General features: G+C 62.4%; 54 protein-coding genes and 1 tRNA gene (2 of these 55 cut by a window edge). 13 read left to right on the forward strand and 42 right to left on the reverse strand.

The features are described 5' to 3' along the window. The 7 genes from I2C21_RS02900 to I2C21_RS02925 all read left to right on the forward strand — a co-directional run. On the forward strand, positions 1-3,621 hold the 3' portion of the coding sequence (locus I2C21_RS02900) for an S-layer homology domain-containing protein (protein ID WP_195278445.1). 2,448 nt of this gene lie to the left of the window's left edge; 3,621 of the gene's 6,069 nt are visible here — the last part of the coding sequence; the start codon falls outside the window, past its left edge; its stop codon occupies positions 3,619-3,621. Beyond that, entirely contained in the window at positions 3,618-6,059 is a 2,442-nt protein-coding gene (locus I2C21_RS02905; protein WP_195278446.1) for an FN3 associated domain-containing protein, read from the forward strand. Before I2C21_RS02900 ends, I2C21_RS02905 begins: the two co-directional genes overlap by 4 nt. Before the next feature lie 422 nt (positions 6,060-6,481). After that, complete coding sequence (locus I2C21_RS02910) at positions 6,482-7,066, forward strand: ParA family protein (protein WP_353654770.1); 585 nt, start codon at positions 6,482-6,484, stop codon at positions 7,064-7,066. Further along, positions 7,041-7,163, forward strand: coding sequence for a hypothetical protein (locus tag I2C21_RS17485; protein WP_268960677.1), 123 nt, complete (start codon positions 7,041-7,043; stop codon positions 7,161-7,163). Before I2C21_RS02910 ends, I2C21_RS17485 begins: the two co-directional genes overlap by 26 nt. Positions 7,164-7,249: 86 nt before the next feature. Next, positions 7,250-7,672, forward strand: coding sequence for a type II toxin-antitoxin system PemK/MazF family toxin (locus I2C21_RS02915; RefSeq protein WP_195278509.1), 423 nt, complete (start codon positions 7,250-7,252; stop codon positions 7,670-7,672). Beyond that, positions 7,621-7,863, forward strand: coding sequence for a helix-turn-helix domain-containing protein (locus I2C21_RS02920; RefSeq protein WP_006354177.1), 243 nt, complete (start codon positions 7,621-7,623; stop codon positions 7,861-7,863). The genes I2C21_RS02915 and I2C21_RS02920 overlap by 52 nt, the downstream gene beginning before the upstream one ends. Before the next feature lie 147 nt (positions 7,864-8,010). Next, positions 8,011-9,297: a tyrosine-type recombinase/integrase gene (locus tag I2C21_RS02925; protein WP_207730559.1), complete on the forward strand. Its 1,287-nt coding sequence runs from the start codon at positions 8,011-8,013 to the stop codon at positions 9,295-9,297. 40 nt (positions 9,298-9,337) lie between these two features. On the opposite strand, the gene I2C21_RS02930 is transcribed toward I2C21_RS02925, so the two are convergent. Further along, positions 9,338-9,431 (reverse strand) — tRNA-Ser (locus tag I2C21_RS02930). A 610-nt stretch (positions 9,432-10,041) separates the two neighbouring features. Between I2C21_RS02930 and I2C21_RS02935 the strand changes: the two genes are divergently transcribed. Continuing rightward, entirely contained in the window at positions 10,042-10,725 is a 684-nt protein-coding gene (locus I2C21_RS02935) for a gamma-glutamyl-gamma-aminobutyrate hydrolase family protein (protein ID WP_195278448.1), read from the forward strand. A gap of 12 nt (positions 10,726-10,737) precedes the next feature. Beyond that, on the forward strand, positions 10,738-11,307 hold the full coding sequence (locus I2C21_RS02940) for a xanthine phosphoribosyltransferase (protein WP_195278449.1): 570 nt from the start codon (positions 10,738-10,740) through the stop codon (positions 11,305-11,307). Positions 11,308-11,334: 27 nt separating this feature from the next. Here I2C21_RS02940 and I2C21_RS02945 read toward each other — a convergent pair whose 3' ends face one another. The 11 genes from I2C21_RS02945 to I2C21_RS02995 form a co-directional block, all read right to left on the reverse strand. Next, a complete protein-coding gene (locus tag I2C21_RS02945) occupies positions 11,335-11,931 on the reverse strand; it encodes a hypothetical protein (protein WP_195278450.1) in 597 nt (198 codons plus the stop codon). A 25-nt stretch (positions 11,932-11,956) separates the two neighbouring features. Then, positions 11,957-12,166: a helix-turn-helix domain-containing protein gene (locus tag I2C21_RS02950; protein WP_101693713.1), complete on the reverse strand. Its 210-nt coding sequence runs from the start codon at positions 12,164-12,166 to the stop codon at positions 11,957-11,959. A gap of 12 nt (positions 12,167-12,178) precedes the next feature. Next, positions 12,179-12,757 carry a DUF2975 domain-containing protein gene (locus I2C21_RS02955; RefSeq protein ID WP_186962897.1) on the reverse strand — a complete coding sequence of 193 codons (579 nt, stop codon included), beginning with the start codon at positions 12,755-12,757 and terminating at the stop codon, positions 12,179-12,181. A 539-nt stretch (positions 12,758-13,296) separates the two neighbouring features. After that, entirely contained in the window at positions 13,297-14,031 is a 735-nt protein-coding gene (locus tag I2C21_RS02960) for an NAD-dependent protein deacylase (RefSeq protein ID WP_195278451.1), read from the reverse strand. Positions 14,032-14,164: 133 nt separating this feature from the next. Next, entirely contained in the window at positions 14,165-14,323 is a 159-nt protein-coding gene (locus tag I2C21_RS02965; RefSeq protein ID WP_186962899.1) for a FeoB-associated Cys-rich membrane protein, read from the reverse strand. Positions 14,324-14,335: 12 nt separating this feature from the next. Next, positions 14,336-16,777 (reverse strand): ferrous iron transport protein B, encoded by a 2,442-nt coding sequence (gene feoB, locus I2C21_RS02970; RefSeq protein WP_193536243.1) that lies wholly within the window; start codon positions 16,775-16,777, stop codon positions 14,336-14,338. A 172-nt stretch (positions 16,778-16,949) separates the two neighbouring features. Continuing rightward, positions 16,950-17,405, reverse strand: coding sequence for a CD1247 N-terminal domain-containing protein (locus I2C21_RS02975; protein WP_101693717.1), 456 nt, complete (start codon positions 17,403-17,405; stop codon positions 16,950-16,952). A gap of 152 nt (positions 17,406-17,557) precedes the next feature. Further along, complete coding sequence (gene efp, locus I2C21_RS02980; protein WP_101693718.1) at positions 17,558-18,127, reverse strand: elongation factor P; 570 nt, start codon at positions 18,125-18,127, stop codon at positions 17,558-17,560. A gap of 99 nt (positions 18,128-18,226) precedes the next feature. Then, on the reverse strand, positions 18,227-19,291 hold the full coding sequence (locus I2C21_RS02985; RefSeq protein ID WP_186962901.1) for a M24 family metallopeptidase: 1,065 nt from the start codon (positions 19,289-19,291) through the stop codon (positions 18,227-18,229). Positions 19,292-19,326: 35 nt separating this feature from the next. Beyond that, a complete protein-coding gene (locus I2C21_RS02990; RefSeq protein WP_193536239.1) occupies positions 19,327-20,187 on the reverse strand; it encodes a TIM barrel protein in 861 nt (286 codons plus the stop codon). Between the two features lies 1 nt (position 20,188). Continuing rightward, positions 20,189-20,692, reverse strand: coding sequence for a YqeG family HAD IIIA-type phosphatase (locus I2C21_RS02995; RefSeq protein WP_328821007.1), 504 nt, complete (start codon positions 20,690-20,692; stop codon positions 20,189-20,191). A 121-nt stretch (positions 20,693-20,813) separates the two neighbouring features. Between I2C21_RS02995 and I2C21_RS03000 the strand changes: the two genes are divergently transcribed. After that, positions 20,814-21,590 (forward strand): hypothetical protein, encoded by a 777-nt coding sequence (locus tag I2C21_RS03000; protein WP_195278452.1) that lies wholly within the window; start codon positions 20,814-20,816, stop codon positions 21,588-21,590. Between the two features lie 3 nt (positions 21,591-21,593). Here the strand turns inward: I2C21_RS03000 and I2C21_RS03005 are convergent, their stop codons facing one another. The 3 genes from I2C21_RS03005 to leuS all read right to left on the reverse strand — a co-directional run bounded on the left by I2C21_RS03005 (position 21,594) and on the right by leuS (position 27,293). After that, entirely contained in the window at positions 21,594-24,263 is a 2,670-nt protein-coding gene (locus tag I2C21_RS03005) for a tetratricopeptide repeat protein (RefSeq protein ID WP_195278453.1), read from the reverse strand. Positions 24,264-24,507: 244 nt separating this feature from the next. Then, positions 24,508-24,690 (reverse strand): 30S ribosomal protein S21, encoded by a 183-nt coding sequence (rpsU, locus tag I2C21_RS03010; RefSeq protein WP_101693723.1) that lies wholly within the window; start codon positions 24,688-24,690, stop codon positions 24,508-24,510. A 179-nt stretch (positions 24,691-24,869) separates the two neighbouring features. Then, positions 24,870-27,293, reverse strand: a complete 2,424-nt coding sequence (leuS, locus tag I2C21_RS03015) for a leucine--tRNA ligase (RefSeq protein WP_101693724.1) — start codon at positions 27,291-27,293, stop codon at positions 24,870-24,872. 198 nt (positions 27,294-27,491) lie between these two features. Here leuS and I2C21_RS03020 point away from each other — a divergent pair, with 198 nt between their 5' ends. Then, the gene (locus I2C21_RS03020) at positions 27,492-28,001 is read left to right on the forward strand and encodes a hypothetical protein (RefSeq protein WP_195278454.1); all 510 of its coding nucleotides are present in this window, start codon (positions 27,492-27,494) and stop codon (positions 27,999-28,001) included. Positions 28,002-28,065: 64 nt separating this feature from the next. Here I2C21_RS03020 and I2C21_RS03025 read toward each other — a convergent pair whose 3' ends face one another. Continuing rightward, entirely contained in the window at positions 28,066-28,302 is a 237-nt protein-coding gene (locus tag I2C21_RS03025) for an RNA polymerase sigma factor (protein WP_195278455.1), read from the reverse strand. Positions 28,303-28,401: 99 nt separating this feature from the next. Beyond that, on the reverse strand, positions 28,402-29,535 hold the full coding sequence (locus tag I2C21_RS03030) for an AI-2E family transporter (protein ID WP_186962906.1): 1,134 nt from the start codon (positions 29,533-29,535) through the stop codon (positions 28,402-28,404). Positions 29,536-29,752: 217 nt separating this feature from the next. Between I2C21_RS03030 and I2C21_RS03035 the strand changes: the two genes are divergently transcribed. Continuing rightward, positions 29,753-30,190 carry an iron-sulfur cluster assembly scaffold protein gene (locus tag I2C21_RS03035; RefSeq protein ID WP_101693729.1) on the forward strand — a complete coding sequence of 146 codons (438 nt, stop codon included), beginning with the start codon at positions 29,753-29,755 and terminating at the stop codon, positions 30,188-30,190. 54 nt (positions 30,191-30,244) lie between these two features. On the opposite strand, the gene rsfS is transcribed toward I2C21_RS03035, so the two are convergent. From rsfS to I2C21_RS03105, 14 genes are all read right to left on the reverse strand, one after another. Further along, the gene (gene rsfS / locus I2C21_RS03040) at positions 30,245-30,607 is read right to left on the reverse strand and encodes a ribosome silencing factor (protein ID WP_101693730.1); all 363 of its coding nucleotides are present in this window, start codon (positions 30,605-30,607) and stop codon (positions 30,245-30,247) included. 30 nt (positions 30,608-30,637) lie between these two features. Continuing rightward, positions 30,638-32,197 carry an LCP family protein gene (locus tag I2C21_RS03045; RefSeq protein ID WP_101693731.1) on the reverse strand — a complete coding sequence of 520 codons (1,560 nt, stop codon included), beginning with the start codon at positions 32,195-32,197 and terminating at the stop codon, positions 30,638-30,640. A gap of 5 nt (positions 32,198-32,202) precedes the next feature. Next, positions 32,203-33,402 (reverse strand): nicotinate (nicotinamide) nucleotide adenylyltransferase, encoded by a 1,200-nt coding sequence (nadD, locus tag I2C21_RS03050; RefSeq protein ID WP_101694017.1) that lies wholly within the window; start codon positions 33,400-33,402, stop codon positions 32,203-32,205. Between the two features lie 41 nt (positions 33,403-33,443). Continuing rightward, on the reverse strand, positions 33,444-33,767 hold the full coding sequence (gene yhbY / locus I2C21_RS03055) for a ribosome assembly RNA-binding protein YhbY (RefSeq protein ID WP_101693732.1): 324 nt from the start codon (positions 33,765-33,767) through the stop codon (positions 33,444-33,446). Positions 33,768-33,798: 31 nt separating this feature from the next. Next, positions 33,799-34,389: an RdgB/HAM1 family non-canonical purine NTP pyrophosphatase gene (gene rdgB / locus I2C21_RS03060; RefSeq protein ID WP_186962908.1), complete on the reverse strand. Its 591-nt coding sequence runs from the start codon at positions 34,387-34,389 to the stop codon at positions 33,799-33,801. A 1-nt stretch (position 34,390) separates the two neighbouring features. Beyond that, positions 34,391-35,110, reverse strand: a complete 720-nt coding sequence (rph, locus tag I2C21_RS03065; RefSeq protein ID WP_101693734.1) for a ribonuclease PH — start codon at positions 35,108-35,110, stop codon at positions 34,391-34,393. 59 nt (positions 35,111-35,169) lie between these two features. Continuing rightward, positions 35,170-36,078 carry a signal recognition particle-docking protein FtsY gene (gene ftsY / locus I2C21_RS03070; protein ID WP_101693735.1) on the reverse strand — a complete coding sequence of 303 codons (909 nt, stop codon included), beginning with the start codon at positions 36,076-36,078 and terminating at the stop codon, positions 35,170-35,172. Positions 36,079-36,096: 18 nt separating this feature from the next. Next, complete coding sequence (locus I2C21_RS03075; protein WP_101693736.1) at positions 36,097-36,360, reverse strand: hypothetical protein; 264 nt, start codon at positions 36,358-36,360, stop codon at positions 36,097-36,099. 56 nt (positions 36,361-36,416) lie between these two features. Next, on the reverse strand, positions 36,417-39,986 hold the full coding sequence (smc, locus tag I2C21_RS03080; protein WP_207730560.1) for a chromosome segregation protein SMC: 3,570 nt from the start codon (positions 39,984-39,986) through the stop codon (positions 36,417-36,419). A 142-nt stretch (positions 39,987-40,128) separates the two neighbouring features. After that, positions 40,129-40,803, reverse strand: a complete 675-nt coding sequence (rnc, locus tag I2C21_RS03085; RefSeq protein ID WP_101693738.1) for a ribonuclease III — start codon at positions 40,801-40,803, stop codon at positions 40,129-40,131. A gap of 77 nt (positions 40,804-40,880) precedes the next feature. Then, a complete protein-coding gene (locus I2C21_RS03090) occupies positions 40,881-41,111 on the reverse strand; it encodes an acyl carrier protein (RefSeq protein WP_101693739.1) in 231 nt (76 codons plus the stop codon). 135 nt (positions 41,112-41,246) lie between these two features. After that, positions 41,247-42,287 (reverse strand): phosphate acyltransferase PlsX, encoded by a 1,041-nt coding sequence (plsX, locus tag I2C21_RS03095; RefSeq protein WP_193536227.1) that lies wholly within the window; start codon positions 42,285-42,287, stop codon positions 41,247-41,249. Between the two features lie 41 nt (positions 42,288-42,328). After that, positions 42,329-42,559, reverse strand: coding sequence for a helix-turn-helix domain-containing protein (locus tag I2C21_RS03100; protein WP_186962911.1), 231 nt, complete (start codon positions 42,557-42,559; stop codon positions 42,329-42,331). A gap of 82 nt (positions 42,560-42,641) precedes the next feature. Next, complete coding sequence (locus I2C21_RS03105) at positions 42,642-42,872, reverse strand: helix-turn-helix domain-containing protein (RefSeq protein ID WP_101693742.1); 231 nt, start codon at positions 42,870-42,872, stop codon at positions 42,642-42,644. 88 nt (positions 42,873-42,960) lie between these two features. On the opposite strand from I2C21_RS03105, the gene I2C21_RS03110 reads away from it, so the two are divergent. After that, on the forward strand, positions 42,961-43,173 hold the full coding sequence (locus tag I2C21_RS03110) for a hypothetical protein (protein WP_101693743.1): 213 nt from the start codon (positions 42,961-42,963) through the stop codon (positions 43,171-43,173). Between the two features lie 7 nt (positions 43,174-43,180). On the opposite strand, the gene trmFO is transcribed toward I2C21_RS03110, so the two are convergent. The 11 genes from trmFO to I2C21_RS03165 form a co-directional block, all read right to left on the reverse strand. Next, on the reverse strand, positions 43,181-44,491 hold the full coding sequence (trmFO, locus tag I2C21_RS03115; RefSeq protein WP_101693744.1) for a methylenetetrahydrofolate--tRNA-(uracil(54)-C(5))-methyltransferase (FADH(2)-oxidizing) TrmFO: 1,311 nt from the start codon (positions 44,489-44,491) through the stop codon (positions 43,181-43,183). Positions 44,492-44,500: 9 nt separating this feature from the next. Next, on the reverse strand, positions 44,501-46,840 hold the full coding sequence (topA, locus tag I2C21_RS03120) for a type I DNA topoisomerase (RefSeq protein WP_195278457.1): 2,340 nt from the start codon (positions 46,838-46,840) through the stop codon (positions 44,501-44,503). A gap of 185 nt (positions 46,841-47,025) precedes the next feature. Then, positions 47,026-48,258: a DNA-processing protein DprA gene (gene dprA / locus I2C21_RS03125; protein ID WP_195278458.1), complete on the reverse strand. Its 1,233-nt coding sequence runs from the start codon at positions 48,256-48,258 to the stop codon at positions 47,026-47,028. A gap of 62 nt (positions 48,259-48,320) precedes the next feature. Next, positions 48,321-49,085 (reverse strand): TrmH family RNA methyltransferase, encoded by a 765-nt coding sequence (locus tag I2C21_RS03130; RefSeq protein WP_195278459.1) that lies wholly within the window; start codon positions 49,083-49,085, stop codon positions 48,321-48,323. Positions 49,086-49,096: 11 nt separating this feature from the next. Beyond that, entirely contained in the window at positions 49,097-49,747 is a 651-nt protein-coding gene (locus I2C21_RS03135; RefSeq protein ID WP_101693748.1) for a potassium channel family protein, read from the reverse strand. Positions 49,748-49,763: 16 nt separating this feature from the next. Further along, positions 49,764-51,140: a TrkH family potassium uptake protein gene (locus I2C21_RS03140; protein ID WP_252192603.1), complete on the reverse strand. Its 1,377-nt coding sequence runs from the start codon at positions 51,138-51,140 to the stop codon at positions 49,764-49,766. A gap of 261 nt (positions 51,141-51,401) precedes the next feature. Beyond that, entirely contained in the window at positions 51,402-53,342 is a 1,941-nt protein-coding gene (gene lysS / locus I2C21_RS03145; RefSeq protein WP_186962916.1) for a lysine--tRNA ligase, read from the reverse strand. 20 nt (positions 53,343-53,362) lie between these two features. After that, on the reverse strand, positions 53,363-53,842 hold the full coding sequence (greA, locus tag I2C21_RS03150) for a transcription elongation factor GreA (protein WP_101693853.1): 480 nt from the start codon (positions 53,840-53,842) through the stop codon (positions 53,363-53,365). A gap of 114 nt (positions 53,843-53,956) precedes the next feature. Continuing rightward, on the reverse strand, positions 53,957-54,679 hold the full coding sequence (locus I2C21_RS03155) for a hypothetical protein (protein WP_195278460.1): 723 nt from the start codon (positions 54,677-54,679) through the stop codon (positions 53,957-53,959). A gap of 40 nt (positions 54,680-54,719) precedes the next feature. Continuing rightward, complete coding sequence (locus I2C21_RS03160; protein ID WP_195278461.1) at positions 54,720-55,904, reverse strand: S41 family peptidase; 1,185 nt, start codon at positions 55,902-55,904, stop codon at positions 54,720-54,722. 79 nt (positions 55,905-55,983) lie between these two features. Continuing rightward, positions 55,984-56,653, reverse strand: the 3' portion of a protein-coding gene (locus tag I2C21_RS03165) for a murein hydrolase activator EnvC family protein (RefSeq protein ID WP_235964156.1). Its footprint extends 599 nt past the window's final position; 670 of the gene's 1,269 nt are visible here — the last part of the coding sequence; its start codon lies off the right edge, out of view — the gene reads right to left on this strand; its stop codon occupies positions 55,984-55,986.

Raw genomic sequence — 56,653 nt, forward strand, 5'->3', positions numbered from 1 at the left:
GCCACCACAAAAAAATATCAGCTCTTCCCCAATGCAGATACCACCGAGCCGGTGGAAGGGGAAGGCTATCAGATCAAGGGTGTGAAAAACGTCCCTGTTCAGGTGGACGGCCAGCAGTACGCTCAGGCCAAGGTGCTGGAGGCGGCAGACGGTCTGAAGGGGCAGGGCGTCTACGAGAAGGCGGCGGCCATCCAGCTCAACATGGAAGCGGGCACCGCGCCTGCCTGGTATAAGGTGCTGAGTAAGGACGGCAGTTATGGGGCAATGCAGGCGGCCACCGCCGTGACGGTAAGCGACGCCGTGGCCGAACTGAGCACCAGCTCTAACTGGGGTCAGTATCTCCTCAGCGTGACCGAGACCAGCACAAAGTATCTGCGCCGCGACCGGGAGCAGGAGTGGCCAGTGGGAGCCAACATCCAGGGCATCATTGTAGAGGCGGAAAAGGACGGCCAGACCATCCGGGTGGGCATGGAGCATCTGCAAAATATGTGGGTGCAGGTCTATGAACTGGGCTTCGATGTGTCGGGCGAGGATGACAATGTAGCGGCCACCGCAGCGCTGGAGGGTGCTGTTATCCGCAAAGTCACCTATATCGTGCCCGAGCAGGTCTATGTCTTCACCTTTGCCGACGGGGTCTATGTAAAGCCCCAGTATCAGAACGCGGACTTGAAGGCGGCTTTTTCGGCGGATGAGAAATACATTACCATTTCGGGCATTCCTGCCGGGCTGGAAGGAGCTACGGTCAGTGTCTATCGGAATCTGGGGCACGGAAAAAAGGCGGTTCTGGTGACCAATGCCGCACCTGACCAGAACGGCAGGGTGGCGCTGGATGAGGGCGCACAGGTCACATCCAACACCACCTATACCGTCCAGGTGAGCAGCTCCAACTATGCCGACCTCTCCACCACGGTTACCTCGGCGGATAGTCGTCTGGAAGCTCCAGCGGTGGAAAAAGTGGTCTATGTGGACGACAATATGCTCTATGATCCCTGCTACCGGATGTCCTTTACCGGTACGGAGGAAGAGGCACTGAGAGCCTATTTGCAGCAAGAAACCCTCTCTGTGACGGTGGACGGCCAGAAGTTGACCAAAACCGTGCCGGGCTTCTCCGGGGATCGGCAGTCCTTCCGGGTGGCCGATCATGAGCAGTACGGCTACCCGGCTTATCTGGAGTTTACCGCCGACTGCTTTGCGTCTGCCGGCGATCACACCGTGGTGATTGCGGCTGAGGGCTATCAGGAACGGAGCTATGTCTACCATGTGGACGGCGTGGAGACCACCGGAACGGTCAGCGGACAAGCGGATGTGTCTCCCTTCGGTTACAAGGCCAAGGTAACGGTGACCTATGATAAGGTGACGGGACGCATTGTGTCTGTCACGGATAACGGCACTCAGCCCGGAAGCAATCAGAGCTTTTGGGAGAAGGCGGTGGGTATCTTTGAAAGCCTGACCGGCAAGACGGCTTCGGAAGTGGACGAAGTAGACGGCGTATCCGGCGCCACGGTTTCCAGTAAAGCCATCAAAGAAGCGGTCAAGGCCGCCATGGACAACGTGACCCTTCCCGCACTGGCCGACGGCGTGTGGTACGGCACCGGTTCCTGGAGCCGCTACTATGCCGCTCGTCCGGACAGCGGCGCCATCCCCCGGGGCGAAGACAAAGTGGGACCCAATGTGGTCAAGGTGACCATTGAACAGGGCCTCATCCAGCAGGTGGAGACGGTGAAGTACACCGACGACGATAACTACGACTGGGGTCTTGCGGTGCTGAAGGCGGTGCCGGGCCATCAGGATCTCTCCCACATCAAAGTCCAGCTGAACAGCAAGAGTGGAGAGATATATGACGCGGTGTCCGCTGCTACTGAGACGGCGGTTGGCCAGCTCAGCGCCATTGAAAATGCCCTGGAGCGTGCCCGGCAGTATACCCTGGACGGCAAGGAGCAGTCTGTGGCCTGGATGGAACTGAGTGCCCGGCCTGCTGATACTGTCTATGAGGGCGACGCGATGGACCTCAAGAGTGTATCCATAAAGCTGCACCTAACCGATGGGAGCGAAAAGATCTGCACCTTTGAGGAACTGGCGGGATACGGCGTCACCTCGGATTGGGCAGACGGGGAGAAGGTATCCAGCGACGATCCCCGGGTCAACGGGATGTCCTTCCTGGTGAACTTCATTCAGGAACAGGGTCGCATCAGTATCCCCGCCCCTGTTTCCATCGTGCAGAAGAGTACTTACCGGATGCCCACCCATATTGTGGTCACCTATACCAACGCTCAGACCGAGGAAATCGCACTCAATGAAAACAGCTTCCGCTATGGGCTGAAGACCTCCAACGGCATTGAGAAGATGGAGCTTTACGACGGCAGCGAAAAGCTGGCTGACGCGGTCTTTAATCCCGATTACAACGAATGGGAGTTCGAGCTGGGGAGTATCCCGGCGGGCGAAGGCTACACCGGCTGGAAGTTTGAAACCTACTTTGTGGAGGTGGACAGTAGCGAGGATCAATCTCCCGTGGCGTCCTTTACCCTGGACTATGACCAGATTGCCCGCTCTTACAGCGTGGGCGATGTTCTTGACCTTTCCAAGCTGGAAGTGGAGCTCAAGACCCAGCAGGGCAGCAACCAGCGGCTGAGCGGCTGGGATACCATGGTGGCCCGGGGCTTTACCGCCGCACCGGATAATGGCTACACCTTCACAGAGGAAGATGTAGGCGAAAAGCAGATCCGCATCTCCATTAACGGCCTGGAGCAGTCCTTCACGGTGCAGGTTTCCAACTATGCCACCATGATCCCGGCCAAAATCGAGATCTACGATGCCCAGAGTGGCCAGCTGCTCCAGACGGTGGCAGTAGACCGGCAGGCGTGGGAGAACAGCAAGAGCTGGCTGATGATTCGTGGGGTAAAGCTGCCCAATCAGTATAAAAACTGGAACACCGATACCTTTACGGTAAAGGTGTATAACCAGTCCGGAGAGGCACTCCAGGACTATGAGGTGAGCAGTGAATGGGGCGGCATGGATCTGACGATCGACTTCCCGAACTATACTGAATACGGTGCGCACGGCTATGTCCGGCTGATCCTGGACTTTGTGGAGAGCGAACCGGAACCTACGCCTACGGAAACGGTGCAGGGAGAAGCCGAGGTTTCTTTTGGTTATACGGCCAAGGTGATAGTGGAATATGACCCCGCCACGGGACGCATCGTATCTGTCACGGATAACGGCACTCAGCCCGGAAGCAATCAGAGCTTTTGGGATAAGGCGGTTGGTCTGTTTGAAAGCCTGAGCGGCAAGACGGCTTCGGAAGTGGATGCCGTGGATGGCGTGTCCGGCGCTACTATTTCCAGTAATGCCATCAAGGAAGCGGTCAAGGGGGCGCTGGAAAGTACCGCCCAGCCTGTGGTGGTGACCCGGACCAGCGATGCCTATGCAGTGGGTTCCTTTGGCTATGAGGTGACTGCCACCGTATCTGCAAATGACGGCGTCATCAGCGACATCACCTGGTCCCATAACGACGGGGGCAGTATGAGCCATTGGACAGAGCTGTTTACAGCTGGGGCGACTGATTTTTTCGTCCCATCCTCGGACTGGGCCGGGGAGAAGCAATTGCATTCCTGGATGGTATGAAGCTGACCCCGGATAACGGGGAAAACAACATAGACGCAGTGTCCGGCGCCACCTATACTTCAGCGGCGGTGCGGGATGCCATCCGGGATGCTTACCAGCAGATTCTGGAGGCGGAGGGGACGGCACTGCCCCCCTCCGCCCCGGTGCTGGCAGGGGAAGACCATCGCACCCAGCTGCTTTACGCCGCGACCCAGAACGCGGCACTGACCGTTTCCGCTGAGGAGGGGACCCAGGTGTGGTATACCACCGACGGAACCGACCCTGTCCCCGGTGCGGGAAGCGCGCAGAAGGCAGAAGGACAGATTTTGATCGTTCCCACCGGAAACCTGGACCATACCGTTACCGTGAAAGCGGTCTGCCAGCGGGATGGGCAGGTATCCGGCGTGACCGAAACCACCGTGACCTTTGCAGCAGTTCCCGCCGCGGGAAGCGGCATCCAGGTCTTTGAGGGCAGCGCCCTTTGTCCCGGCCGTGTGGGGACTCCTTACCAGGTGCTGGTCCGCGTGACCACCCTGAACGGCGTCATTCAGAAGATTGAGGACAACGGCACCCGTGCCGGAGATGTCCGGGATGAGGTTTATTGGAACATGGTCTATCGGGGAGACGGTTCGGGAAAAAACATTTCCGCAAAGCTGGCGGGGATGACCCTGGAAACGTTGCTGAGCGCAAGGACCACGCCCAATGAAGCGGGGTACAACACAGATGCAGTATCCGGGGCCACCATTTCCAGTGATGCGGTCAAGTATGCGGCGGTGGATGCGCTGCGCCGCGCTCCGGTCTCCTCGGAAGAGGCATCGGTAATGCCGCCCCAGCTCACACCGCTTTGGGGATACACTGTCACCAGCAACACCAGTTATGCCAGCCTCTATCTGAAAGCAGAGAGCGCACAGGGTACGGTGATCCGCTACACCACCGACGGCAGTGAACCCACACCGGAGAGCCAGACGCCTTTTGGCAAGGAAATTTCGGTTTCTTATGACGCCAAAAACCACCCGGAAGGTCAGATGATTCCCGTCAAATGCGCCGCTTTTGATGAGAAAGGCCAGAAGAGCACGGTAGTCACCACCTGGCTGGTCTTTGCTGCGCCCCGTACCGATCTTCCCTATGCCACCGGCACCTATACCGGTACAGCCCATGGCGTTACCGCCCAGGTCAAAGTGGCGGCCGACTACGGCAGTGCCCCCATTGTACAGCTCATCACGCTGGACGAGGAGACCGCAGCTCAGGGCGGGTCCTGCTTGCCGGAGCTACTGGCCAGAGTGTATCTGGCCCAGTCGGCCCAGGTGGAGCTTGTGGACGAGGGAGACCAAGGCCTTCAGCAGGCCGTGCTGGACAGCATTCGCAATGCCTTGAGTCAGGCGGTGCGGGCCCCTGAGCCTGTCTGCACGGTGACGCCTGCGCTGGAGAAGTACAGCGATTTTTATGGACCGTATGAGTTTGACGCGCCACCTTCCATCACCCTGACCAGTACCGCGCCGGGGGCGGAGATCTATTACCGTATCTCGGACGAATCCCAGAGCAGTTCTCCCGACGTGTCTCAGTGGACCCGCTATGAAGGGGCCATTACCCCCATCTTTACCAAATTGAACGGTGGCTATGTTTATCTGGATGCGGCGGTAACGATGGACGGCGGCAAGACCTGGTCGGCGGTACGGGACATGGTCATTGAGTACGCGGCACGCCGGGCGGAAAACGCCTTTGTGGTGGACGGACAGAACTTTTCCAGCTTTGCTCAGGCTGCGGCGGCAGTCAAAGCGGGCGGCACCATTTATATCAACGAAAATGTGACCCTGCACGGCGCGGAAAAAATGCCTGACGTTGCCTGCACCATCCGCTCGGCGGAGGGAAAACAGTATCAGTTCACATCGGACCAGCCCCTGGAGCTGGGGGCCGATCTCACCGTATCCCATATTGACTGGCGGGCGGAGACCTATGCCAACGGCCACAATTTTACGGCCGGGGAAGGTGTCTATCAGAACGACTGGTGGTTTGGGAGCACGGCGATTTATGCCGGGTCCAGAACGGGAGAAGCCACGGGAGACAGCATGATCCATATCTCTTCCGGGCAATTCGAAATCCACGGCAGCGGCGGCAGTGATACGGTGCTCAACGGGAGTACGGAGATCCATGTGGACGGCACTGCCAGCGTGACGGTGAACGGCACGGCCCAGTATGCCCGGGTGACGGGGACGGTCTCCATCACGGTAGAGGGCGACGCGGGTATGCTGCTGGGACTGCGTGGCAGGAGATACAGCGGCCAGATCGACGGTGGCCTGACTGTGCAAATCATCGGAAGCCCCAGATTCCCTACCTATGGCGGTAGCTTCGAGGCCGTGGAGTACGGCGACGAGGCCTGGGGTACATTGGACCTGAGCCAGGCGGGGGAAGGCGTGGACGCCAGCCGATTCACCGGCTTTGAAACGGTGATTACCCCGTAATCTCCTCCTAAGCGTTCCATTCTGGGACAGATAATATGTGATATGCTCCCCCTATGAGAGATAGTGGAATCAACCATTGTCAAACATAGGGGGAGCATTGTTATGCCTCATGTATCTAAGCGGCGATCACCCCAAACTATCTGTCGTACGGACACCCGCAAATTCCACGGCAATCCCCCAAAGTCAAATTGATAACTGGGGCATAAAAAACGGGCGCAGCCTTGGACGGCGGAGGGGGGCGGAGATGTCGCTAGCCACACCAATGTCTCCTCAGCTGCGCCTGTTTTCTTTAATTTACTATATGACAAGGAACATGAAACCCCAAGGGCCTGATCAACTATGAAATATGCCGCAATTTTACGCATATTCTGATCACGGATGGGATTGATCTGGATTCCAACATCACGCCGCTGTGCGGTGGGATTAGGAGGGTAGCCAAGACCAGCACGGTCCGAAATCTGTCCTATGCGCTGGCCGAGATGGGCAAGAAGGTCTTGGTAGTTGACTTTGACCCCCAGTATAACCTCACCACCAGTTTCGGTGTCCTGCCGACCCAGGCGCCCTATAATACCGGGACTCTTATCACCAATCTGCTTCTGGACGAATCTCTGCCGGATACCAACGAGTTCATCCAGAAAATCGGCTCTGTGGACTTGATCCCTTCCAGCCGATCTCTCACCGTTGCGGAGGCAAATCTGCTGATGACGCCGGACAGCAATGACTACCTGGCCGCTCTGCTGAGCCCTCTGCGGCTGTCCTACGATTACATTATCGTGGACACCAACCCCTCTCTTGGCTCGTTGACCATCAACGCTTTAACGGCTGCCGACGAGGTAATCATCCCGATTGACCCGGAACTGTTCGCTCTGACCGGTTTGCAGGCGTTGGTGGACACCATCAAGAAAATCAAGCGGAAATTAAATCCCAGCATTGAGATCGGCGGTATCCTGTTCACCAAATGCAACAAGCGGACGAACCTGTATGGGTGCCATCTGGGTTCCCATTGAGTATTACCGCCAATTCATGTATGAAACTTTCCAGACCAGCGGATATGAAAAGGTCATCGAGGGCGGCGACAACCGGCACCGCATTGACATTGAGTAATGGGCGACACCATCTCTCAGGGAATGAAGGGCGAAATTGGCCTGGCTACTTTTCTGCAACTCCCGATTCTCTATGTATCCGATGATATGCGAAAGGCTATCCGGCGTGGCGATCTGTTCTATGCAGACCTGAACCCGGTGGTCGGCTCCGAGCAAGGCGGCATCCGCCCTGTCCTTGTTATCCAAAATGATGTGGGGAATCACTTTAGTCCTACCGTTGTTGCAGCAGCCATCACCAGCAGAAAAGCGAAGAACAGTCTGCCTACCCATATCCTACTTGAGAATGTGCCGGGGCTTGCGCCTACCTCTCTGCTTCTGTTGGAACAACTGCGGACAATAGACCGGAAGCGGCTCCGTGGTTACATTGGGCGTATCAGCAAAGAAAAAATGCTGGAGGTAGATGCAGCCCTGGCAATCAGCATCGGCATAGGATACCCCAAACGAAAGGAGGACTCACAATGTACGAAAATGACGGTGGTTTGCTCTCTCCCAGAGATGCCTACCGATTGATGTTAAAAGACTACCCGGATGTGATGGACATTGGACAGATGTGTGAGGCCCTTGGCGTCAGTACAAAAACCGGGTACAAGTTACTTAAAGATGGGAAAATTGAGTACCTTAAAATTGGACGGGCTTACCGCATCCCCAAAGCCCACATTCTTCGTTATTTGAAAATCACCTGCTCCACTTTTGCGGAGTAGCAGGCTATGGTGTCGATCTTCACCGGATAGACGCAGAAAGTTAACAATTCTGACGCGGATTTACCTGGAGTTTTGTTCTGTCCGATGATACAATAAAGGTGTCATTGGTAGGTGAACTCAATACCGCAAAAGGAGGAACAGATCAGTATGCCAGCGGTACACCTGCAAGAAAACAGCAAACTAATCTCCGGCCATGTGGCCGAGAAAAAAGGGTATCTCTATTGGGTTCTAAACCTTACCGATGAGAACGGTAAGAGAAAGCCCAAATGGATTCCCACCCATAAGAAAGTCAAGGGCAATAAGACCTGGGCAAACAATATGCTTCCCACCATCCGAAAAGAATGGACGGAAAAGCTGCTTCAGGAGGCTACGGCCTCACAGCAGTCGGCTTCTCCGTCTGGCCCGTCATCCGCAGCGATTTCCTTTGTGGATTTCCTGTATCAGTGGCTTGAGTACAAGTACAAGTCTGCTACCGGACGGGTGATGGACAGCAAGCCCATCGAACTCTCGACCTATTCGGGATACGAACAGCAGCTCAACAACCCCATCGCCCCGTATTTCCGAGAGCATCCTGTCGCCCTTTGTGACCTTACCAAACAAGATATTCTCGCTTTTTATGAGAAAGAATTGGAACGGGTCAAGCCGACCACAGTTAAGCATTACCACGCCCTGATTCATGGGGCGTTGAATTATGCGGTTGACAAAAATCTGATTCCAAGCAATCCGGCTGACCGGATTATTATTTCCAAGCCTGAACCCTTCAAAGGTGACTACTACCTGGATTCGGAAGTCCTGAATCTGTTTGAAGTCATCAAGGGGCATAAGATCGAACTGGTAGTTCTTCTGACTGCTTTTTACGGCCTGCGCCGCAGTGAGGTTATCGGTCTGAAATGGAGTGCCTTTGACTTCAACCATAACTGCTTCTCCATCCGGCATACGGTAACAACTTGCAATGTAAAGGGAGAACGGGTCACGATTAAGAAGGACAAGGCAAAAAACAAATCCAGTCTGCGGACTTATCCATTGATTCCTTTTTTGAAAGAGCGGTTGCTGGAGGCCAAGAAACAGCAGGAAGAAAATCGCAAGCTGTGCGGGCGTTCCTACAACAAAGAATATCTGGGATATGTCTGTGTCGATGTGATTGGCAATCTCATTAAACCCAACTATGTGTCCTCGACCTTTGGGAAGTTGCTTGCCAAGAACAATTTACGGCACATTCGTTTCCACGATCTTCGCCATACCTGTGCCTCGCTTTTGCTGGCAAACGGTGTTCCGATGGAACAGGTAAAGGAGTGGCTGGGACACAGTGAGATCTCAACAACGGTGGATATTTACGGGCATCTGCAATATGCCACGAAAAAACAATCCGCCGCAGCCATTGAGCAGGACATTGTGGCGCCCATGCTGCAAAACCTATCGGCGGTTTCTCCATAAAAAGGAAAGAGGTCTACCAGCTTTTCGCTGGCAGACCTCATGGCGGAGATGGAGAGATTCGAACTCTCGCGCCGGTTTTGAGCCGACCTACCGCATTTCGAGTGCGGACCCTTCAACCGCTTGGGTACATCTCCAAATTTATGTTATATCCTTCTTCCCGATCCGCCGACCAATTCAGCCGGTGGAAATCGGGAAGAACAACAGGATAGAACAAGCAACAATATTCAATTTGAACTCGACTGGAACCCGCATGGTTCCAAGGGTTTCAGCCGTTTGGCACTCCGCATAGGAAACCTGATTTCGAATCATTACACCAACTTGGATGATGACGGTAAATCAGGGACGATAGCGGTAACTACGGAACCCCAAAACATACCTCTCAAAGTGGGCGTCAGATGGCTGCTCTCATTATAGCCATTTTCCCGCAAAATTCAAGCCGTGGAAATCGGGAAGAACAACAGGATAGAACAGACCCCAATTCACGATTTGAACTTGCCCGCAAACCCGCATGGTTACTGGCTTTTCGGCAGTTCGGACTTCCAAAGTGAAAACATGATTTCGAGTCAGCCCCGTTATGACCACTTCGATACCGCTGCATATTCGATTTCCCTGCCCGTACAGGCAGATTCCTCCGGACCGCTCTGTCCGGAATCTTTAATAGGATACCCTATTTTTATTTACTTGTCAATATTGCAGAGGAAAGTAAAATAGTCTATAATCAGTCTAATAACGGTTCTGAGGTGTATGATGGAAGTTCATATTCTGGTCTCTGCCTCCTCTTCCGGCGCGGAGAACTACGAGGCCGCAGTCCTTGCCGCCGGAGGAATCCCGCACGCCGCCTACTGCCCCGCCGACCGTACCGAGTATGACGGTCTCCTGCTGTGCGGCGGCGGAGATATCGACCCCTGCCGTTTTGGGCAGGAAAACTGGGCCAGCAGTGAGATCGATCCCCAGCGGGACGCATCGGAGCTGGCGCTGGCCGCCTCCTATCTGGCCGCCGGAAAGCCGGTGCTGGGGATCTGCCGCGGACTCCAGATCCTGAATGTGGCTCTGGGGGGCACCCTCTTGCAGGACATCGGCTCCACCCAGGTGTGCTTCCACACCCATGCCCCGGGGAGCTCTGAGGATAAGGTCCACGCCGTCCACGCGGAGGAGGGCTCTCTTCTGGAGCGGTGGTATGGCCCGGTCTTTTCCGTCAACAGCGCCCATCACCAGACGCTGGACCGCATCGGGGAGGGACTCACCGTCACCGCCCGCTCGGAGTCCGGTCTGGTGGAGGCGGTGGAGCACACGGCCCTGCCCGTTCTCGCCCTGCAATATCATCCCGAGCGCATGACCGGCGCCCACCGGCGGATGGATACCGTGGACGGCGCGCCGGTGTTTCAGTGGCTGATCGAACAATGCCGCAATCGTTTGGAAGGACGTTGAGAGAGGATCATCATGAAGGAATTAAGACAGCGCATTCTGGAAGAAGCCCAGGTGGGCGAGGGAGACATTATCCACGTGGATATGTTTCTCAATCACTGCATGGATGTGGAGCTCATTGAACGGGCCGGGACTGAACTGGCCCGCCGCTTCAAGGGCGACAAGATCACCAAGGTCCTGACGGTGGAGAGCTCCGGCATTGCCCTGGCCTGCTTTGTGGGCCGGGCGCTGCGGGTCCCGGTCATCTACGCCAAGAAATTTCAGACCGGCTACATCGATCCCAATGTCTACACCGCGGAGACCCACTCCTTTTCGCTGGAGAAATCCTACACCATCCGGGTGTCCAAGAAATACCTGGAGGAGGACGACGTGGTCCTGGTGGTGGACGACATCCTCTCCAACGGGCAGTCCACCCTGGCCCTGCTGGAGCTGGTCTCCAAGGCCGGGGGCGAGGTGGCCGGCGTAGCCGTGGCCATCGAAAAGGCCATGCGCGAGGGCGGAAAGGTCCTGCGCCGCATGGGCGTCCGGGTGGAAGCTCTGGAGATCGTGGAGGGCGTGGAGGACGGCCGGATCATCCTGGCCTGATCTCCTTCCCCGGTTCATACCGATCCGCTACGATCCCTCTTCCCGCTTCTGCGGGAGAGAGGGATCTTTTTTTGTCCCGTCCTCCCCTTCCCGGCGGTTTTTGGCCCCCCACAGGCTGCCCAGCCAGAACAGCAGCGGAGGCAATCCGCCGGCCAGGAAGGCCATGAGGTAAAACTCCCATCCCCCCTCTCCCCACCAGATGCCGCCCATGAGTCCGAGGAGCACGAACAGAAAGGAGGGGAAGGCCAGCGGTACGGCCACCATGAGCGCATAGTAGGAGACCGTCACCCATTCCAGATCGGCCCCTACCAGGACCAGGGCCTCCCAGGCCCAGGCCACCAGCATGGGGGCCACCAGTGACCAGAGGGCAGCCCAGATGGAGCGGGGCGGCTCCCACCGCTGTCTCCGGGCCACCCAGGCCCCCGCCAGCGCGTAGGCGAGCATCAGACAGGCGTCAAATGCGATCGCGATCCACCAGGCCGCCTCCGTCGTCTCCAGAAGCTCCACCCATCCCACGAAGAGAAGCAAGCCCAGCGGAGCACTCACCACCGAAATGAGAAAATGGTTTAAGGCAAAGGCGCAAAAACGCCGGGTCTGTGTGGTCCTCAGCTTCCCCTGATTCATATTCCGTCCCTCCTGTCCGGCTGTCTCATTCCTCGGGCACGTACTCCAGAATATCCCCCGGCTGGCAGTCCAGGGCCTTACAGATGGCCTCCAGGGTCGTGAAGCGCACCGCCTTGGCGTGGTTGTTTTTCAGGATGGAGAGATTGGCCAGCGTCAGATCCACCCGGGCGGCCAGCTCGCTCAGGCTCATTTTGCGCCGGGCCATCATCACATCCAGATTGACTACGATGGGCACGCAATCCCCTCCTCATATGGTCAGATCGTTCTCTTCCTTCAGCTCGGCCGCCTGCCGGACCAGGGCCGACAGGATCAGGCAGAGCAGCCCCGCCATGAAAAACACGGGGATGAAGAGGGTGTTGTAGGTGAACAGCGGCCCGATGCTCCCATAGTGGAAGAGCCCCCACACCGTCCGCAGAAGGGCCGCGCCCGAGATGAGGAAGCAGCACACCGCCGCCCGCCCCATGTTGGCCGCGTTGCCCCGGGTAAAGGTCTCCCCCCGCAGGACAGTGTCCAGCACCCGCCGCCCCTGCCACAGGATGACGGCGGTACACACGCCGCAGAAGAAGAGAAAGAGGGCCAGGACCTGGGCATACCGCTCTCCAAACTGCCAGATCTCCCACCAGGAGGCCAGAAAATAGCCGGTCAGCCGCAGAACGATCTCCGCCGCTCCCTCCCCCTGCATGGAGAAATAGGAGATTCCCCCGGTCAGCTCCCCCAGTCCCCGCAGCCGGGCCAGCCCGGCCAGCAGGGGAAGGACCAGCAGATTACATACAAAGGTGATGCTCACCAATCGTTTCAGGATCCGGGCCAGCTTTTCCACGTCCATCTTCCATACCTCCTCGTCTCTCTCCGGGCGCCTGCTTCCGCACCCCGCTCTCCCTTCTCTTTTTTCTGATTATAGCGCCACACTTATTGAAAGTCAATTTATTTTTATTGTTTTTCAATAAACAAGAGTATGCAGGAAATCCCCGGGAGTACTCCCGGGGATTTCAGCTACCGCTACTATTTACTCCGGCACTCTTTGCCGCAAACGCCTCGCAGAGTTCCGCCGTTCGCAGACGGCGGAAGAGGGTCAAAGTGTGTTTTCCGGCGGCGTGTACGTCGGAAAACACACCTCTCAGGCTGCAAGTGTGCGAACCGGGAACCCAAACAAAGCCCAGCGAAGTGGGTTTGTTTGGGAGAGGAGGGGCAAGGGAGCGGAGTGAACCCTGGCCATTAGGCCGGGGCGAACGGTGCGGACTTTGACCCGACGAAGTGCGTGCAGCGGCCTGCATTTCCCTCGAAAAAATGCTTGCATTTTTGAGAAGCGTGTCGAAATTTTTCGACACGCTAGTCCCCGGGAGTACTCCCGGGGACTTGGCGGTATCAGGGACGGACCTGGATCTGCTCCAGCAGCGCACCGATGGGGGCCTGGATCACCAGGTCGGCCTGCCGGTCGTAGGGGGTGGCGCTCTTGTTGATGAGGACCAGGTGGCTCCCCCGGTAGTACTGGATCAGTCCCGCCGCGGGATAGACCGCCAGAGAGGTCCCGCCGATGATGAGGAGGTCCGCCTTCCGGATGGCCTCCACCGCACCTTCGATGGTGCGCTGGTCCAGGCTCTCCTCATAGAGCACCACATCGGGCTTGATGATGCCGCCGCACACCTTGCAGCGGGGGACGCCCGTGCCCTGGACCATCTCCTCCAGCCCGTAGAACTGGTGGCACTTCATGCAGTAGTTGCGGTGGACCGATCCGTGGAGCTCATAGACCTTCCGGCTCCCCGCCGCCTGGTGCAGGCCGTCGATGTTCTGAGTCACCACCGCGTCCAGCTTCCCGGCCTGCTCCAACTCGGCCAGCTTCCGGTGGGCCGGGTTGGGCTGGGCCTGGGGCCAGAGCATCTTCTCCCGGTAGAAGCGGAAAAACTCCTCCGGGTCCTGCTCAAAAAAGCTGTGGCTGATGATGGTCTCGGGCGGATAGCGGTAGCTCTGGTTGTAGAGCCCGTCCACACTGCGAAAGTCCGGGATGCCCGACTCGGTGGAGACCCCCGCGCCGCCGAAAAAGACGATGCGGCTGCTCCCGTCGATCCAGTCCTGAAGTGTTTCCAGCTTGCTTGTTTCCATGTGCGCGCCTCCCTGTTCCATGAATCGTGGATCTGGTTCCTTCCTCCTCATTGTACCCCCCCTGTCCCAAACCCGCAAGACCCAGCGCAAAAGGGCGCGCACCGGAACAAAACCTCCGGTACGCGCCCTTTTCTCATTCTTTCCGCTGGGCGCAGTCCTTCCCGCAGGAGGAGCAGCCACAGCCACAACCGCAGCCGCCCTTCCCCCGGATCTGACGGCTGATCTGGCGGACCACATACCAGACCGCCCACACCGTCAGGGCCGCGACGGCCCCATAGATGATGTATTTCATAGCATTCCTTTCTCAGAACAGGAGGGAACCCACCTGATAGACCACCAGCGCCCCCAGATAGGCCGCGCCGATCTGCCACAGGATGGAGCGGAGGGTCCACTTCAGGCTGTTCATCTCCCGGTAGATGGTGGATACCGCCGCCACACAGGGGACATAGAGCAGCACAAAGACCAGGAAGGCATAGGCGGCCACCGGCGTCTGGAAGGTCCCGGAGAGGGCCGCCGCCACGGTGGCGCCGCTGGCGCTGGCCGAGAAGCCGTAAAAGAGGCTCATAGAGGAGACCACCGCCTCCTTGGCCACCAGGCCGGTGAGCAGGGCCACAGCGGCCTGCCAGGTGCCGAAGCCCAAGGGGCGCAGCGCGGGGGCGATGGCCCCGCCGATGGCGCCCAGGAAGGAGTGGGAGGCGTCCTCCACCATGACAAAGCCGCCCGACCAGCCGAAGGACTGGAGGAACCAGAGCACCACGCTCATAGCCAGGATCAGGGTACCGGCTTTGACCAGGAAGCCCCGCACCTTCTCCCACACGTGCATGGCCATGTTCTTGAGGGTGGGCAGACGGTAGGGGGGCAGCTCCAGCACGAAGGCGGCGGGCTCTCCCTGGAACATGGTCTTGCGCAGCAGGATGCCGGACAGGATGGCGAAGCACAGCCCGATCACATACAGGGAAAAGACCACCAGGCCGCTGTACTGGGCAAAGAAGGCCCCCGCCAGCAGGCCGTACACCGGCAGCCGGGCCGAGCAGGACATGAAGGGCACCAGCATGATGGTCATGCGGCGGTCCTTCTCATTCTCCATGGTGCGGGCTCCCATAACGGCGGGAACGGTGCAGCCAAAGCCCATCAGCATGGGGATAAAGGCCTTGCCGGACAGGCCGAACCGCCGCAGCAGGCGGTCCATGATGAAGGCGGCCCGGGCCATATAGCCCGAGTCCTCCAGGAAGGAGAGCACCAGAAAGAGCAGGGCGATCTGGGGCAGGAAGACCAGCACGCCGCCCACGCCGGAGACCACGCCGTCCACCAGCAGGGACTCCACCCAGGGGGCCACCTGCGCGGCCTCCAGCCCCGCCCGGATGCCGTCGGAGACCGGGCCGCTGATGAAGCTCTCCACCAGGTCGGACAGGGCCTGTCCCGGCCCGAAGGTCAGGGCGAACATCCCCAGCATCATCAGGAGGAACATGGGCACGGCCAGCCACTTGTGGGTCACGATGGAGTCGATCCGGTCGGACAGGGTCAGGCTTCCCTGCTTCTGTCCCTTCCGCACGGAGGCGTGGACCACCGACTGGATGAACTGATAGCGGCTGTCGGCCACCAGGGTCTCCCGGTCGCCCAGGACATAGGCCCCCTCATACTCCGAGCAGATGGACTCCACCCGCGCCTTTTCCGCCTCGTCCAGTCCCAGGGCCTGCTCCACCAGCCGGTCCCCCTCGATGAGCTTGATGGAGGCCCAGTGGGCGGGGATCTGGGCCGCATAGGCCTTGTCGTGAATGAGCTCACCCATCTTGTGGTGGATCTGATGGGTAAAGTCGTCGTAGAGATCGTCGGGCTCCACCGTGACGCCCACGTGCATCTGCCGGTGGGCCACCTCCAGCAGGGTCTGGATATTCTTCCCGGTGCGGGCGGTGATAGGGATCACCGGCACGCCCAGAGAACGGGAGAGGGCCTCCACGTCGATCTTGTCCCCGTGCTTCTCCACCTCATCCATGAAGTTCAGGGCGATGACCATGGGGCGCTCCAGCTCCAGCAGCTGGGCGGTCAGGTAGAGGTTGCGCTCCATATTGGTGGCGTCCACGATGTTGATGATGGCGTCGGGATGCTCCCCCACGATAAAGTCCCGGGCCACGATCTCCTCCATGGAGTAGGGCGAGAGGGAGTAAATGCCCGGCAGATCCACCACCGTCACCGGCTTTCCGTCCACCTGGGCCCGTCCTTCCTTCTTCTCCACTGTCACGCCGGGCCAGTTGCCCACATACTGGTTGGAACCGGTGAGCGCGTTGAAGAGCGTGGTCTTTCCGCAGTTGGGATTGCCCACCAGGGCCAGCTTCATCTCCCGGGTGTCGTGGCTGGCGTAGTCCGGTACGCCGCTGTGCTCCCGCTTCTCATGGTCGTGGTCGTCGCTCATGCGGCGCAGGGTCTCCTCATCCGGGATGCGCTGCACCATGCCCACCCGCTTTTTGCGGATCAGGCTGGCCGCCTGGGCCTCCTCCCCGATGGCCATGGTGATCTGCCGGGCGTCCTCCCGGCGCAGGGAGAGCTCATATCCCCGGAGGTTGACCTCAATGGGGTCACCGAAGGGGGCGATCTTGCGCACCAGGATCTCCGTCCCGGGCGTCAGTCCCATATCCACCAGCCGGCGTTTGACCGGCCCTCGTTCATTTCCTACCCGCAGGATCACGCCGTGCTCCCCCGGAGCCAGCGCCTCCAGCGTGCCCTGTACGCGTTTTGTCTCGGTTTTCATCTGTCATTCATCCTATACCGGCTGATTTGTTAGTCGTAACTAACACGCCTGCCTATTATATATCGCCCTGTGGGGCCTGTCAAGCGGCCCGCACCTCTGCGCAGCGTACGGACCGGCTCCGCACGCAAAAACAGCCGGCGGCCTATGGCCGCCGGCTGTTTCCATGTTCGGTTTACTCGTGGTCGTGGTGGCAGCCGCAGCCGCACTCGTCCTCGTCGTCCTCACAGCAGCAGTCGTCGGAGAGATCCAGAGCGAACTTCTCCTTGCAGCTGGGGCACTGGATCACGCCGGACTCCAGCACGTCCTCGTCGATGACCAGGGTCTCCTTGCAGTTGGGGCACTCGACCTCGAAGAAGTCGTCGTCCTCGTCGCAGCAGCACTCGTCATCCTCATCCTCGTCGTCCTCGTCGAACACGACCTTCTCCACATCGGACAGGTCGTCGGAAATGGCGTCGATCTCCTCACCCAGGGCCACGGTGTTCTCCTCCAGGTCCTCGATGGACATGCCGATCTCCTCCAGGATGCCGATCATCACGGAGATGAGCTTGCCCTCCTTGGACTTCTCGGTGTCGATGTTCAGGCCCTCGGCCAGACCCTTCAGGTACGCGACCTTCTCAGAAATAGTCATAATAATCTCCTTTTTACAGGCGGCCACGAAGGGCCTTGTGGTAGGGACGGCGCTTGGCGTATCACGCTTTGCGCGGTTCGCTGTGCGCCTGCTCCCGGGCGCTCAGCGCTTAGCACCTCACGCTTGTGCGCCCGCTCTCGAGCGCTCAGCGCTTAGCCCTTGCAGCGCTCCAGGTACTCGCCGGTACGGGTGTCGATCTTGATCTTGTCACCGGGGTTGATGAACAGGGGCACCTTGATCTCAGCGCCGGTCTCCAGGGTGGCGGGCTTGGTCACGTTGGTGGCCGTATCGCCGCGGAAGCCGGGGTCGGTCTCGGTGATCTCCAGCTCCACGAAGGTGGGGGGCTCCACGGCAAAGATCTTGCCCTTGTAGCTGTTGATCTTGCAGGGCATGTTCTCCTTCACGAAGCGGAAGTTGTCGCCCAGCATCTCGGCGCCGATGGGCACCAGATCGTAGGTCTCGGGGTCCATGAAGTAGTACAGATCGCCGTCGTTGTAGCTGTACTCCATGTCCTTGCGCTCCACATAGGCCTGCTCAAACTTGGCGGTGGGGTTGAAGGAGGTCTCGGTCACGCCGCCGGTGATGACATTCTTCATCTTGGTGCGCACAAAGGCCGCACCCTTGCCGGGCTTCACGTGCTGGAACTCCACCACCTGCATGACCTGGCCGTCCATCTCAAAGGTCACGCCATTGCGGAAATCACTGGCAGTAATCGTAGGCATTGGTATTCATCCTCCAAACAAGGTATTTCATATGAATGGAACTTTAGCTAAGCTATTTTACTCCATTATCCCCATATTTGCAAGGGTTTTTCAGGTTTTTTACAGAACGATGAGCTCTTTCGGCGCCAGGGTGATGTCTTCGCACCCATCCTGGGTGAGAAGGATCACATCCTCGATGCGCACGCCGAATTTTCCCGGCAGGTAGATCCCCGGCTCCGCGGAGACCGCGACCCCCTCGGGCATGGGGTCCTGATTGCTGTGATTGGCGTTGGGGGACTCGTGGATCTCAATGCCCACGCTGTGTCCGAAGCCGTGGCCGAAGTACGCTCCGTAGCCGGCGTCCTCGATGACCTTGGCCGCGGCGTTGTGGATGTCGCAGCCCCGCACCCCCGCCTTGGCCGCGGCGATACCGGCCTTCTGGGCCTCCAGCACCGTGTAGTAGACCTTCTTCATCTCCTCGCTGGGCTCTCCCAGCGCCACGGTGCGGGTCATATCGGAGCAGTAGCCCTGGTACTTGCACCCGAAGTCCATGGTGATGAACTCGCCCTCCTGCACCTTCTTGTCGCTGGGGATACCGTGGGGCAGGCTCCCGTTGGGGCCGGAGACCACGATGGGGTCAAAGGACATCTTCTCCGCGCCGAAGCGGAGCATGTCATACACCAGCCGGGCGGCGATCTCCTTCTCGGTCATGCCGGGGCGGATGAACTTGAGGATCTCCTCAAAGGCCTTCTCCGAGATGCGCTGGGCGTGGATGAGGGCCTCCCGCTCCTCCCCGTCCTTCACGGCGCGCAGATCGGTGAGCAGCTGCTGAGCGGGCACCAGCTGGCAGGAGAGCGCCTTTTCATAGCTCTGATAGTCCTGCACCGTCATGTAGCCCTCTTCGATGCCCAACTTGCGGATGCCCATCTCCTCCACCGCCTGGACCACCATGGCTTTTTGGCTCACGGTGCGGGTGGTCATGGTGATCTTGGCACCGGTCACCTGATGCTCAGCGGCCTCAATGTAGCGGGAGTCGGTGAAATACCGCGTCTCCTGCTTGCCCACCACCACGGCGCCCTCGCCGTGAAAGCCGATGGCGTAGAACTCGCCGGGCTCGCTGGTCACCAGCATGGCGTCCAGACCGTAGGCATCCAGTTTGGATGCGATCTTCTCCAGATGATTCATGGTTCTGACTTCCTTTCTATCCATGGGGGCGGCCCTCAGTCCGTCCCCAGAAAATGCTCATAAGCCCGCTTCATGGTCAGGGCGTCCTCCGCCTGGGTCCCCGCCGACTCACAGATGATGGTGGGGCTCCACCCCCGGCGGGCCAGGGACCGCATCAGCGGGAGATGGTCGGGCCCAAACTCGTCCTGCTCAAAGGTGAGGTGCATTTTCTCGCCCCCGTTGGGGGTGAACTGGATGCGGGAGAAATGGCTGTGGAAGCGGCTGGCCCGCTCCTCGCCCAGGGCGCGCTCCAGCTTGTCCAGCATCCGCTCGGTGGCCTCCTCCCCCTGCTCCTCGCCCAAGCTCCGGGCATAGAGATGGCCGAAGTCCACCGTGGGGAGCAATCGCTCATCCACCTGACACAGCTCCAGCACCTCGTCCAGATCGCCCAGCTGGTTGATCTTGCCCATGGTCTCGGGACAGAGGGTGATGTGTCCGTATCCGGCGGCGTCGCAGGCCTTCACCACTTCCTCCAGGGAACGCAGCGCGATGTCCAGCGCCTCCCGCCGCGTCCGCTTCATGAGGGCGCCCGAGTGGATGACCACCCGTTCGGCCCCCATCCAGTCGGCGGCCCGGCAGGCGGCGGTGATATAGCCGATGGTCTTTTGCAGGCTCTCCGGGTCGGGATTGGCCAGATTAATAAAGTAGGGGGCGTGGAGGGAGAGGCGGATGCCCTCCTTCCGGGCGTTCTCCCCCAGCTTGCGGGCGGTCTCCTCCCCCACGTTGACCCCCTTGCCGCACTGGTACTCATAGGCGTCCAGGCCAAAGGCCCGGATCCAGCCGGGGGCCGCCAGAGAGGACTTGTGCGCCCGGGAGAAGGAGTCGGAATTGCCCGCGGGCCCAAATGATACGCTCATGCTATTTGCTCCTTTGCTTGGCCAGGGCGCGGAAGGGCCACTCCGCCGCGTAGCGCAGATAGCGGCCCGGATTGCCCGCCAGCCGGATGGGCTCCACCAAAAGGGTGCGCACCCCGGCCCGCTTCCCGCCCAGAATATCGGTAAAGATCTGATCGCCCACGATGGCAGTCTGCCCGGGGCCCACGCCCATCTGCTCCATGGCCCGGTGGAAGGAGCCCGGCTTGGGCTTTCCCGCGTGTCCGATGTAGGGCACGCCCAGGGACTGGGCATAGCGCCTGGCCCGCTCGGGTTTGCGGTTATTCGAGAGGATGAAGAGGGTCACGCCCGCCTCCCGCAGGGCCCTTTCCCAGGCCCGCACCGGCTCGTCCGGCTCGGGCACGCCATAGGCTGAAAGGGTATTGTCCAGATCGGCCAGCAGGAGGGTGATGCCCTCTTGCGCCAGCCACCGGGGCGATATGGCTTGTACGGAGGGGAATACCCGGTCCGCCAGCAGGGAAAGCGCCACGGTCCACCGCCTTTCCGCAGGACTGTTTCCAACTTGCCCTGCATAGAGTCCATTATACCGGCTTACGCCGTAATTTGCATTATAACATTGCTCCACCATGGATACAAGGGGGTACCTCAGCATGGTTACCGATTGCAAACTCATTTTTCTCACGCCGCCCGCCCTGGAGCGGTCCGCACGGGAACAGAACCTGCCCGCGGCCCATCTGGCCTACCGGGTGGGCGGCGGGCCCCACCTGTTCCGGGCCAATTTGCCCGTGGCCGCCCGGGGCGGGATCCTGGCCATGGACTGCGAGGGCTTCGACGGCCGGGGGGAGCCCTCCGCCTTCTGCCAGGAGGTCCTGCGGGAGTGCTCGGCCCGGGGCTTTCAGGGGGTATACTGCGCCTTTCCCGACCGGCCCATCCCCGTGCTCCAGCGGGCGGTGGCCGAGCTGGGGGAGGCCCTCCAGCGCCGGGGCTGGCCCCTCTATGTGCCCGAGCGCTATGGGGCGGCCTCGGACCACGCCTGCGTGCTCATCCCCACGGCCCTGTCGGGCGGCTCCCTGGAGCAGCGCCTGGCCGAGGCGGCCGAGCAGTACGGCCCCTCCCGTCTGGCCCTCCGGATCGAGCGGCTGGCCCAGGATTTCCTCCTCCCCTCCCCCACGGGAGAGGGGGTCCCCCTCTCCCGTCCGGCGCTGGCCGAGCAGCTGGAGGAGCGGGGCGGCTCGGTCTTTTTCTCCCATGAGCTGTGCGCTCACTACTTCACCTACATGACCAAAACAGATGGAGCCCACTTCGTCCTCTTCGACGATGCGGGCTCCATCCGGAAAAAATGTCAGCTGGGCGCCCGGATGGGCATCTCCCACGCCTTTGTTCCCTACGCACAGGTGGACGACCTGCTGCCCGGGCTGCTGGAATAGCCCTCAGCCCTTCAGCCGCTCCATGAGGCCCTCCAGTGCCTCCCGGAGATGGGCGTCCCCCTCGTTCTCCAGGTCCTGGCTCTCCAGGGCGCGGCGGCACAGCTCCCGGGCGGCGGCCGGGTCGGTCTCCACCGCCTTCCCCTCCAGATAGCACAGGGCCAGGCGGTACATCCCCTCGGCGTCCTCCCGGTCGGCCGCCTGCCGGTAATAGGAGAGGGCCTTGGCCGGATCGGCCGTCACCTGGACGCCCTTCTCATAAAACCGGCCCAGGGCGCACAGGGCGCTGCCCTCCCCCAGCTTGGCAGCATGGCGGTAGTAGGTGAGGGCCTTTTCCAGATCGGGCTCCACCCCCTGCCCCAGCTCATAGCACTCGCCCAGGTTGTAGAGGGCGGTGTCGTCCTCCCGCTCGGCGGCACGGCGGTAGAGGGCCAGGGCGGCGTCATAGTCCCGCTCCACGCCCTTTCCCTTCCGGTAGAGCTCCCCCAGGTTGTTCATCCCGCGCAGGCTGCCCTCTTCGGCGGCCCGGCGGTACCAGTGGATCGCCTGGGGATAGTCGGTCTCCATCCCCAGGCCCCGCTCGCAGCACCAGGCCAGATTGCACATGCCGGTCAGGCTGCCCCGGTCGGCGGCGCGGCGGTACCACTCCACAGCGGTGCTCCAGTCCTGCTCCACGCCCTCGCCCCGCTCATAGCGCAGGCCCAGCACGCACATGGCGTCGGGATCGCCCTGCTCGGCGGCACGGCGGAACCAGGCCACGGCCTGCTCCTCCTCCGCCGGGACCCCTTCGCCCCGGGTGTAGAGCCAGCCCAGATTGTACTGGGAGGAGGCGTCCCCCTGTTCCGCGGCCCAGCGGTACCAGCGCGCGGCCTCTTCTCCGCTCTGCTCCGCGCCCCAGCCCCGCTCGGCGGCCAGGCCCAGGTAGAAGCCCGCGCGGACCACGCCGGCCTCGGCGGCGCGGCGGAACCAGTCCACGGCGGCGGTACGGTCCTCGGCCATGCCCCGGCCGTTCCAGGCACACAGCCCCAGCCAGTAGGCGCTCTCCTCATAGCCGCTGTCCAGGGCGCGGCGGAACCAGTCTGCCGCCTGGGCGTCGTCCTGCTCCACTCCGCCGTCCCCGTAGTAGTAGTTGATCCCCACATAGCACTGGGCCCGGCCATAGTCCTGCTCGGCGGCGGCACGGTAGAGACGCATGGCCTCCCGGCTGTCGGCCTGTGGGACGCCCCGGCCCTGCTCATAACACACCCCCAGATTGGTCATGGCACGGGGATAGTTCTGCTTCGCCGCCTTCTCATACCACGCCACGGCCTGGGCGTCGTCCTGGGGCACGCCGGAGCCGAACTCATAGCACCAGCCCAGATTGCACATGGCGGGCACATCCTCCAGCTCGGCGGCCCGGCGGTACCACTCCACAGCGGCGGCCGGGTCCTTGGGCACTCCGGAGCCGGTCTCACAGCACACCCCCAGCTCCCGCATGGCACGGGGATAGCCCTGTTCGGCGGCGGCACGGTACCAGCGCACCGCCTCCTCCGGGTCCTGCTCCACACCGATCCCCATGTAGTAGCAAAAGCCCAGACAGCACTGCCCGGGGGCATAGTCCTGCTCCGCGGCGGCCCGGTAGAGGGCCACTGCCCCCGGCACATCGGCCTTCGTCCCCTCGCCCCGCTCCAGACACACGCCCAGGTTGCACTGGGCCCGGGCATAGCCCAGGGCGGCGGCGGCACGGTACCAGCGCACCGCCTCGCTCATATCCCTTGGGACGCCGGTGCCGTACTCATAGCACCAGCCCAGACAGCACATGCCCCGGGGATTGCCCCGCTCGGCGGCGGCGCGATACCAGCGGGCGGCCGTCTCCAGGTCCTGGGGGACTCCGGAGCCGGTCTCACAGCACCAGGCGTAGTTTCCCATGGCCCGCACGTCTCCGGCCTCAGCGGCGGCCCGGTACCACTGGGCGGCCCGGGCACGGTCGGCGGGCACGCCCACCCCGTACTCATAGCACACCCCCAGGCAGCACATGCCGTCCGCATGGCCCTGCTCGGCGGCGGCGCGGTACCAGCGCACGGCGATGGCGGCGGACTGCTCCACCCCGTCGCCGAACTCATACCGGCGGCCCAGCTCGGCCTGTCCGCCCGGGTCCCCCTGAAAGGCCGCCGCCTTCAGCCAGGCCAGGGATTCCGCCTCGTCCCGCCCCACCCCGATGCCCTCGTGGTAGCAGCGGGAGAGCAGGATCTGGGCCCGGGGAAAGGTCATCTCCGCGGCCTTGCGGTACCACTCCACCGCCCGCTCCGGGTCCCGTCCGGTACCGATGCCGTTTTGCAGGCAGAAGCCGAAATTACACATGGCCGGGACGTAGTCCAGCAGGGCGGCCTGCTCGTAGAGCCACGCGGCCTGTCTGGGGTCGGCCTCCACCCCGATGCCGTTTTCCAGGCACCAGCCCAGATTGCTGATGCCGCAGGGATCCCCCACCTGGGCGGAGCGCCGGAAGCAGGCACAGGCCCGCGCCTCGTCCCGCCGGGGACCCTCGATCCACCAGCTGCCCAGCAGGGCCCAGTCCTTTCCGGTGAGGGCGGCCTCGCTCACCGCCCCCATGGAATGCCCGCACTCCGGACATACCGCGCCGTTCTCCTCCTGTTCCAGGATCATGGAGCATCCCGGATGGCTGCATCGATAAATCATGGCGTGAACCGCCCTCCTTCTCGGGGAGAGCACCCAGGCCCGCCCTGTCTCTGTGATCCGTACTTCATGGAAAAGCGTCCCCCGCCCGGATCTGGCTGGGACGCCGCTGAACTGGAACCAAAGTTCCATCGTAACAGGTCCAGTCTACCATTTTTCCCGTCCCATTGCAAGAATCCGGCATCCTTCCCGCCGTCTGCGGACAAGAAAAGCCCCGCACCGATGTGGTGCGGGGCCCAGCTTGCTTTTAATAAAACTTCTTGCGGTTCTTACGGGCAGCCTCAGACTTCTTGCGGCGCTTGACGCTCGGGCTCTCGTAGTGCTCACGCTTGCGCACTTCGGCCAGGACGCCCGACTTGGCGCAGCTGCGCTTGAAGCGCTTGAGCGCGTTCTCCAAGGACTCACCGTCCTTCACACGGACTTCCGACATTGATTTCCCCTCCCTCCGAAGCGGCGGTCACGCCGCCAAAGGGCCACATACTGATAGTTATGGCTTTAACAATAAGATATTATATGCAAATTTTCTGTTTTTGTCAAGCTATAAATTTTCCTTTGTCCACATCCCGGCGGGACGCGGTGGAAAAATCCTGCTCAGACCGGGGCGCCGTCTTACTTCGCGATCAGGTTGACCAGCTTGTTGGGCACCAGGATGGTCTTGACGATCTGCTTGCCCTCCACAAACTTCTGCACCTTGGGATCGGCCAGGGCGGCGGCCACCACGGCCTCCTCCCCGCTGTCCATGGGAACGGTGATGGTGCCGCGGAGCTTGCCGGAGACCTGCACGGCCATGGTGACCTCGCTGGCCACGGTCTTGCTCTCGTCGTAGGTGGGCCAGCTCTGGGTGCAGGCCATGCCGCGCTCCTTGGCCAGGCCCAGGTTCTCCCACATCTCCTCCACCATGTGGGGGGCAAAGGGAGAGAGCATGAGCAGCAGGGCGCTCAGGTCGCCCTTGGAGCAGCCGTTCTGATAGAAGTCGTTGACCAGCGCCATGAGGGCGGCGATGGCGGTGTTGAACTTCATGGCCTCAATGTCGGCGGAGACCTTCTTGATGGCCTTGTGGATGGCGCTCTCGTTGGCGCTGGAGTACTCCATGGAGTCGGCGCACTGCTCGGCCAAGTTCCACACCCGGTCCAGGAAGCGCTTGCAGCCCTTGACGGCGTTGTCGCTCCAGGCGGCGGCCTTCTCAAAGTCGCCGATGAACATGATATACAGGCGCATGGTGTCGGCGCCGTACTGGGCCACCACGTCGTTGGGGTTGATGACGTTGCCGCGGGACTTGGACATCTTCTCTCCGCCCTCGCCCAGGATCATGCCGTGGCTGGTGCGCTTCTGATAGGGCTCCTTGGTGGGCACCACGCCGATGTCGTAGAGGAACTTGTGCCAGAAGCGGGAGTAGAGCAGGTGCAGGGTGGTGTGCTCCATGCCGCCGTTGTACCAGTCCACGGGGGACCAGTACTTCAGGGCCTCGGGCGAGGCCAGGGCCTTGTCGTTGTGGGGGTCCATATAGCGCAGGAAATACCAGGAGGAACCGGCCCACTGGGGCATGGTGTCGGTCTCCCGCCGGGCGGGACCGCCGCAGCAGGGACAGGTGGTGCTGACCCAGTCGGTCATCTTGCTGAGGGGGCTCTCGCCGTCGTCGGTGGGCTCATAGCTCTCCACGTCGGGCAGGAGCAGGGGGAGCTGGTCCTCGGGAATGGGCTGCCAGCCGCACTTCTCACAGTAGACCATGGGAATGGGCTCGCCCCAGTAGCGCTGACGGGAGAAGACCCAGTCGCGCAGCTTGAAGTTGACCTTGGCGTGACCGATGCCCTTCTCCTCCAGCCACTTGGTGATGACGGGGATGGCGTCCTTCACGGTCATGCCGTTGAGGAACTCGGAGTTGACCAGGATGCCGGTCTCGTCCTTGGCGGTGAAGGCGGCCTTCTGCACGTCCTCGCCGCCGGAGACCACCTCAATGATCTCACAGCCGAACTTCTTGGCAAACTCCCAGTCGCGGTCGTCGTGGGCGGGCACGGCCATGATGGCGCCGGTGCCGTAGGTGGAGAGGACGTAGTCGGAGATGAAAATAGGGATCTCCTTCCCGTTGACCGGGTTGACGCCCTTCACACCGGCCAGGCACACGCCGGTCTTTTCCTTGTTGAGCTCGGTGCGCTCCAGATCGGACTTGGAGGCGGCGGCGGCCTGGTAGTCCTTCACCTCGGCGGCGTTGGTGAGGGTGCCGTTCTCCAGCCACTTCTTCACCAGGGCATGCTCAGGGGAGAGCACCATATAGGTGGCGCCGAAGAGGGTGTCAGGACGGGTGGTAAAGACCACGATCTCCTCCCCGGTGGTGGCCTTGAAGGTGACCTCCGCGCCGGTGGAGCGGCCGATCCAGTTCTTCTGCTGGGTCTTGACCCGCTCGATGAAGTCCAGTCCGTCCAGATCGTCGATGAGGCGCTGGGCGTACTCGGTGATCTTGAGCATCCACTGGCTCTTCTCCTTGCGGATGACGGGGGAGCCGCAGCGCTCGCACACGCCCTCCACCACTTCCTCGTTGGCCAGGACGCACTTACAGGAGGTGCACCAGTTCACGGGCATGGTGGTCTTGTAGGCCAGACCCTTCTTCCACAGCTGGAGGAAGATCCACTGGGTCCACTTGTAGTAGCTGGGGTCGGTGGTGTTGACCTCCCGGTCCCAGTCGAAGGAGTAGCCCAGCATCTGGAGCTGCTTGCGGAAATTCTCGATGTTGTCGTGGGTCACCTTGGCAGGGTGGATGTGGTTTTTGATGGCATAGTTCTCGGTGGGCAGGCCGAAGGCATCGTAGCCCATGGGGAAGAGAACGTTATAGCCGTCCATGCGCCGCTTGCGGGCCACCACGTCCATGGCGGTGTAGGGGCGGGCATGGCCCACGTGCAGGCCCTGTCCGGAGGGATAGGGGAACTCCACCAGGGCGTAGAACTTGGGCTTGTCGCTGTGGTCGGGCGTCTTGTAGACGCCGGCCTCCTGCCACTTCTTTTGCCACTTGGGCTCAATGGATGCGAAATCGTACTTCAACGCTATCACGCTTTCCTAGAAAATATCGGTTCCGGCCCCAGCTGACGCCCTTGGACCGGCTTTTTACGGAATCTGTTTCATTATACCGAAAAAGTGCCGGGATTGCAAGGGGCTCCCGTCAAAAGCGGGCGGAGCGGGTGTTTTTCTTGCCTGATCCGGCCCTCCATGCTAAAATGAGGCAAAAGGAGGTGGTCCCATATGAAAAAACGGGGCATCTCAGTCCACGCCCTTGTGATCGCTCTGGCCGTGCCAGCGGTTTTGCTGGCAGCTGCGGCGGCTCTCCTGTTTCTCCTTCTGCACAGCTTTGGATTCCATCCGATCCACAGTCTTGCCGATATTACCGATGAGGACCTGCGCGGGGGAAGCAGCTCCTATCGCCAGACCTTTTGGATGGGCCACACCCTACCCGGCGGCTATGCCGCTCAGTGGCACTCCATGACCGGGTGGGACACCCTGGGCACCCTCTCCCTGCCGGAGGGTGGGACCTGTACCCTGCGCTATACGGTGGAGGACCCCGGTACCGGCTACCGTCTGGTCCTCTCCGATCCGGAGGGCGGCCTCACCGATCTGGAGCCGGGGGACAATACCCTCACGCTCCCTGCCGGGGAGACCCGGGTGGTCCTGGCTGCCTATGAGACCAGCGGAGCCTTCTCGCTGGAACTTCTGCCCGGAAGTCCTGCCAAGCCGGATTTCCAGGTCGACGACTGATCTTTTCCACAAACTGCGCCGCTCCCGGACTGCTGCGATGGTCCGGGAGCGGCGCTTTCTGTCTCTATTCCGGCAATTGCTCCAGCCAGTGTCCCGGCCCGGCGGTATCCTCGGAGCCGATGGGGATGTACCAGTATTGCAAGGTGCACACGGCCCGGTACCGCTCGGGCAGGGAGAGCACCGCGTCCAGCACGCCGCTCTCCTCCCGCTCCGGGGCGGTGAGGCCATCCGCGTCATCCAGCGGGCGGCTGTGCCTGCGCCACGGAGCGCGGAACAGATCCCCCGCGCAGTTGACCGTCACCTCCTGGCCCTTCTACTCATAACACGGCCTATGGCGTGAAAAGGTTACCGGTCCTTCCAAAAAAATTTCCCGGTCCGACTGGACCGGGAAATGGGTGTATCACAGATCATGTCTTTCGGCGAGGCGCTTGCGCACATCCTTTTTCAGCAGCGCATAGAGCACCGAGGCCACGGGAACGCTGAGGAGCACGCCCGGCAGGCCGAAGAGACCGCCGCCCACCGTGACCGCCGTCAGCACCCAGATGCCGGGCAGGCCGATGGAGGTGCCCACCACCCGGGGATAGATGACGTTGCCCTCGATCTGCTGGAGGATGGACAGGAAAATCAGGAAAATAAGGGCTTTGAGGGGAGAGACCATCACCAGCAGAAAGGCCGCCAGAATGGCCCCGATATAGGCGCCCGCCACCGGAATGAGGGCGGAGACGCCGATGATGACGCCCACCAGGGGGGCATAATCGGCCTGGATGAAGAGCATTCCCCCAGCGCACAGGCCGCCCAGGATGCAGGCCTCGATGAGCTGTCCGGTGACAAAATTCGTGAAGGTGTCCGCCGTCAGATGGACCACATCCAGCACCGCCGCCGACGTGCGGGGCCGGGTGTAGGCCTGGAGCAGCCGCCGGCACTGGGGCAGCAGCTTCTCCCGGCCGCCCAGCATGTAAATGGAGAAAATGATGGAGAGTACGCCGGTCACCACCATAGAGATCAGGCTGCTGGTCAGGGAGACCACGCCCAGCAGGGTGCTGCTCAGTCCCTGGGCCAGGTTATCCAGGATGTCCTTCAGATAGGTGCTGAGCTGGGGAATGTTGGGCAGACTCTGGGCCAGATTCTCCAGATGCAGATACTGAGAGAGTTCCCAGCATATCTTTTGCAGATTATAGAGGTATCCGCTCAGGTTCGAGGCAAAGATCTGGATGCTCTCCACCACCTTGGGCGTGATGAAAGAGGTGATGACGGTCACCACCGCGATCAGCAGCACATAGGAGGAGGCCACCGCCAGGGGGCGGCTGAGTCCGTCGGCTCTGGTGCGGCCAAGCCCTCGGTGATAGAGCCGGTAAAGGGCCTGACAGGGCCGGTTGAGGATAAAGGCCAGCGCAAACCCGATATAGACCGGCTTGAGCAGCCCCACCAGATAGGAAAACAGCCGCATCAGCTCATCAAACTTGATGACCACCAGCACCAGCAACACCGTATAGGTGATGATGAGAAGAATGCTCCGAAGTAATTTTTTATCCATACGTTCTCCTTTCCTGCCCCTCTATTCCAGCGGGAGCAGGTTTCTGTGCGGCCCTTCCCTTCGCAGAATATGCCGCTTTTTGTCCACTATACCATTCCCCGAACCGTTCGTCAATGAAAAGCCCCTGTCTTGACTTTTCCCACCCTGCTTCTTATAATTCATATTAGGACTTTTAAACTGTTTGGTGCGCCTGTGGGCGCCCGGAAAGGATCCTGCTATGTATACCGATCAGGTCATGGACCATTTTTATCATCCCCGCAATCTGGGCACCATCGAGCATGCCGACGCGGTCGGCGTGGCCGGAAACCCCAAGTGCGGCGACATCATGCAGATCACCCTGCGGGTGGAGGACGGCATCATCACCGACGCCAAATTCAAGGTCTTTGGCTGCGGCGCCGCCGTGGCCACCAGCTCCATGGCCACCGAGCTCATCAAGGGCCGCACGGTGGAGCAGGCCTTCACCCTGACCAACGACCAGGTGGCCCAGGCCCTCGGCGGACTCCCCCTGCACAAGATGCACTGCTCCGTACTGGCCGAGCAGGCCATCAAGGCCGCCATCGGGGACTACTATGTCCGGCAGGGCATCCTCTCCCCGGATGAGGTCCAGGTCTATGACGACCCCCACGGGGAGGATACCCCGGACGAGGAGGTCTGAGCTCCTCCGTACACAAAAAAGCCCCATCTCCGATGCGGAGATGGGGCTTTTTCTTTAGCCGTTGGGCAGCACGATGTCGCTGATGTCCACCTCGGTGGCATCGGACCAGAGCCGCTCCAGATCATAAAACTTCCGGGACTCCTCCATGAACACATGGATCACCACGGAGGAGAAGTCCAGCAGGATCCAGCCGCCGTCCCGGTGGCCTTCCACATGGTGGGGCATCTCCCCCTGATCCTTGAGCATCTTCTCACAGGTGTCGGCCAGGGCCTTGACCTGCGTGGTGGAGGTGGCGGTACACAGGACAAAATAGTCGGCCAGGGTGGTCAGGTGTCCGGTCTCCAGGACCTTGATGTCCTGGCCCTTTTTGCTGTCCAGGGCCTTGACCGCGGCCAACGCGAGTTCTTTGGGCGTCATAGACGATTCTCCTTTTTTCTCTTTTGTGGATTAACTGACCGCCTCGGGCGGGAGCACGACCTCTCCGCCGCCATCTGCGGGCGGAGCGGTGGGCGCTGCCGTGGGAGCGGCCGTCGGCGCCGGAGTGGGTTCTGCGCTGGGCGCCGGGGTAGTTGTCTCAACCGGGGTGCTGGGCGCGGGGGTCGCACTCTCCACCGGCTGAGAGGGCTGTGCGCTCTCGGTGGGTGTCTCGCTGGGCTTGGTTGTCGGAGTGGCCGTCACCTCGGGCTTGGGGGTTGCAGAGGGCTTGGGCGTGCTGGAGGGCTTGGAGGTGCTGCTCCCGCTCTGGCTGCTGGAGGAGGAACTTCCGCCGCCGGAGCTGTTGGCCTTGGTGTCCTCCACCCGTCCGGTGGTGGAGTGGAGGCGGCCGTTGTCGTCCACGCTCATGATGTCCAGCTCACTGGGGTCCAGATCTTCCTTATAGGGATTGAAGCACTCGTTGACCAGATCCACCAGCTCGTCCTCAATGGGGGTCACATAGGACTGGTAGTTGTGGTAGCTGCGGCTCCACACCATCTCTCCCTGGTTGGGCATGGTGCAGAAGTTCACGTTCTCCATCTGCAAGCCGCCGAAAATGGCCTGCTGGGCAAACCACGCCAGGTTGTTGACGGTGAGGTCGGTGGTCACATTCTTGGTAAAGACCTTGGCCAGCTCATTGATGCGGGTCACGTTCTGGATCTGGAGGCACTGCTCCACCACGGCGGTGAGGAAGGCCTGCTGGGTCTCGATCCGGCCCAGGTCCCCGTTGGGGTAGCCCTTCATCTTGCCGTTGACCATATTGTCGTGGCGGTAGCGGACCACGCCCATGGCCTGCTCGCCGTTGAGCTTCTGATAGCCCTTGTTGATGTGGATGTGCAGGTCCTGGGTGGGATCGTCATAGTTCATGTCGATGGGGACGTCGAAATACACGCCGCCCAGGGCATCCACCAGCTCGCCCACGGCCTCCCACTCCACGATGACCTCGTAGTCGGGGACAAAGCCCACCAGCTGGCTGATCTCCTTGTACAGGGCCTGGATGCCCTCATCCCCGCCGCCGTAGAAATTATAGACCGAATTGATCTTTTTAATATCCCAGGGCACATTGACCATGGTGTCGCGGGGGATGCTCATGACATTGAGCTTCTGATTGGGCACATCGTAGGCCGCCAGCATGAGGGTATCGGTGTTGCCGCCGCCGCCGGTATCCCGGCCGATCACCAGGAAGGTGAAGAAATCCTCCTTCCGGTCGGCGGAGGTGCGGCCGGGCCGGTCCGTGGCCAGCAGCTCCCCGCTCTCCTGCGGCATGGGGACCTTGGGCTCCGTGGGGAGCGTGGGCTTTTGAATAAAGAAGTGCAGAAAGAGGAAGGCTGCCAGCAGCACCGCGGCCAGCACCGCGGCCACGATCAGAAGGACCCGGAGGACCTTCTCCTGCGTTCTGAGCTGCTTCCATGGCTTTTTCGGCCCTTTGGACCGGTTTTTCCGGGGCTTGCCCGGCTCTTTCCTGCTGGGACCGGAGGCAGTATGCTGCAGCCGCGCGCCGCCCCGCCGGTGTTCTCTCTTATCTGTTTCCATTCCGTCTAGTCTCGCTTTCTGTTCCGCAACCAATCATAGGCCTCCTGGGTACGGAAGTGGACGGGCTGTCCCCGCTCCTCCATATCCTGGATGCTCATTTCACACCCCAGGAGCACCGCGGCGTCCAGGTCGCTGTAAGCCAGCTCCCTTAGCCGCTCCACTCCCTCAAAATCCCGGTTTGGCTCCATATAGTCAGCCACATAGAGGATCTTCTCCAGCAGGGTCATATTCCCCTTGCCGGTGGTGTGCCAGTAGATGGCGTCATACACCTCCTGCGGCATGCCGAAGACCTCCCGGGCGATGGCCGCGCCGGTCTTGGAGTGGAGCAGCTTGACCGCGCGCCGCTCCAATTCGTCCAAAACGATACCATATTTCGCGCATAAATGCAACTGCTCGTCCAACTCCAAATATTTCGTGCAGTCATGGAGGATGCCCGCTTTGCGGGCCAGCTCCGCATCCGCGCCCCAGTGGAGGGCCAGGCGCACCGCCTCCTCCTCCGTCCCGCGGATGTGCCGGATCCGCTTGGCCCGTACCATGGAATAGGAGCAGGCCCGCAGCTGCTCGTCGGTGAGCCTGGTCAGATCCGCGTGGGTGCCGTACAGCCCGTGCATCAGGATATAGCCGTACACGGCGGGACACAGATAGGTCCCCCCCTCCCCCCGGGCCAGCATACCCCGCAGCTCGGTGGAGGAGACCTCCACGATCTCGGGCAGCTGCACGGTGCACACCCGCGCGCCGTAGGTGTCGTGGAGATACTTGCTCTGGATCTCCAGCATCTCCCCGCAGTCAGACTGGGTGCGGGCAAAGGCCGCCACCCCCGCGTAGCGCAGGATGACCTCCGGCTCGTGCCAGTTTTGGAGGGTGAGGAACATATCGGTCCCCATGAGGAACCACAGCTCATCCTCCGGATAGCGCTCGTGGAGCGCCCGGATGGTGTCGGAGGAGTAGCTCTTCCCCGTCCGGTGGAGCTCCAGGTCGTCCACCTCCACCTGTCCGGGGCGCAGGAGATTGTCCGCCATCAATTCGGTCATGGCAAGACGTTCCGCCGCAGGGGGCGTCCCCTCCGGCAGCGTCTTATGGGGCGGGAGGGCCGCCGGGACAAAGAGCAGCTTGTCCAGGCCCAGGGCGTCCATGGCGAAGCGGGCCGCTGCCATATGGCCCAGATGTGGCGGATTGAAGGTTCCTCCGTAAATACCGATTTTCATCATACCGCACCCTTTCCGCGCCGGGATTCCGGCCTAATTGTTTATCCCCGCTTTTTGGTGTCCTTCACCAGCACGATGGGATTTTTCAGATCCTTGCGGTGGCTCTTCCGGTAGAGGACAAATTTGGTACCGATGACCTGCACCACCTCGGCCCGGGCCTTGACGGCCAGCTCCTCGGCGGCCTCCCGGGGGGAGAGCATGGAGTTCTCCAGCACCCGGCCCTTGATGAGCTCCCGGGCCTCCAGGGCGTCGTTGACCTGCTTGAGCAGGTTCTCCCCGATGCCGTCCTTGCCCACCTGTACGATGGTGTCGATGCTGTTGGCCAGGCCCCGAAGCTGGGCCCGCTGCTTGCTTGTCAGATCCAATGTTCTATCTCCTTTGTATTTGATTTGTTGTTCAGCCTTCCAGGTAGGCCTTGAGCTTCTCGCCAAAGGCCTCCAGCGCCCTGCCCCGGTGGGAGATGGCGTTCTTCTCCTCCGCCGTCAGCTCGGCGAAGGTCTTTTTCCGCTCGGGCAGGAAGAAAATGGGGTCATAGCCGAAGCCGTCGCTCCCCTTGGGGGCATAGGCCAGGGTGCCCGGGCACTCGCCCCGGGCCTCCACCCGGTCCCCGTTGGGGAAGCAGCAGCAGATGGCCGAGACGAACCGGCACCGCCGGTCCAGCTGGCCCCGCATGTTCTCCAGCAGGAGCCGGTAGCGGCCCACGTCGTCCAGCCCCGGCCCGCCGTACCGGGCGGAGTAGACCCCGGGAGCGCCGTTCAGGGCGTCCACGCACAGGCCCGAGTCGTCGGCCACGGCGGGGAGACCGCTGGCCTCCATCACCGCATGGGCTTTGAGGAAGGCGTTCTCCTCAAAGGTAGTGCCGGTCTCCTCCACGTCCACGTCGATGCCCACCTGGGACTCCAGCACCACCTCGATCCCCTGGGCGGAGAGGATGGCCTGCAATTCCAGGAGCTTTTTGGGGTTCTTGCTGGCTAATACCATTTTCATCTCACAGCACCCCCACGATGTCGGCCTGGAGCTTCTGGAGCTCCTGAATGCCCTTGCCGCACAGGTCCACCAGGGCGCGCTGCTCCTCGATGGTGAAGGGGCGGCCCTCGCCGGTGCCCTGGATCTCGATGAGGCGGCCGCTGCCGTCCATGACGCAGTTCAGGTCCACCTGGGCGGAGGAGTCCTCCTCATAGCACAGGTCCAGCAGGGGGGTGTCCCCCACGATCCCGGCCGAGACCGCCGCCACATAGCCCCGCAGGGGCATCTGCTCCAGCACGCCCTCCTCCATCAGCTTCCGGCAGGCCAGGGCCAGGGCCACAAATCCGCCGGTGACCGAGGCGGTACGGGTGCCGCCGTCTCCCTGGAGCACATCGCAGTCCACGGTGATGGAGCGCTCGCCCAGGGCCTTGCGGTCCACCACGGCCCGGAGCGCCCGGCCGATGAGCCGCTGGATCTCCGCCGAACGGGGAGAGAGCTTGAGCTTGGCGATGTCCCGCTTGGAGCGCTCCCGGTTGGCCCGGGGGAGCATGGAGTACTCCGCGGTCACCCAACCCTCCCCCTCGGGGACGTGGGGCGGGGTGCGGTCCTCCACACTGGCGGTGCACAGCACATGGGTGTTGCCGCAGCGGATCAGGCAGGAGCCCTCCGCAAACCGGTTGATGCCGGGAATGATCTCCACCGGTCGGAGCTGGTCCGGGCGGCGGCCGTCGATTCTTTCCATGGTATAAAACCTCCTGACTGTGGGCCGCCGGGGCGGCCGTTTGTTCCGAATGGTCCCTTTTATACGAATGCCTTCACAAACTCGGCGGGCTCAAAGGGCATCAGGTCGTCGATGCCCTCGCCCACGCCGATGAACTTGACGGGCACGCCCAGCTCCTGGGCGATGGCGATGACGATACCGCCCTTGGCCGAGCCGTCCAGCTTGGTGAGGACGATGCCGGTGATCCCGGCGGCCTCCTTGAACTGCTTGGCCTGGATGAGCCCGTTCTGCCCGGTGGTGGCGTCCAGCACCAGCAGGGTCTCCCGGTCGGCGCCCGGCAGCTCCCGGTCCAGAATGCGGCTGATCTTGTTGAGCTCGTTCATCAGATTCTGCTTGTTGTGGAGCCGGCCGGCGGTGTCCACCAGCACCACGTCGGTTCCTCTGGCCTTGGCCGCCGAGAGGGCGTCAAAGACCACTGCCGCCGGGTCGGCCCCCTCGTGCTGGCGGACGATGTCCACCCCGCAGCGCTGGGACCAGATCTCCAGCTGGTCGGCAGCGGCCGCCCGGAAGGTGTCGGCGGCGGCCATGAGTACCCGCCGGCCCTCTCCCTTCAGGTGGGCCGAGAGCTTGCCGATGGTGGTGGTCTTGCCCACGCCGTTCACCCCGATGAACAGGGCCACCGACGGCTTGGTATCCAGCTTGAGGGAGAGGTCCCCCACCTCCAAAAACTCCGTGAGGATGGCGCGCAGGCACTCCCGGCCCTCCTCGGCGTTCTTGATCTTCTCCGCTTTGGCCCGGCGGCGCAGCTCCTCCACCGCCTTCATGGCGGTCTCCACTCCCATGTCGGAGAGGATGAGGGTCTCCTCCAGCTCATCATAGAAGTCATCGTCCAGCTCCCCTGCAAAGAGCTGGTCGAAGGAGTGGCCGATGTTGGAGATATTCTCCTTTGTGCGGGTCAGGCCCGCCTTGATCTTATCAAAAAAGCCCATATCCTTCTGTTCCTTTCGTTAATTCAGTTCCTTGTGGCATTTCGGGCACATCTTGGGCATACGCATCAGCCAGTCGGTCACCCGCAGCCGGTCCCCGCAGTGGGGACAGCGGCACCACTTGAAGTGCACCACAAAGCCGGCTGCCGCCAGCACCACCGCCAGTCCCACCAGTCCCCAGAACAGGATCTGGGAGCGGGTGGCAAAGTAGCCGCCCAGCATGACGATGAAGACCGCCAGCACGGTCAGCCGGTTGGAGTATTTCCAGGCTTTCTTATAATCCATCTCTTGTTTCCTCTCTCTTTCTTATCGGTTGCGTTCCGCGGTAGGTCCTGTGGAATTTACTCGATGCCCAGCTCCCGCTCCACATCGTTGAGGTTGATGGTCAGCATCCGGCTCACGCCCCGCTCCTGCATGGTCACACCGTAGAGCACATCGGCCTCTTCCATGGTGCCCCGGCGGTGGGTGATGACGATAAACTGGGTCTTGTTGGACACGCTGCGCAGATAGCGGGCAAAGCGGGTCACATTGGCGTCGTCCAGCGCCGCCTCGATCTCGTCCATGACGCAGAAGGGGGTGGGCCGGACCTTCAAAATGGCAAAATAGAGGGCGATGGCCACAAAGGCCTTCTCCCCGCCCGAGAGGAGGGAGAGCACCTTCAGCGCCTTGCCCGGCGGCTGGACCCGGATCTCGATGCCGCAGTTGAGGATGTCCGACGCGTCCTCCAGCTCCAGGGCCGCCTGACCGCCGCCGAAGAGCTCCCGGAAGGTGGTCTGAAAGGCCTCGTTGAGCAGGACGAACTGCTCCCCGAAGAGGCGCTTCATCTCGGCGGTGATGCCCGCGATGATCCCGGCCAGATCCGCCTTGGCCTTTTCCACGTCGTCCCGCTGCTCGGTCAGATAGGTGTACCGCTCGTTTACCCGCTCGAACTCCTCGATGGCGTCCAGATTGATGTTCCCCAGCCCCGCGATACCCCGCTTGAGCTCGGCCACCCGGCGCTGGGCCTGGGCGGTGCTCTCCAGGGGCACCCGCTGCTGGAGGGCCGCCTGGTGGGTGAGCTCGTAGCTCTCCCAGAGCTTGTCCAAAAGGCCCTTTTCCTCCATAGCGTGGGCCTGTTTCTTCTGCTCCAGGCCCGCGGCCGTGCGCTCCAGCTGAAGGAGCTGGGCGTTTTTCTCCCGGCTGTCCCGGTCGGCCCGGTTGCGCCTGGCCTCCAGCTCCAGCTTCTCCTGGTTGAGCCGGAGGATGTCGGCCTCGGCGGCCTCCTTCTCCTCCCGGATGGTCTGGAGGGCGGCCTCCTTCTCCCGGATCTCGGCCTCCATAGCCTCGTTCTGTCCGGCATATTCCCGCAGGCGCTCGGCCTGCTGCTCCCGGTCTCCGGCCAACTCCTTCCGCAGGGCCTCCAGCTCCCGGAGGCTGCCCTCGGTGGTCTCCCGCTCAGCCTCCAGTCCGGCCAGGCGCCGGTGGAGGGCGTCCATCGCCGTGCGGATCTCCTCCGCCCGCTGCCGGACGGCGGCCTGTCCCGCCTCTTTTCCGGCCGCCTCGGAGCGCAGGGCCTCAGCCGCGCCCTCCAGCGTCTCGATGCGTGAGCGGGCCTGGGCGGTGTCCGCCTCGGTCTGTTCCTGCCGCCGGAGCAGCTGGGCCAGTTCTTCCTTTCGCTCGTCCAGACGGGCGTGCAGCTCGCCCAGGCGTTCTTTCTGGCGCTCCGCCCGCTCCTCCAGCTGGAGGATGCGGTCCTCATGCCGGCGCAGCTCCCCCCGGGCGCTCTCCAGTTCATAGCGCCCGGCGGTGGCCTCCCGCTCGGTCTCGGACTGCCGCGCCTTGGCCTCTTCCAGGGCGGCGGCAAGTTCCTGCTCCTGGGCGGAGAGCTGCTGCAGCTCGTTGGAACGGCTCAGGATCCCCGCCGAACGGCTCACCGAGCCGCCCGTCATGGAGCCGCCCGGATTGAGCACCTGTCCGTCCAGGGTGACGATCTTAAAGCGGTGGCCGTAGGCGCCGGCGATGGCCACGGCGGCGTCCAGATCCTCCGCGATCACCGTGCGCCCCAGCAGGTTGGCACAGATCTTTCCATAGGCCGCCTCGCACTCCACCAGAGCGTCCCCCATGCCCACAAAGCCGGGGGACTGCTCCACCCCGCTCTCCCGGAAGGGGACGGGACGGATGGTGTCCATGGGCAGGAATGTGGCCCGGCCGCCCTCCCGGCGTTTCAGCCACTGGATGGCCGCCTTTCCGTGCTCCTCCCGCTCCACCACCAGGTGCTGCATGGCGCCGCCCAGGGCGGTCTCGATGGCCACGGCATAGGGGGCCGGCACCCGGATGAGGCTGGCCACCGGACCCCGTACGCCCTTCAGGCGGCCCCGCTCGGCCTCCCCCATCACCAGCTTGACCGCTCTGGAATAGCCCTCATAGGACCGCTCCAACTCGGTGAGCATGTGGATGCGGGAGCGGAGGGTGTGGTCCTCCAGCTCCAGCGCGCGCTCGCGCTCCCGGGCGGCGGCGGCCTTCTTCTCCCGGGCCTCCACCCGCAGCACATGGCCCTGGATGATGTTTTCCAGGGCGTCCCGGTCGGACCGGGCGCTCTTCAGGGCCGTATCGTTCTCCCCGGCCTCCTGTTCCAGATTGCCCAGGCTCTCCTCTTCCTCGGCGAGAGCCCGGCGCAGGGTGGATTCCCGGTCCAGCAGCTCCTGGGCAGCCGCCGCCAGGGCGGAGAGGAGGGCACGGGCCTCGGCGGCCGAGGCGCTGTCCAAGCGCTCCTGCTCCCGCAGGGCCTCCAGCTCCGCCGCCAGAGCGCCCGCCTGTCCGGCTGCCGCCCCGGCTTCTTTTTCTTTAGACGCCAATCCCCCGCGAATGGTTTCCCCGTCGCGCAAAATGGCGGTCAGACGCGCCCGGCGGGCCGCGATCTGGGCCGACAGGGCGTCGTCCCGCCCGGTCTGCTGCTCCAGCTCCCGCCGGATGCGCCCCTCGTTTTCCTGATTGTGGGCAATGCCGCTGCGCAGGAGGGCGATGGCGCTCTCTAAGGTGTTGGCCTCGCTCTGTCCCTGCATGACGGCCGCCCGGCGCGCCTCGGCCTCCACCTCCCGGGTCCGCATCTCCCCGGCCAGGGCCTCGGCCTCGGCATAGAGCCGCTCCTGCTCCCGCTGCTCCTCCTCCTTCTGCCGGATGGCCTGCTCGCAGGCGGCGTTGGTCTTGATGGCGGCGGTACGCACCCGGTCCAGCTGCTCCAGCCAGAGGGAGATCTCCAGCCCGCGCATCTCATCCCGCAGGAGCAGGAAGCGCCGGGCCTTCTCCGCCTGCTGGCGGAGGGGCCCCACCTGGAGCTCCAGCTCGTCGATCTTGTCCCGGATGCGCACCAGGTTCTCCTCGGTCCGCTCCAGACGGCGCTCGGCCTCCTCCTTCCGGTGGCGGAAGCGGGAGATGCCCGCGGCCTCCTCAAAGATCTCCCGGCGGTCGGCGCTCTTGACCGAGAGGATCTCGTCGATCTTGCCCTGGCCGATGATGGAGTAGCCCTCCCGCCCCAGTCCGGTGTCCATGAAGAGCTCGTTCACGTCCCGGAGGCGGACCGTGCGGCGGTTGATGTAGTACTCGCTCTCTCCGGAGCGGTAGTAGCGGCGGGTCACCATGACCTCGTCCTCCGGTAGGGAGAGGGCGTGGTCCTGGTTATCCAGCACCAGGCTGACCTCGGCAAAGCCCACCTGACGGCGCTTCTCGGTGCCGCCGAAGATCACGTCCTCCATCTTGCCGCCCCGGAGCGCCCGGGTGGACTGCTCCCCCATCACCCAGCGGATGGCGTCCGACAGATTGGATTTGCCCGAGCCGTTGGGGCCCACGATGGCGGTGATGTCCTCCCCAAAGGTCAGCACGGTCTTATCCGGAAAGGACTTGAACCCCTGGATCTCGAGCGCTTTTAAGTACAAACCGGACACCTCTCAGTCGTCGACCGCCCCTCAGGGCACAAAATCACATGGTAATAAAGTATTATATCAATTTCCCCCTGCCATTGCAAACGCTTTCCCACAAAAAACACGCCGCGGCAGCCCCTCCGCGGCGTGTTTTGGTTTATGGATGCTCCAGATGGCCGATGGCGGCCCGGGCGGCGTTCTGCTCCGCCTCTTTTTTGCTGTGGCCCTCGCCCTGGCCGATGGTGGCGCCGTTCAGGTCCACCTCCACCGTGAAGATCTTGGCGTGGTCGGGCCCGCTGGAGCCGGTCAGACGGTACTGCAGGACCTGGCCGCTCTCCCGCTGCACCAGCTCCTGCAGGGCGGTCTTGTAGTCCCGGTTGCGGGCCTTCTCGCTCTCCCGGTCCAGAATGTATTTCTGGATAATCTTGCGGGCCGAGCCGATGCCGCCGTCCAGGTAGACCGCGGCCAGCACGGCCTCCACCGCGTCGGCCTGGATGGAGGGACGGCGGCGGCCTCCGCCGGCGTTCTCTCCCTTGCCCAGGCGGAGATACTCCCCCAGTCCCCAGGCCTTGGCCACTTCCACCAGGCTCTCCTCGCACACCAGGGCGGCCCGGGTGCGGGTCAGGTCCCCCTCCGGCAGGTCGGGGTGGGTGCGGAACAGATAGTCGGCAGTCACCATGCCCAGCACCGAGTCCCCCAGGAACTCCAGACGCTCATTGCTCTGGCAGCCCTTGAACCGGTTCTCATTGGCATAGGAGCTGTGGGTGAGCGCGTTCTCTAAGAGGGAACGGTCGTGAAAGGTATATCCAAGGGTCTCTTCCAGATGGCGCATGGTGGTTCCTCCTCTTCTCCAGTTCCATACGATTCAAAACGCAAGCCCCGCCGTGGGCGGGGCTTGCAGGCAAACGATCAATCCAGCTTGGTCTGCAGGAAACGAACGAAGTCTCCCACAGTGGTCATGTCGGACAGGTTCTCATCGGCCAGGTCCTCCAGGTTGAAGGCCTCCTCCACCGCCATGGTCAGATCGACCACGTCCACGGAGTCGGCGCCCAGCTCCTCAAAGGAGGTGTCCATGGTGATGTTCTCGGCGTCCACGCCCAGCTGCTCAGACAGCAGAGCCACGATTTTCTCAAAAATCATATCTATCTTCTCCTATCATATCGTTCTGTATTCAGGAACGGTAATTGCACTAAAATAATAGGCAAGATAAGGCAAGCTGTCAATAGGATTTTTGATTTTTTCTCTCACCGTGGGAAAATCGTGGAAAACCCACAATCAGCCCTCTTCCTTTTTCACCTGCACGGGGAGACGCATGTGCTCCACATTCTCGGTGATGTCCTCAATGATGCCCGAGGCGGCAAACTTGGCGGCCTGCCGGATGGCATTCTTGATGGCATAGTCGTCAGAGGAGCCGTGGGCCTTGATGACCGGCTTGGAGATGCCGATGAAGGCGGTGCCGCCCACCTCTCCGGCGTCCAGGATCTTCTTGAAGGAGCGGATGCCGCCCGAGACCAGAAGGGCCGCCAGCTTGGTGATCAGGTTCTTCTTGAACATGGCCTTGAGCTGCTTGGCCAGGAAGCCGCCGGTCCCCTCCATGGTCTTGAGGAAGATGTTGCCCGAGTAGCCGTCGGAGACAATCACGTCCACCGCGCCGTAGACCGCCTCCTTGCCCTCCACGTTGCCGGTGAAGTGGATACGGCCCTGCTCCCCGGCCTCCTGCAGGAGGGCGTAGGTCTTCTGCTGCAGCTCGGTGCCCTTGGAGGGCTCGGCCCCGATGTTCAGGAGGCCCACCCGCGGCTCCGGACGGCCCAGCACCCGCTCGGCATAGTAGGATCCCATGAAGGCGAACTGGAGCAGGTATTCGGGGGTACACTCGGCGGTGGCGCCGCAGTCGATGAGGACGGCCCCGCCGTTTCCGGTGGGCACCACCGGGGCCATGGCCGCCCGGCGAATGCCCTTGATGCGCTTGACGATGAGGGTGGCCGCCGCCAGCAGCGCGCCGGTGCTGCCCGCCGAGACAAAGGCGTCGCCCTTGCCGTCCTTGAGCAGATTGAGCCCCACCGTGAGGGAGGAGTCCTTCTTCTCCCGGAAGGCGGTGGCCGGATTGTCACAGATCTCCACCACCTCGGAGGCATGGACGATCTCCATCCCTGCCGGGGGCTCCTTCATGCCCTCCTCGTTGAGGACCTGGAGGATCTCCTCCCCCCGGCCCACCAGGATGACCTCTACTCCCTGCTCCCGGATGGCAGCCAGTGCACCCTTTACGTTTGAGGCGGGCGCGTTGTCGCCGCCCATGGCGTCTACGATGATCTTCATGACTTTTCCCTCTTCTTTCTGTGTTCTCATCCGGACCGGCCCTATGCCAACGGCCGCGGCTCGTCTGTCAGACCCAACAGGTAGTCGGCAGACACCTCAAAGGTCTTGCAGAGCTTATACAGCCGCTCCATGGAGGTCCCGGCTTTTCCGTTGGCCATGTCGCTGATCTGCGCGGTGGAGACCCCCAGCGCCCGGGCCAGCTCGGCATAGGTCATGTTCCGCCGCTGAATGAGTTCTTTCAGCCGGGCCGAAAAAATAGCGCGCTCAAACATACGCTGCCCCCTCACAGATCAGATACAATCTCATTTTGACTGCATTTGGTCCTGCTTCTGATTGACAGGGTTACTCCTTGTCTCATCTCAATGGCCGTGGCTCATCCGTCAAACCTAAAAGATAATCAGCCGTGACATTGTAATGCGCACAGAGCTGCGCTAATTTTGCAAGGGTCGTAGCACCCCGGCCATTTTCCATTTCTCCGATCTGGTTTGGCTTTACACCCAAAACCTCCGCCAGTTCCCGTTGCGTCTCATGGTTGTGACTGCGCATCTTGCGTAAGCGCAAACCAAATAATTCGTTATGGTACATGGCTCCCCCCTTGACATATCCAATAAAACCGTGTATATTCCAATCATGGTTTTATTGGGGTGATGGTGTGGATAACTTACTCTTTGCCTTGTATGAACTCGCTGCCCGGCTGGACCGGGACGCCGGGGATCTCCCGGACTGCTATGCCCTCCGGGAGCGGCACCTGGGCCGGGTCCGGGAGGAAATGGGCGATCCCTTCTGCGAAAAGCTCCGGGACGCGGCCGACGAGTGCGCCCAGCTGGACGCCGAGGCGGCCTTTCTCCGGGGCCTGCGGCTGGGACTGGCCCTCCACCGGCTGTAAGGGTCGGTTACAGCTCTGCCGGGTCCAGCTTGTCCAGGATCTCCAGCGCCCGGCGGCTCAGCTCGGCATTCTTGTTTCTTTTGCCCTTGACCTTATAGCCCAGGGGCGGGATGATGCCGAAGTTCACGTTCATGGGCTGGAAGTCGCCCACCGTCTCGTTGCTGATGTAGAGGGCCAGCGCCCCCACCGCCGTCTCCTGGGGAAAGTCCACCGGGGGCTTGCCCTGAAGTCTGCGGGCCAGCTCCACCGCCGCCAGGAAGCCGGAGGCGGTGGACTCCACATATCCCTCCACGCCGGTGATCTGCCCGGCGAAGCACACCCGGGGCTCATGCTTGACCCGGTAATAGCGGTCCAGCATCCGGGGGGAATCCAGGTAGGTGTTCCGGTGCATCACGCCGTAGCGCACGAATTCTGCGCTGCGCAGGGCGGGGATCATGGAAAAGACCCGCCGCTGCTCGGGCCACTTCAGATGGGTCTGGAAGCCCACCAGATTGTAGATGGAGCCCTCGGCGTTGTCCTTGCGCAGCTGCACCACGGCGAAGGGCTCCTTCCCCGTCTTGGGGTCCTTGAGGCCCCGGGGCTTGAGGGGGCCGTAGCAGAGGGTCTGCTTCCCCCGGCGGGCCATGACCTCCACGGGCATACAGCCCTCAAAGACCTGTTTGTCCTCAAAGCCGTGGACCTCGGCCTCCTGGGCGGCGCACAGCTCGGTCCAGAAGGCGTCGTACTCCTCCTCCGTGAGGGGGCAGTTGATATAGTCCGGCGTGCCCTTGTCGTAGCGGGAGGCAAACCACGCCGAGGTCATATCCACGCTCTCAAAGGTGACCAGGGGGGCCGCCGCGTCGTAGAAGTTGAGATAGCGGCTCTCGGGGAAAAAGGCCTTGATGCGCTCGCTCAGGGCCTCGGAGGTGAGGGGCCCGGAGGCCACGATCACATTTCCCTCCGCGGGGATCTCGGTGACCTCCCCCTCCACCACGGTGATGAGGGGGTGCTCCTTCACCGCCCGGGTGATGGCCCCGGAAAAGGCGTGGCGGTCCACCGCCAGGGCGCCGCCCGCCTCCACCCGGTGCTCGTCGGCACAGCGGAGGATGAGGGAGCCCAGGCGGCGCAGCTCCTCCTTGAGCAGGCCCACCGCATTCTCCAGCTGGTCGGAGCGCAGGGAGTTGGAGCACACCAGCTCTCCAAAGTCGTCCGAGTGGTGGGCGGGGGTCTTTTTCCGGGGCTTCATCTCATGCAGCTCCACCGGAATGCCCCGCTGGGCCAGCTGCCACGCGGCCTCACATCCGGCCAGGCCCGCGCCGATCACGATAACAGGTTCCATGTGTTCTCCTTACGCTTCCTCTGTCTTCTTGGCCGTCTTCTTCGCGGTGGTCTTTTTGGCCGGCTCCTTCTTGGCGGTGGTCTTCTTGGCCGCCGCTTTTTTGGTGGTCTCGGTCTTTTTGGCCGCGGTTTTCTTGGCCGCCGGCTTTTTCGCGGCGGTCTTCTTGACGGTCTTTTTCTCCTCCTCGGGCGGCACGCCCTCGGCGGGATTGGCGTTTTCCGGGGTCTTCTTCTTATAGCCCCGCTGATCCTCCGGCAGGAAGTTGGGGCACTCGGGATTGATGCAGAAGGGCTTCTTGAAGCCCCGGCCCGACTTCTTGAAGAGGGTGTGTCCGCACTCGGGACAGGTCTCCTTGACCGGCACATCCCAGGTCATGAAGTCGCAGCGCTTGCTCTCATCCTTGTTGGTGTTGTTCTCACAGCCGTAGTAGGCATAGCCCCGCTTGGAGGTCTTTTTCAAAATCTTGCCGCCGCACTTGGGGCACTTGCCCGGCATCTCGATGACGATGGGCTGGGTGTGGGGGCACTCGGGCCAGCCGGGGCAGGCCAGGAAGCGGCCGAAGCGGCCGGACTTAAAGACCAGATTGCGCCCGCACAGGGGGCAGATGACATCGGACACCTCGTCGGGCACCTTGATGCGCTCAGTGTCCTGCTCGGCGGCCTGGAGCTCCCGCTCAAAGTCCCCGTAGAAGCCGGAGAGGATGTCCTTCCAGTTCTCCTTCCCCTCTTCCACCTCGTCCAGCAGCTCCTCCATCCGGGCGGTGAAGGCGGTGTCCACGATGTCGGGAAACTTCTCCTTCATCAGGTCGTTGACCACCTCGCCCAGGGGGGTGGTGCGCAGGTTCTTCCCCTCCTTCACCACATACTCCCGGTCCAGGATGGTGGAGATGGTGGGGGCGTAGGTGGAGGGACGGCCGATCCCCTTCTCCTCCAGGGCCTTGATGAGGGTGGCCTCGGTGTAGCGGCTGGGGGGCTGGGTGAAGTGCTGTCCCGGCTCGCTCTTGAGGAGCTTGAGGGCCTCCCCCTCCCGCAGGTCGGGCAGGGGGGACTGGCGGAGGACCTCCTCGTCCTCGTCCTTGCCCTCCACATAGACGGCGGTATAGCCGGAGAACTTGAGGGCCGAGTGGTTGGCACGGAAGCGGTAGCCGGCGCTCTCCACCTCGATGGTGACGCTGTCATAGACGGCGGGGGCCATCTGGCAGGCCAAGAAGCGGCTCCAGATCAGCTTGTAGAGCCGGTACTGCTCGCTGGTCAGGTCCTTCTTGAGCTGCTCGGGGGTCAGGTTCACGTCGGAGGGACGGATGGCCTCGTGGGCGTCCTGGGCCCCGGACTTGGTCTTGAACACCCGGGGCTTTCCGGGGTAGTAGTCGGCCCCGTAGCGGCCCTGGATAAAGTTTTTGGCGGCCTCCGTGGCCTCGTCCGAGAGGCGCAGGGAGTCGGTACGCATATAGGTGATGAGGCCGATGGTCCCCTCGCCCTCGATGTCCACGCCCTCGTAGAGCTGCTGGGCGATGGACATGGTGCGCCGGGGGGTCATGTTCAGCTTGCGGCTGGCCTCCTGCTGTAGGGTGGAGGTGGTGAAGGGGGGCGCGGGATTGCGCTGCTTATCCTGCCGCTTGACCCCCTGGACGGTAAAGGAGTCGGCCTGAACGGCGGAGACCACCGCCTGGACCTCCTCCTCGCTGTGCAGGTCCATCTTCTTCTCCCGGCCGTAGAAGGAGGCCCGGAACTGGCCCAGGTTGGGGGCGATGCGCTCCAGGTCCACATCCAGGGACCAGTACTCCTCGGGCACGAAGGCCTTGATCTCGGCCTCCCGCTCGGCCACCAGGCGGGTGGCCACCGACTGGACTCGTCCGGCGCTCAGGCCCCGGCGGATCTTCTTCCACAGCAGGGGGGAGATCTGGTAGCCCACGATGCGGTCCAGCACTCTTCTGGCCTGCTGGGCGTCCACCAGATTCTGGTCGATAGCCCGGGGGGCGGCGATGGCCTCGTTGACCACCTTCTTGGTGATCTCGTTAAAGGTGACCCGGTAGGTCTTGTCGTCGGGGATCCCCAGCAGCTCCTTGAGGTGCCAGGAGATGGCCTCGCCCTCCCGGTCCGGGTCGGTGGCCAGAAAGACTTTTTCGCTCTTCTTGGCCGTCTTCTGCAGGTCGTCGATGACCTCTTCCTTGCCCTTGATGGGCTGATAATCCAGCGTGAAGCCGTGTTCCACGTCCACGCCCAGCTTGCTCTTGGGAAGATCGCGCACATGTCCCATGGACGCCTTCACCTGATAGCCGGGACCCAGGTATTTTCCGATGGTCTTGGCCTTGGCGGGGGACTCCACGATCACAAGATTCGATTTCGCCACAATAGTACCTCCAATTGGGTCTCTCCGTCTCTGTTCCGGAGGCCCTTCTCTCGTCCGCGCCTGGGCGGACCAACTGCGCCCTCTGGTGGGCGTCAGAGCGGATCTGATCATCGGCAAACCACCGCGCTCCGGGTTTGGTTTGCCGATGTTCAGGTACGCCCTTGGGCGGGAGATCCCGCCGGTGCTCAGTCCTTCTCCCGCAGCAGGATCAGGGCTTCAAAGAAATTGCCCGGCCGCTGGGCCAGGATGCCCCGCATGGTCAGCATGGTGAGGCTGGCCAGCACCCCGCTGGCCGGGAGGCCGGTGCGCTCCACCAGGTCGTCCGGCCGCAGCCGCTCCTCCCCCAGGGCCAGGAGGATGGCCTTCTCCTCCGCCGTAAACTCTCCGGTCTGCTCTTGAAAGGTACTATAAGCCCTTCCTTCCGAGTTGTCAACCGCCTGGGGGACCGGCTCCGGCCCTTTGGGGCGGGGATGCTGGGGAGCCTCTTGCGCTCCAGGTTCCCTTTTCTCCCGCTTTCGCGGTGGGCCGGGCCGCAGGCGGGCCGAATAGAGTCCCTCGTACTCCACCAGGATGTCAGCGGCCGACTGGATGAGCTTGGCCTCCCCCCGCTGGATGAGGAGATTGGTCCCCTGACTGCCGGGATTTCCCGCTAGCCCCGGAAAGGCAAAGACGTCCCGGTTCTGGTCCAGCGCGGTGCGGGCGGTGATGAGGGTGCCGCTCTTCACGCTGGCCTCCACTGCCGCCACGCCCAGGCTCAGACCGCTGATGATGCGGTTGCGGATGGGGTAGTGCCACCCCTCGGTGGCGGTCCCCGGCGGATACTCGCTGATGAGGGTGCCCACCTGGGGCACCACCCGGTAGAGGTCCGCGCTGGAGGATGGATAGACCACGTCGATCCCGCCGCCCAGCACCGAGCACACGGTCCCTCCGGCCCGGATAGCACTGCGCAGGGCGGCGGCGTCCACTCCCTGGGCCACGCCTGAGACCACCACCGCGCCCCGGCGGGCCAGGTCCCGGCCCAGCTCCGCCGCCTTCTCGATCCCGTAGGGGCTGGCCCGGCGGGAGCCCACCACGCCGATGACCACCCGCTCGTCAAAGGGGAGGTTCTTCCCCTTCACGTAGAGAAGGGCGGGCGGCGCGTCGATCTGGCGCAGACGCTCCGGGTAGGCGGCGTCCTGTATGGTCAGGATCCGGATGTTCCGCCGGGCGCAGTCCTCCAGGATGCGCTCCGGCCAGTCCATCTCCTTGTGGCAGAGCTCCTCCCGGAGCTTAGAGGGCAGACCCAGCAGCTCATACTCCGCCCGGTCGGCCACATAGACCTGTTCGGCCCCGCCCAGACGCTCGGCCAGGGCGGCCGCCTCCCCCGGCCGGATGGAGGGCCGGGTGGTGAGCCACAGCCAATACTTCAGCACAGACATGGAATTTCTCCCTCTCTTTCTCTACCGGGATCTCACTCCGTCTATCCGTTCTTCCCTTTTGTTCAGTGGCCGCGGGCCATCTCCCAGAGCACCACGGTGGCAGCTGCCGCCGCGTTGAGGGACTCACACCGCTCCCGCATGGGGATGCGGATGGTCTTTTCACACCGGGCCAGGGCCTCCTGGGAGATGCCCCTGCCCTCGCTGCCGATGACTACGGCCGCCCGCTCCAGAGGCAGCTCCCGCACATCGGCCGTATCCTCCCGCAGGGCGGTGGCGTACAGGGGGATCTCCGCCGCCTCCAGCCGGGGACACAGGTGATCCAGATCGGTCTCCCACACCGGGAGACGGAAGCAGGCCCCCATGGTGGAGCGGACCGTCTTGGGCGAAAAGGGGTCGGCGCAGCGGGGCAGCAGAACCACTCCCGCAGCTCCCAGCGCATCGGCGGTGCGCCAGATGGTGCCCACGTTCCCCGGGTCCTGGAGTCCGTCCAGCACCAGATACCCGCCCGGCGCCATGGTCTCAGGCAGCGCCGTCTCCGGTCTGCGGCACACGGCCAGGACGCCCTGGGGGGTCTCCACGGTGGAGAGGCTCTCAAAGAGTCCCTCAGGCACCTCCACCAGACGGATCTCCTGGGGCAGGTCCTCGGGGGGAGTCTTTCCCCGGGCGTAGACCAGGGTCTCCACCCCGGCGCTCCAGCGCAGGGCCTCCCCCACCAGTTTTTCGCCCTCGCAGAGGTACTGTCTCTGGCTCCGGCGGTACTTCCCCTCCGCCCCCAGCTTGCGGATGTGGACGGCCAGCGGATTCTGCCGGCTGGTAATCGATTCCATCTTCATCTTCCTTACAGGCTATGCAGCAGGTTGATATACTCGGTACGGCCCAGCACCACGATCCGTCCGCCCTGGACCAGCCGGTAGTCGCCGCCGGGGGCCACGTCCAGCACGCCCTCCGGGCCGCGCACCGCGATGACGTTGACATGGTGCTTGGCACGGATGTCCAGCTCCCGGATGCTCTTGCCCATCCACACCTTGGGCACCGCCAGCTCCACGATGCTGAAGTCGTCGGAGAGCTCGATAAAGTTGAGCACGTTGGAGCTGGAGAGGCCCTGGGCCAGCTTCAGTCCCATCTCATGCTCAGGGAAGATCACCCGGTCGGCTCCGATCTTCTCCAGTACCTTCCGATGTACATGGCTCTGGGCCTTGCACACCACCTGCTTGACCCCCACTTCCTTCAGATTGAGGGTGATGAGGGCGCTGTTTCCCACGTCGTTGCCGGTGGCCACGATGGCGCAGTCATAGTTGCGCACGCCCAGCGCCCGCAGGACCGCCGCGTCTCTGGCGTCTCCGGTGACGGCGTGGGTCACCAGATCCACCACCTTCTGCACCTTCTCCGGGTCGGCGTCGATGGCCAGCACCTCATGGCCCAGCGTGCACAGCTCGGTGGCCACAGCGTTTCCAAATCGGCCCAGACCGATGACAACAAATGTTTTCATGCAATCCCCTTCTTTTTTATCCGATCATAATGTCCACATTGGGATACTGGATCTTGGCCAGTTTTTTACGCCGGGTCAGGAATGCGATGGAGAACGAAAGCACGCCCACACGGCCCAGATACATAAACAGGACAAGCACTGCCTGGGAAAAACGGGAGAGATGCGCGGTGATGCCGGTGGTCAGGCCCACCGTACCCAGTGCCGACGCCACCTCAAAGGCGCAGTCGATGTAGGGCAGGCTCTCCACCGAGGAGAGGATGATGGACCCGGTCAGAAACAGCGTGATCACCACCAGCGTCAGGGTCATGGCATTGATGACCCGCTGATAGGAGATGGCCCGGCCCCGCAGGGTCACCTGCTCCTTCCCCTTCAGCCCCGCCCGCAGAGCCAGCATGAGCACCGCCAGCGTCACAGTCTTGATACCGCCCGCGGTGGAGCCCGACGAACCGCCCACCAGCATGAGCACCACCGAAATGGCCTTGGTGTTGTCGTGGAGCCCGCCCTGTCCCAGCGCGTCAAAGCCGGCTGTACGCAGGGTGGTGGACTGGAAAAAGGCGTTGAGCAGTTTCTGCCACAGGGGCATGTTCCCCAGCGTGGCGGGATTGTGGTATTCCGCCAGCAGGGTAAAGACGGTGCCGAAGAGCAGCAGTCCCGCCGTCATCACCAGCACCAGCTTGCTGTACAGGGAGAGCTTGCGCCAGCACCGGCTGCGCACCACATCCTCCCAGACGAAAAATCCCAGGCCGCCGATGATGATGAGGGCGGCCGTGGTGAGCAGTATGACCGGGTGATGGTTCGCCCCGATCATACTGGAAAAGGGGCCGTACTCTCCGCCCATCAGATCAAAGCCCGCGTTGCAGAACGCGGAGATGGCGTGGAAGATGCCATGCCAGATCCCCCGGAGCAGTCCAAAGGTTGGAATGAAGCAGATGGAGAGGATCACCGCCCCCACCCCCTCGATCAGAAAGGTGCCCATGAGCGCATGGCGTACCATGCGCACCACACCATCCAGATCGTTGAGGTTGAAGGTGGACACCATGATGAGCCGCTCCGACAGGCCGATGCGGCGGTGGAGCGCAAAGGACACCATGGTGATGAGGGTCATAAAGCCAAGGCCCCCCAGCTGGATCATCATAATGATGATGATCTGCCCAAAGAGGCTCCACTGGACCCAGGTATCCACGGTAATGAGTCCGGTGACGCAGGTGGCTGAGGTGGCGGTAAACAGTGCGTCAAAAAAACCGACGCTCATCCCGCTGCGCGAGGCGATGGGAAGGGTCAGCAGCAGTGCGCCCAGCAGGATGATGCACCCAAAGGATGCTGCCACGATGCGCGTGGGATTCATCCCTCGTTTACTGAGCAGCAGATTGCGTGCGCGAATGGTAATACTCATAATATCTGATCGGCCTTTCTCTCCCGGTCCGGCACAGCCTGGACCGTACTGGCCTGTCCACACACACCGACAGGCCGCTTTGGTCGCGGTATGGGAGCATGTCCTGCTCCCATACCGACGAAAGGCCGCGCCCGGGACCAGGCACGGCCTCCAGAATCTCTGAATCAGTCCAGATGTTTCATGGTGGGAAGTACTCCTATGCGTATGTGATCGTCATTCGTTTCCATCCCCCGTCGTTTCAGAGACCGGATCATCGCGCCCTTAATAGAGCTTCGCGCCCGCCGGAATGTGCGGATCCACCATCAGGCAGTGGAGCTTCTCCACGCCCTCCTCATGATGGACCGCGGAGATGATCATGCCGCAGGAGTCGATCCCCATCATCTTCCGGGGCGGAAGGTTCGTGATGGCGATGAGGGTCTTGCCCAGCAGCTCCTCCGGCTCATAGGTGTCGTGGATGCCGCTCAGGATCACCCGGTCGGTGCCGGTGCCGTCGTCCAGAACGAACTTCAGCAGCTTCTTGCTCTTGGGCACAGCGGTGCAGTCCTTGACCTTGACGGCCCGGAAGTCGGACTTGGCAAAGGTCTCAAAGTCCACGAAATCCTGGAAGAGGGGCTCGATCTCCACCTTGGAGAAATCGATCTTCTCGTCGGTGACCACCACCGGCTCGGCCCGCTTCTCGGCCTTGGCGGAGGTGTCCTTCTTATCCAGGGGCTTCATGGTGGGGAAGAGGATGACGTCCCGGATGGAATCGCTGTTGGTCAGCAGCATCACGCAGCGGTCGATGCCGATGCCCAGGCCGCCCGTGGGGGGCAGACCGTACTCCAGGGCGGTGATATAGTCTTCATCCATCATGCCGGCCTCATCGTCGCCCTTGGCGCGCAGCTCGACCTGCTTCTGGAAGCGGCCGCGCTGGTCAATGGGATCGTTGAGCTCGGAGAAGGCGTTGCCCATCTCACTGTGGCAGATGAACAGCTCAAAGCGCTCGGTGAGGCGGGGGTCCTTGGGGGAGCGCTTGGCCAGGGGGGAGACGTCCACGGGATGCATGGTGATAAAGGTGGGCTGGATCAGCTTCTCCTCCACCTTCTGGTCAAAGCACTCGTAGAGGGCGTTGCCCCAGGTGGGATCGGCCGTCTCGGGCAGCTCCACACCGATGGACTTGGCCATGGCCACCGCCTCGGCGTCGTCGGAGACCGCCATAAAGTCAAGGCCCGTGTACTTCTTGACCGCCTCGGCCATGGTCAGGCGGGGCCAGCCGGGCGCCAGGCAGATCTTCTCTCCCTGCCACTCCACATCGTAGGTGCCCAGGATCTTGTCCGCGGCGGAGGAGAGCAGGTCCTCAAAGAGGTCCATCATATCGTTGAAGTCGGCATAGGCCTCATAGAGCTCCACCGTGGTGAACTCGGGGTTGTGCTTGGGGTCCATGCCCTCGTTGCGGAAGATGCGGCCGATCTCATACACCCGCTCCATGCCGCCCACCACCAGGCGCTTGAGGGGCAGCTCGGTGGCGATGCGCATGTACATGTCGATGTCCAGGGTGTTGTGATGGGTAATGAAGGGACGGGCCGTGGCGCCGCCGGAGATGGTGTTGAGCACGGGGGTCTCCACTTCCATATAGCCCCGGTTGTCCAGGAAGCTGCGCACATGCTGAATGAACTTGGAGCGGATGACAAAGGCCCGGCGCACCTCGGGATTCATGATGAGGTCCACATAGCGCTGACGGTACCGGGTCTCCCGGTCGGTCAGACCGTGGAACTTCTCCGGCAGGGGCAGCAGGGACTTGGAGAGCAGGGTGACCGAGTGGGCCTTCACGGAGATCTCGCCCCGCTTGGTGCGGAACACTTCGCCCTCCACGCCCACGATGTCGCCGATATCCACCTTCTTGAACTTGGCAAAGGCCTCCTCGCCCAGCTCGTCGATGCGGACATAGATCTGGATGCGGCCCTGTCCGTCCTGCAGGTCGCAGAACACGGCCTTGCCCATGCCGCGCTTGGACATGAGACGTCCGGCGATGGCCTTGATCTGGCCCTCCATCGCCTCAAAATTCTCCCGGATCTCGGTGCTGTGGGCAGTTACCGGAAAGCGGGTCTGCTGGAAGGGATCCTCGCCGGCGTCCTGGAGCTCCTTGAGCTTGGCGCGCCGGATCTGAAGCAGCTCAGACAGAGAGGGCTCCTCCTGCTGGGGATTCTTCTTCTCTTCACTCATGCGTCTGTTCTTCCTCTCTTTTATGCCTTCTGAATGTTCAGGATCTTATAGTACAGGGTGCCGGCGGGGGCCTCCACCTCCACCTCGTCGCCCACGGCCTTGCCCAGCAGCGCCTTGCCGAAGGGGGAGTCCTCAGAGATCAGGCCGTTCATGGGGTCGGCCTCCTGAGAGCCCACCACCTCATACTGGACCTCTTCCTCAAACTCCTTGTCCAGCACCGTGATGCGGCTGCCCAGCCGGACCATGGTGGTGTCGTCGCTGTGCTCGTCCTCAATGACGATGCAGTTGGCCAGGATGTTCTCCACCTCCGCAATGCGGGAGTAGAGCTTGCCCTGCTCGTTTTTCGCCTCGTCGTACTCGCTGTTCTCGGACAGGTCGCCGAAGGAGCGGGCCTCCTTGATCTGATCGGCCACTTCCTTCTCACGCACCGTCTTGAGATAATTGAGCTCCTCTTTCAGCTTTTCAAAGCGCTCGGGGCTCAGCTTATATTCTTTTGCCATTGCCGTGCACACCTTTCTTTTCGCCGGAAATATGAGAAATGAGCCGTCTCCGGCTCGCAATCCTCCAGACTATCATTTTGTGTTTATACATTATATGTAGTTTGTCCGGTCCTGTCAAGTCATTTGCGCCGCCGCACTGGAAGATATTTCTATGTCCTCCAGCGCAAGCCGCCCCTCTTCCCAGAGCAGCGCCGCAAAGGCTCGTACCTCCACTTCGTCCGGTACCGGACGCATGGGATGGAGTTCCAGTCCGCCCAGGGAAAGCCCGGGGGCGCACAGCACCAGATCCTCCGGTCCGGTCTCCCCCTCCGGCGGCGTGAACCAGAGGCGCACCTGGGCGCCCCTTCCGTTCTCCAGCACCGGGATGCCGTACTCCCGCTCCAGCCACTGGGCCAGCTCCCGTCCCTCCTCGCCCGCCCGGATCACCAGACGGCGGACCCGGGGGACCAGGGTGCAGGCCGCGTCAAAGAGGCTCCGGTCCACCCGGCTGCCCAGAAGGACCACCGTGGCCCCGGTCTCCGGGACCCCGTGCTCCGCCAGGTAGGTCCCCGCCAGCCGGGCGGCCAGGGCTTGGCAGAGCCCGCCGGGGTCCACTGCCTGCAAGCCGCTCTCGTGCAAAAGGTCCCAGAGCGGGAAGCCCGGCGGCGTGAGGCAGCGGCGGCAGCCCGCTTTCCGCAGGAGCTGCGCGCCCCGCTTCACCCGCCGGTTCCGGGCCGCGGGGGAGAGCGCGGCGGGCGCGGGTATACCGGCACGGCATACCCGCAGTCCTTCTAGGCGCACCTCTTCCACGGTACTTCTCCAGCCCCGCCGCTCTTCCAGGACCATCCAACCGATCATACCCTCACCTCAGAGGGAGGGTATGCAGCAAAATCTCATCTTATGCCGCGATCCCCAGCAGCTCCAGAGCCGCCTGGAACTGCTCGTCTTCCGCCAGAGGCAGCACCCCGGCCGTGAACTCGGCCTGATCCTCCTCGGAAAGGGCGATCTCCCGGTCCAGGTGCAGTCCGGTTCCGATGAGGCTCACACCGTTGCCGGTAAAATACTCGGCGGTGGAGATCCCCAGAGCGCCCCCGTTGAGCAGGGGAAAGAGCTGCTGGGAGTATCCCTTTCCGCTGGTGGGGGTCCCGATCACCACGGCCGCCCCCTCCTCCTGGAGCTCGGCGGCAAAGATCTCCGCCGCGCTGTATGTATTCTCATTGACCAGTACCGCCATGGGGAGGTCCACACATGCCGCGTCCGATTCATAGATCTTTTCCGCGCCGGTGTGGCTGCGGGTCTGGAAGATGGGGCCCTCCGGCAGCAGGAAATCCAGCATGGGAATGAGCTCATCCAGATAGCCGCCCCCGTTGTCCCGCATATCAAAGACCAGCGCGGTGGCCCCCTGGCTTTGAAGGTCGGTGACGGCCTCCTTCACCCGGTCGGCGCTTCCCGCAAAGAAGTTGGAGAGCTTGACATAGCCCACGCCGTTCTCCAGGTACTCGTAGGAGACCGGGTCGGTCTGGATGCTCTTGCGCACCAGCTCCACCTCCCGACGGTTCCCATCGAAGCCCTGGACGGTGAGACGGACGGTGCTCCCCTCTTCTCCCGCGATGCGGTCGGGGGCCTCATACCGCGCCTCTCCGGCAATATCCTCGCCGTCCACCGCGGTGATGATCTCGCCCTCGACCAGCCCCGCCTCTTCGGCTGAGCCGCCCGGCACCACGGCGCGGATGGTCAGTCCCGCTTCGCTGGTGTAGTCCACGGTGACGCCGATGCCCACATAGACATTGGCCCGGCGCTCCTGCTCGGCCTGGTATGCCTCCTCGTCCAGATAATAGGACCAGCGGTCTCCCAGGCCCTCGATCATGCCGGACAGGGCCTGATCGGTCACCTCCTCCGTCTTCTCCCCCACGAACTGGGTCTTGACCAGCGTGATCCCCTGGAGCAGGGAGAGTCCATCCCGTCCCAGCACCAGCCATACCGCGCATCCCAGCACGATCAGCGTCACCACCAGCGTGGCCGCAGCCGTACCGATGAGAGCGCCCACGCCAAAGCGTTTTTTCTGCTTTCTTCTTTCTTCCATAGCGGACCTCCTTGCCAGATGAAACAGAGGGGAGCGCGGATCCCGCGCTCCCCTCCTTCGTGCTCTATTCTATGACAGCTTACCAGTTATATGCGCGTACAAACGAGTTATACAGTCCCGGGAAGCACTTCTCCGGGTCGGTCCGGGTGTAGTTGACCCGGATCTCCAGATGCAGATGGTTTCCGGTGGAGGAACCCGTGGTCCCCACATAGCCGATGACCTGTCCCTGGCTCACCATCTGTCCCTCGGACACCGCCCGGCTGCTCATGTGGGCATAGAGGGTGGAGTTGCCGTTGCCGTGGTCGATGACCACATAGTTTCCGTAGGAACTGTGATAGGCCGACGTGACCACCTGTCCGCCCTTGCAGGCCTTGATGGCCGTGCCGCCGGGCGCCGGAATGTCGATGCCGGTGTGGCTCTGGGGCCGATGGGTGATGGGATGGATCCGGTAGCCAAAGGCAGAAGTGAGCTTATAGTAGCCGGGCAGGGGCCACAGATAGTCGCCGCCCGGGTCCAGAACGATGTTGTTCTGCTTACGCTCTTCCTCCAGCTTCTTCTGCTTGGCCACGATCTCCTTCTGGATCTCAGCGGCCGCTGCGCTCTCAGCCTCCAGCTGACGGTTGACCTCAGCGGCGTCGGCGTTGATCTGATCCAGCAGTGCCTGGGCCTCGGCCACCTTCTGCTTCTGCTCGGCCTTTTTGGCCTCCTGCTCCGCTTTCTTGGCCTCCTGCTCGGCGCGTGCCGTCTCC

Source organism: Clostridium sp. J1101437_171009_A5 (genome assembly GCF_015547905.1).
Taxonomy (GTDB): Bacteria; Bacillota; Clostridia; order Oscillospirales; family Oscillospiraceae; genus Pseudoflavonifractor_A; species Pseudoflavonifractor_A gallinarum.

Coding starts and splice junctions, on each gene's coding strand:
- I2C21_RS02905 (WP_195278446.1), top strand. CDS start 3,618: ATGAAGCTGACCCCGGATAACGGGGAAAACAACATAGACGCAGTGTCC.
- I2C21_RS17485 (WP_268960677.1), top strand. CDS start 7,041: ATGGGTGCCATCTGGGTTCCCATTGAGTATTACCGCCAATTCATGTAT.
- I2C21_RS02915 (WP_195278509.1), top strand. CDS start 7,250: ATGCGAAAGGCTATCCGGCGTGGCGATCTGTTCTATGCAGACCTGAAC.
- I2C21_RS02920 (WP_006354177.1), top strand. CDS start 7,621: ATGTACGAAAATGACGGTGGTTTGCTCTCTCCCAGAGATGCCTACCGA.
- I2C21_RS02925 (WP_207730559.1), top strand. CDS start 8,011: ATGCCAGCGGTACACCTGCAAGAAAACAGCAAACTAATCTCCGGCCAT.
- I2C21_RS02935 (WP_195278448.1), top strand. CDS start 10,042: ATGATGGAAGTTCATATTCTGGTCTCTGCCTCCTCTTCCGGCGCGGAG.
- I2C21_RS02940 (WP_195278449.1), top strand. CDS start 10,738: ATGAAGGAATTAAGACAGCGCATTCTGGAAGAAGCCCAGGTGGGCGAG.
- I2C21_RS02945 (WP_195278450.1), bottom strand. CDS start 11,931: ATGAATCAGGGGAAGCTGAGGACCACACAGACCCGGCGTTTTTGCGCC.
- I2C21_RS02955 (WP_186962897.1), bottom strand. CDS start 12,757: ATGGACGTGGAAAAGCTGGCCCGGATCCTGAAACGATTGGTGAGCATC.
- I2C21_RS02960 (WP_195278451.1), bottom strand. CDS start 14,031: ATGGAAACAAGCAAGCTGGAAACACTTCAGGACTGGATCGACGGGAGC.
- I2C21_RS02965 (WP_186962899.1), bottom strand. CDS start 14,323: ATGAAATACATCATCTATGGGGCCGTCGCGGCCCTGACGGTGTGGGCG.
- feoB (WP_193536243.1), bottom strand. CDS start 16,777: ATGAAAACCGAGACAAAACGCGTACAGGGCACGCTGGAGGCGCTGGCT.
- I2C21_RS02975 (WP_101693717.1), bottom strand. CDS start 17,405: ATGACTATTTCTGAGAAGGTCGCGTACCTGAAGGGTCTGGCCGAGGGC.
- efp (WP_101693718.1), bottom strand. CDS start 18,127: ATGCCTACGATTACTGCCAGTGATTTCCGCAATGGCGTGACCTTTGAG.
- I2C21_RS02985 (WP_186962901.1), bottom strand. CDS start 19,291: ATGAATCATCTGGAGAAGATCGCATCCAAACTGGATGCCTACGGTCTG.
- I2C21_RS02990 (WP_193536239.1), bottom strand. CDS start 20,187: ATGAGCGTATCATTTGGGCCCGCGGGCAATTCCGACTCCTTCTCCCGG.
- I2C21_RS03000 (WP_195278452.1), top strand. CDS start 20,814: ATGGTTACCGATTGCAAACTCATTTTTCTCACGCCGCCCGCCCTGGAG.
- I2C21_RS03005 (WP_195278453.1), bottom strand. CDS start 24,263: ATGATTTATCGATGCAGCCATCCGGGATGCTCCATGATCCTGGAACAG.
- rpsU (WP_101693723.1), bottom strand. CDS start 24,690: ATGTCGGAAGTCCGTGTGAAGGACGGTGAGTCCTTGGAGAACGCGCTC.
- I2C21_RS03020 (WP_195278454.1), top strand. CDS start 27,492: ATGAAAAAACGGGGCATCTCAGTCCACGCCCTTGTGATCGCTCTGGCC.
- I2C21_RS03030 (WP_186962906.1), bottom strand. CDS start 29,535: ATGGATAAAAAATTACTTCGGAGCATTCTTCTCATCATCACCTATACG.
- I2C21_RS03035 (WP_101693729.1), top strand. CDS start 29,753: ATGTATACCGATCAGGTCATGGACCATTTTTATCATCCCCGCAATCTG.
- rsfS (WP_101693730.1), bottom strand. CDS start 30,607: ATGACGCCCAAAGAACTCGCGTTGGCCGCGGTCAAGGCCCTGGACAGC.
- I2C21_RS03045 (WP_101693731.1), bottom strand. CDS start 32,197: ATGGAAACAGATAAGAGAGAACACCGGCGGGGCGGCGCGCGGCTGCAG.
- nadD (WP_101694017.1), bottom strand. CDS start 33,402: ATGAAAATCGGTATTTACGGAGGAACCTTCAATCCGCCACATCTGGGC.
- rdgB (WP_186962908.1), bottom strand. CDS start 34,389: ATGAAAATGGTATTAGCCAGCAAGAACCCCAAAAAGCTCCTGGAATTG.
- rph (WP_101693734.1), bottom strand. CDS start 35,110: ATGGAAAGAATCGACGGCCGCCGCCCGGACCAGCTCCGACCGGTGGAG.
- ftsY (WP_101693735.1), bottom strand. CDS start 36,078: ATGGGCTTTTTTGATAAGATCAAGGCGGGCCTGACCCGCACAAAGGAG.
- I2C21_RS03075 (WP_101693736.1), bottom strand. CDS start 36,360: ATGGATTATAAGAAAGCCTGGAAATACTCCAACCGGCTGACCGTGCTG.
- rnc (WP_101693738.1), bottom strand. CDS start 40,803: ATGCGCCATCTGGAAGAGACCCTTGGATATACCTTTCACGACCGTTCC.
- I2C21_RS03090 (WP_101693739.1), bottom strand. CDS start 41,111: ATGATTTTTGAGAAAATCGTGGCTCTGCTGTCTGAGCAGCTGGGCGTG.
- plsX (WP_193536227.1), bottom strand. CDS start 42,287: ATGAAGATCATCGTAGACGCCATGGGCGGCGACAACGCGCCCGCCTCA.
- I2C21_RS03100 (WP_186962911.1), bottom strand. CDS start 42,559: ATGTTTGAGCGCGCTATTTTTTCGGCCCGGCTGAAAGAACTCATTCAG.
- I2C21_RS03105 (WP_101693742.1), bottom strand. CDS start 42,872: ATGTACCATAACGAATTATTTGGTTTGCGCTTACGCAAGATGCGCAGT.
- trmFO (WP_101693744.1), bottom strand. CDS start 44,491: ATGGAACCTGTTATCGTGATCGGCGCGGGCCTGGCCGGATGTGAGGCC.
- dprA (WP_195278458.1), bottom strand. CDS start 48,258: ATGTCTGTGCTGAAGTATTGGCTGTGGCTCACCACCCGGCCCTCCATC.
- I2C21_RS03130 (WP_195278459.1), bottom strand. CDS start 49,085: ATGGAATCGATTACCAGCCGGCAGAATCCGCTGGCCGTCCACATCCGC.
- I2C21_RS03135 (WP_101693748.1), bottom strand. CDS start 49,747: ATGAAAACATTTGTTGTCATCGGTCTGGGCCGATTTGGAAACGCTGTG.
- I2C21_RS03140 (WP_252192603.1), bottom strand. CDS start 51,140: ATGAGTATTACCATTCGCGCACGCAATCTGCTGCTCAGTAAACGAGGG.
- lysS (WP_186962916.1), bottom strand. CDS start 53,342: ATGAGTGAAGAGAAGAAGAATCCCCAGCAGGAGGAGCCCTCTCTGTCT.
- greA (WP_101693853.1), bottom strand. CDS start 53,842: ATGGCAAAAGAATATAAGCTGAGCCCCGAGCGCTTTGAAAAGCTGAAA.
- I2C21_RS03155 (WP_195278460.1), bottom strand. CDS start 54,679: ATGATCGGTTGGATGGTCCTGGAAGAGCGGCGGGGCTGGAGAAGTACC.
- I2C21_RS03160 (WP_195278461.1), bottom strand. CDS start 55,904: ATGGAAGAAAGAAGAAAGCAGAAAAAACGCTTTGGCGTGGGCGCTCTC.